Below are 57,343 nucleotides of genomic sequence, written 5' to 3'. Positions count from 1 at the left end.
GACTTGTTGTTGCCGTGCAGTCCGAGCTGGCTGCCGTGGAGCCCGGCGCGCCGGGCCACGGCCAGCTCACCGCCGGAGCAGGTATCCAGGCGCAGCCCCTCGGAGGAGACCCATCGGGCCACTTCGGTGCAGAGGAAGGATTTGCCGGCGTAGTAGACATCCACTCCCCCGCACAGCCCCGCGAACGCAGCGTCGAAGGAGTCCTTGAAGTCCCGGGCACGGGCGCGGAAATCCGCTTCCGACATCACGAACACGGGAGTGCCGAATTCCTCGGCGATCCGGGAAACGGGGATGCCGGAGATTTCCAGTTCGCCGCCGTCACCGCGCACTACGTCCTGCGCCCACATCTGCGGGCGCAGGGCGTTGGAGTCTTCGGGGTGGCTCAGCCAGGCAGGAGCCAGGGGTGAAGCAGTCATGAATTACATCCGTTCGGGTGCGGAGACTCCCAAGAGGCCCAGGCCGTTGGCCAGGACCTGGCGTGCGGCAAGGTTCAGCCACAGGCGGGTGCGGTTGGTGTCGGTGATTTCCTCGTCACCCTGGGGTGCAATGCGGCAGGCGTCGTACCAGCGGTGGTAGGTGCCCGCGATGACCTCGAGGTGGCGGGCCACGCGGTGCGGTTCGCGGAAGGCGCTGGCCTGCGCGACGACGCCGGGGTACTGGCCCAGTGCTGCCAGCAGGGCGCTTTCGGTGGGGTGGCTCAGCAGCGACGCGTCAAAGGCGGAATCGTCGACGCCGGCGGCCTCGGCGTTGCGGGCCAGGGCGTGGGTCCGGGCGTGGGCGTACTGGACGTAGAACACGGGGTTCTCGTTGCTGCGCTTGGTCAGCAGGTCCAGGTCAACGTCGATGTTGGAATCGGCGGAGAAGCGGGCCAGCGTGTAGCGGGCAGCGTCCACGCCTACGGCCTCAACCAGGTCCTCAAGGGTGACCACGGTGCCGGCGCGCTTGGACATACGCACGGGCTTGCCGTCCTTGACCAGGTTAACCATCTGGCCGATGAGCACCTCGACGCACTCCGGGTCGTGGCCCAGGGCTGCTGCTGCTGCCTTCAGCCGTGCCACGTAGCCGTGGTGGTCTGCGCCCAGCATGTAGACATTCAGGTCGAAGCCGCGCTCGCGCTTGTTGTGGATGTAGGCAATGTCACCGGCAATGTAGGCGGCGTTGCCGTCCGACTTGATGACCACGCGGTCCTTGTCGTCGCCGAACGCGGTGGAGTTCAGCCACCAGGCGCCGTCCTTCTCGTAGAGGTTCTCGGAGCCCTTGAGCTGCTCCAGGAGCTTGGCCACCTGGCCGTTTTCGTGCAGCGAATCCTCGTGGAAGAAGACATCGAAGTCCACGCCGAAGTTGTGCAGGGATTCCTTGATGTCACCGAACATGAAGTCCACGCCTACGGCGCGGAAACGTTCCTGCGCCTCGGCGTCGGGCAGCTCGGTGATGTTCGGCTCTGCGGCCAGCACGCGGTTGGCGATGTCCACGATGTACTCGCCGGCGTAACCGTCTTCCGGGGCGGGTTCACCCTTGGCCGAGGCGAGCAGGGAGCGGGCGAAGCGGTCAATCTGCGCGCCGTGGTCATTGAAGTAGTACTCGCGGGTGACCTCCGCGCCCTGGGACTGGAAGACCCGGGCCAGGGCATCGCCGACGGCGGCCCAGCGGGTGCCGCCCAGGTGGATGGGCCCGGTGGGGTTGGCGGAGACGAACTCCAGGTTGATCCGGGTGCCCTTGAGGATTTCCGAGGTGCCGTAGGCGGGGCCGGCCTCGACGATGGCCTTGGCCAGTTCACCGGCCGCACCGGCGTCGAGGGTGATGTTCAGGAAGCCGGGGCCGGCAATGTCGACCTTGGCCACGCCGGCGATCTTTTCCAGCCGGCCCTTGAGGATCTCGGCGAACTGGCGGGGATTCATGCCGGCCTGCTTGGACAGCTGCAGGGCGATGTTGGTGGCCCAGTCACCGTGGTCCCGGTTCTTCGGGCGCTCCACGCGCACCTCCCCGGGCAGCTCTATGCTGAAGTCACCGGCATCGATGGCGTCTTGGAGGCAGGCAGTTACGGCGGAGGAAAGTTCTTCAGGAGTCACCGGTTAAGCATAGCCGGGTGCAGCACGGGTCCCGTTTTGTATGACAGGCCTTACGCTCTGCGGATCCGGCACCGGCACCGGCACCGATGCGATGTAATGAAAGGGAACCGTTGAACTGAAGGACCGGTTTCCGCGCGTGTGCGTGCCCCGGACCGAAGCGCCCCCACTCCAAGGAGAAACGTGAACCGAGCGAGCAAGTCCCTGCTGAGTGCCGCCGCCGGCCTGTCCCTGCTGTCTGCCGCCGGCTGTGCCGCGGGCGAGGAAACCGCCGGCGCCGGCCAGGCCCCGGCTGAGCCCCCTGTGTCTTCCCCGGCGTCCGCCCCGGCCTCCGCCCCGGCCTCCGCCCCCGACTCTGCAGCCGGTTCCGGAAGCTACGCCGACGGCGAGTACTCCGGCACCGGAAGCTACATCCCGCCGTCGGGCACTTCCGAAGACGTGGACGTTACGCTGCGGCTCGAGGGCGGCGTGGTGGCGGAGCTGGAGGTGGAGACCTCGCAGAAGAACCCGACGTCCAAGCAGTACCAGCGTGAATTCACTTCCAATGTGAAGGAGCAGGTGGTCGGCAAGAACCTCGACGAGCTGGACGTGGACAAAGTGGCCGGATCCTCGCTGACCAGCGAAGGCTTCAACCGTGCCCTGGACGCCATCCGGTCCGAAGCCGCTTCCTAGGACAGCACCCGTGCACACCCTGGGATTCGAGGCGATCGGTACGCAGTGGTCCCTGTCCACTGCCTCGCCCCTGGATCCCGGCACCCGGGCTGCAGTAGCGGACGTAGTGGAGAGCTACGACAGGACCTATTCGCGCTTCCGCTCCGATTCCACGGTTGCGCGGATGGCCGAGGCTGCGGGCAGCTTTATCCTGCCCGCTTCGGCCATGCCGTTGCTGCGGCTCTTCGATTCGCTGCAGCAGATCACCCGGGGTGCGGTTAATCCGCTGGTGGGGCGCTCGCTTGAGGTGTTGGGGTACGACGCCGGGTACAGCTTCCTGCCCTCCGGCCCGCCCGCGCCCGCAGCGGCCTGGACGGACACCGTGTCCTGGAGCACCGACGGCCGGGGAACCGTACTGACCACTGCCGCTGAAGTGACCTTCGATGTCGGTGCTGCCGGAAAGGGCCAGCTGGTGGACCTGGTCAGCGAGGTCCTGGAAACCGCAGGTCACCGGGAATACGTGGTGGATGCCGGTTCTGACCTGCGCCATGCCGGTGCCGCTCCCCTGCGGGTTGCGTTGGAACATCCGTATGACACGAAGCGGGCCATCGGGGTGCTGACCCTCTCGGACCGTGCATTGTGCGCCTCGGCCGTCAACCGCCGGCAGTGGGGAGACGGGCTGCACCATGTGCTCGATGCCCGCACCGGTTCCCCGGTGGACACGGTCGCGGCCACATGGGTGCTGGCGGCGGACGCGATGACGGCGGACGGCCTGGCCACTGCCCTGTTCTTTGCCGAGCCGCAGGAGCTGAGCGGCGCCTTCTCCTTTGACTATGTCCGGATGTTCACCGACGGCCGGGCCGACTATTCCCCTGCAATGGCTGGAGTCCTATTCCCATGAGCATTTCCGCCCCCGCTGCTCCCCGTACGCTAAACACCTTCCTGGGGCGTTGGACCATGTACCGGTTCACGGTCTGGGTGCTGCTGGCAATTGCTGCCTGGTCCTTTGTCCTTTCCTTCGCCGGAGTGCTCTTCTACACGCCGGCGGAGCTGGGAGCGACGGTGGTGACGGCGTTGGCCTCGACCCTGGTCACCAGCCGTGTGGCGGGGCTGCTGCTGCGTACCCGCCCGCAGACCGACTCCTCGCTGATCACCGGCCTGCTCCTGTTTTTCCTCTTCTGGCCCAGCACCGACGGTGTACAACTGGGTTGCGTGGCCCTGGCCGGAGCAGTGGCAACGGCATCCAAATACCTCCTGGTGTTCCGGCGGCGGCACATCTTCAACCCGGCAGCGGCGGGGGCGTTTGTGGTGGCAGTAACCGGGCTGGGCGGTGCTGTCTGGTGGGTGGCGACTCCGGGCATGCTGATCGTTGTCCTTCCGGCCGCCGTCCTGGTGCTGTACCGGAACCGTCTGCTGCCGATGGCCGGGGTTTTTGCCCTTACTGCTGCCGTTGTTGTCCTGGCCCGCTTCCTCGCGGGCGGCGAGTCCGTCTCCTACGCCCTGGCAACCATCGTCGGAAGCTATCCTCTGGTGTTCCTGGCCGGCTTCATGCTTACCGAACCGCTGACCCTGCCTCCGTTGCGCTCCCAGCGTCTGGCGGAGGCCGTCGTCGTCGGCGTTCTTTTTGCCGTGCCGCTGTCCCTGGGTCCGGTGATGATGTCTCCGGAGCTGGCGCTGCTGATCGGCAACGCCCTCGCGTTCGCGATGGGCCAGCGCGGAGCTGTCCGGCTGCGGCTGCGCGAAACCCGGGAACTGACCCCTACGGCCCGTGAGCTCGTGTTCGAGCCGATACGTCCTGTCCGCTTCCGTGCCGGCCAGTACGTGGAACTTTCCGTGCCGCATTTTGAGCCGGATTCTCGGGGAACGCGGCGTATTTTCAGCATCACTACTGCGCCGTCGGAACCCGGCACAGTGGCGGTGGGGCTGCGCGTGGCCGAACCGGGCAGCACCTTCAAGACCGCTCTGTTGAAGATGCGCCCCGGAGCGGAGGTGGCGGCCACTACCGTTGCCGGGGACTTCCTGTTGCCGCGGGACAAACGGACACCGGTGCTCATGATCGCTTCCGGTATCGGCATCACTCCTTTCATCAGCCAGCTGCGGCAGGTCCGCGGTGAGGACCGGGACATTGTGCTGGTCTACGCGGCGTCCTCCGTTGACGAGCTTGCCTATGCCGGGGAACTGCAGGATCTGGGGGTTCGGGTGCTGGTCTGCACGCCGTCGGATCCGGGGATTCCGGGCTGGACCTGGTTGGGTCCGGGGCTGCCGGACGCTGCGGTCCTGCGTGCGGAGGTTCCTGACCTGAGTGGCCGTGCTGTTTATGTTTCGGGTTCGCCGCAGGCAGTGGCTGCTGCCCGCAAGGCCGTTCGGAGTGCCGGCGGCAGGCGGGTCCGCACCGACCCGTTCCTGGGGTACTAAGGATCCGTTCCGGGGCTACTCAGCGGACAGCGTGCCGGCTTCGGCCGTCGCCACACCCGACTCCACCGGACTTCTGTGGTTCTTCACGTGATTCCCTGGCCCCTCCGGCTCCTCGCGAGCACGGTTCCGATGACTTATGCGGCGACCCCCTCCTGTAACTGGTTACCCATCAGAAGGGCGGTGCCGCTTCTTGCCGGGATTCGGCCTTTTCATGGTTCGTTGGCGAATGGTTTGTTGCCGCATAGCCCGTCCGCCCATGATTCACCCTCGGGTCTGCTGCCGAATCCGGTGGGCCGAGTTCCAGGAACGGCTCGGTCCGGTAGACGCGTCCGGTCGGTGAAGTCCACTCGATCACCCCGGGTTCGGGCTGGCAGGCCTTCCAGAGCCCCAGGGTCTTGAACCGGTGGTGACGACGGCACAGATGTTCCAGATTTCCATGGTCCGTGGGACCACCCCGGGCCCAATCGACGGTGTGGTCGATATCCGAGTTCGCGGTGCCGACCCGGCAGCCGGGGAACCGACAGGTTCCATCCCTTGCGCGGAGCCAGCGGCGGAGCCCGGCCGGGACTTTTCTCCGCCTTCCCACCCCGAGGATCTCACCGGTCTGCGGGTCCTGGGCCAGGCCCGTCCAGCCGACCGCGTTCCTAGCCAGCCTGCGGGCTTCTTCGGCGCTGATGGGTCCGTAGCCGTGAAGTTCCGCGGGTTGGTCGTCGGCTCCGAAGAGGGTCTCCGCGTTGATCAGGACCATGATTTCCGCCCGCGGGACGATTCCCTCGTCCGGTCCTGCCCCGCCTCCCCCGGTTCCGTGCGCACCTGTTGCTCCGCGCGCACCCACTGCCCTGCCTAGCGCGCCAGCACCGGTTGAACCGAGGCCGCCCATCAGCAGCTGCGCCAGAATGTCTGCACGCAGTTGATCCGTGGTCCGGGAATCCCCGGCGGACTGCTCACCCCGCGCTGCGGTACTGAGGGTGGTGTAGATTTGCAGGGCTTCTGCCGCCTGCAGATAGGCGGAGAGGCAGGACATGCCGTCCTCTTCCCGGTCCAGGGTGACTTTGCGCTGCTCGAACGCGGTCAGGTGCCGTTTGCTGACGGTCTCCGGGAACTTCTTTTCGCGCAGCCGCCTGGCTTTGCAGGAGAACTGTGCCCGCGTGTGCCCGGGAGCGGCGGCCAGCAAATCGGCTTCAAACTCAGGAAGCTGGTCGGGAGGAACGTTCTGGCACTGGTCCAGCACGACCTGGGCGTGCTGGTAGGACAGCCGTCCTTCCTCCAGCCCGGCCAAGGTGGCGGTATGGGTACCGCAAAGTTTGCCCGCTTCGAACATCATCCGTTGGGCCGTGACCTGCGGAATGTTCAAAATGGCTGCACATTCTGACGCTGCCAGGCTGAACGCCATCCCGGGTTCGAGCCGTCCCGAAGCGGCGTGGAAGCTGTCCCGGAAGATTTCTTCCATCCGGTTCACTAGACGCGCCTCCTGTGCCTGCACCCAGGACATCAGATGCGCCATCCGGGACAGGGCATCGCCGACCATCTGCTCGTCAAAGGCTTCAAGGTTCTGCAGCGCCAACGTCCCGGTGAACCCGTCCGGGTAGGCCTCAGCAGGACTCCCCTGAGCACCGGCAGTGGCGGCCCCGGAACTCTCCGGGTCGGCTTCGGAATCGGGGGTGGCGGGTGCCCCTGATTCGGGGGCGGGAGTTCCGGGATCGGCTGGCTCAGCGCCGGATGGCTCGGGAAGGTCGGGCCCGGCATCAGGAACGGGATTGTCGGCTGGCCGGGCGTCAGCCTCGGCGTCATTCTCGGGAGTTGCAGCAGAAGCAGGGGTACCCGAGGCAGCAGCCTCGGCGTCGTTCTCGGGAGTTGCAGCAGAAGCAGGGGTACCCGCGGCAGCAGCCCCGGCAGGGCCGGCAGGCTCGACTGCAAGTTCCGCCCGGTACACCGACACGGTGCAGGGCGGACGCGGCGGTTCGGCACCGCTGGCCTGCCCTTCCGGCTGCTGGTTCTCACCGCTCTGCTCTTCAGTTATCGGTTCTGTATTTCCGAGCTGATCCATACCTCAGGATTTCATCCGGCACTGACATTTCCGGCCCAAAAACAGCCCCCAAACGGCGCTCCCAAAGACCGGAAATACCCGTCTTTCGAAGGCCACTACCTACCCGCACAAACAAACCAACACGGCCGGTTTTCACGCGACGCGATTAAAGCCTTTGGGAACGACACCGGAAACGAGTCCGGCGCCCGGCCCATCCGCAGCAGCAGCAGGTTTTCCCCGCCCGGCTGAAACCTGCTAAGCTTCTTGAGTCCCACAGGACCTGCCGGTTTACCGGAGTCCTTGCCCTCGTAGCTCAGGGGATAGAGCGGTTGCCTCCGGAGCAACAGGCCGTAGGTTCGAATCCTATCGAGGGCACATTGAGACATAAGAGAAGAACCCCGCAGCCCCTGGCTGCGGGGTTCTTCTTGTTTTGCACCTGCGTCTAGTCCCCGGAGGCCCCGGCCGCGCCGGCAACACCGGAGGCCACGGCAGCACCGGCCGCCCCGACAGCACCGGCAGCCCCGGCGTCCTCGACGGCGGCACGAACCGCAGGCGGGCAAAGGAAGAACCGCGGCTGGAGCTCCTCCCACCCGGGATGCTTGGTCTTTTTCCCGTACTCAAGGTGCGCCTGGTCCAAGGGGTTGTCGGGAACGAGCCCGGGGCTGTCATTTCCCATCAACTGGAAGTGGTACATCCACCAGGACCCGTCCGCCTCCTGGTTCAGGAACGTGGCCTCCAGCGCCATGAGTTCCCGGCCCAGAGTGGCCAGGCACTCGTCGTAGCGCTCGTGGAGCATTGTCATCCAGTCGTCGAACGAAGACTCGCGGGAATCCAGCAGCCGTGCCCTGCTCAACTCCATGCGCATGCCCTGCGGCACGGACGGCGGCATGGTCCAGCCCGGGAAGTCCCGGGCAGCAGGCTCGAACGGAATGGGCGGATGCGCGGAAGGAGTCATGCGCCTGACTCTAGGGGGAATCGACGAACGGCACACGTCACGCCCGGGCTGAAGGTGGTGACAGGAGCGTGGGCCGGAATTCTTTCGGCCAAACCCTTGCGCCGGCCTCCCCCTTCGGGGTTATGGTGTTCGCACATACCAACCGGTCGGTTCCTACCGCCGGTCCGCACCACGAGAAATCCGGACACCACCCCGCATGAAGACCCTGAACATCAAAGAAGAGCTCGCACGGACCTCCGTGGAGCTTTTCGCGCGGCACGGCTACGCAAAAACGAGCGTGCAGCAGATCGTCGACGCGGCCGGGGTGACAAAAGGCGCGCTCTATCACTACTTCAATTCCAAAGACGACCTGCTCTTTGACATCTATGACCGCATCCTGACCCTCCAGCGCGAGCACCTGACCGAGATCATCGGACGGGGGCTGCCGGCAGTTGAAACCATGCGCCTGGTCTGTGAAGACGTGATTATGACGTCCATCGACTGGATCCGTGAAGGATCCGTGTTCTTCCGCTCCCAGCACATGCTCAGCGAGGACCGCCAGGAGGAAGTGAAGCGGAGGCGACGCGAATATAACGAGGCGTTCACCGCCCTCTTGGTCCACGGCCAGTCCGACGGCGTCTTCCGCACCGATATTCCGATTCCGGTGCTGGCTGCCAACTTCTTCTCCGACCCGCACTATCTCTCGTACTGGTACTCCCCCGGCGGGTCCATCAGCCGCGAACAGGCGGCCGCCCAGCTGACCGACCTTTACCTGGCCGGACTGCAGGCAAAGTAACCGACTTACCGCACCACGGCACCTCCTCAATACAGCGCCTCCTCAATACAGCACCACCGCACCTCCCGCACCACCTTCAAGACAGCACCATGCAAGGTAAGAGCAGAGACGATGGAGTACTCATGCAGGAGCAACATACCGACCGGTCGGAACCGCCGCGTCTCCGCTTGGACGGCATCACCGTCCGGTTCGGCGGCCTCACGGCGCTGGACTCGGTGTCCCTGGACATCCCCGCAGGCAGGATCGTGGGGGTCATGGGTCCCAACGGAGCAGGAAAGACCACTCTGTTCAACGTCATCTGCGGGGTGTTCCCGCCCACGGAGGGCAGCCTGGAGCTGGATGGACAAGGCTTTACCCCTCGTCCGCACAACCTGACCCGCTCCGGCGTCGCACGCACCCTGCAGGGGCTCGGTCTGTTCCCCGGGCTGACCGCGCTGCAGAATGTCACGGCAGGTCTGGCAGCCGGCTCACGCGGAGGCCTCGATCTCCTGGCCCTGCCCGGCTCCGTCCGCAGGGAAGCCCGGCTCGCAGAGCGGTCGATGCAAGCACTGGAGGCCCTCGGCATCGGCGGGTACGCCGCGTCCCTGCCCGACACCCTCCCCTACGGCATCCGCAAAAAGGTGGCCCTGGCCCGGGCGCTGGTCAGCGAACCGAGGCTGCTGCTGCTGGATGAACCTGCCGGCGGGCTCAGCCACGACGATATTGAGGAACTGGCTTCCATCATCCGCACCGTGCCCGGCGACGGGTGTTCGGTGGTGCTGGTAGAACACCACGTGGACCTGGTCATGGACGTCTGCGACCGCATCGCCGTACTGGACTTCGGCCGCCTGATCGCCGAAGGCACACCGGCCGAAATCGGTGCCGATCCCGCCGTCGCAGATGCCTACCTGGGAGTTGAGGTGGCATGACCGCCGCACTGGTATTGGAAGGCGTCAGTGCAGGTTACGGCGCCGTCCGGGTGCTGCACGGGATCGACCTTTCCGTGGCGGAAGGCTCCATCACCACCGTCGTAGGGGCCAACGGGGCCGGCAAGACCACCCTCCTGCGGACCATCACCGGCCAGCTGCGGCCCTCGGCCGGCAGCATCCGCATCAAAGACGGAAAGGACCTGACCCGGGTACCGGTCGAGGACATGGTGCGCCACGGCGTCGCACTGGTTCCCGAAGGCCGCGGCGTCATCACCGAACTGACGGTGGATGAAAACCTGCGCCTGGGCGGGCTGTGGCGGAAGGACCGTAAGGCAGCGGATGAGGTGCTCACCGGGATGTACGAACTCTTCGAGCCCCTTGCCCGACGCCGGAAGGCTGCCGGACACCAGCTCTCGGGCGGCGAGCGCCAGATGCTTGCGCTGGGGCGGGCCCTGATGGCCGCACCGTCGCTCCTCCTGCTGGACGAGCCGTCCCTGGGACTGGCCCCCAAGGTGACCGCACAGATCCTGGGCATGCTGCGCCGCCTCCGCGACGACACCGGCCTGACCGTACTGCTGATCGAGCAGAACGTCCGGAGTGCACTCGCTGTCGCGGACCACGGGGTAGTGCTCAACCTCGGCCGCATTGTCGCCTCACGGCCGGCGGCCGAGCTGGCCGAAGACACCGACCTCCGCCACACCTACCTGGGGTTCTAATGGACAGATTTCTTTTCCTCACCTTTGACGGCCTCGCCCGCGGCGCGGTCCTCGCTGCCTTCGCGCTCTCCCTGGTGCTGATCTGGCGCGCAGCCCGGATCGTGAACTTTGCGCAGGGCGCCATGGCGGTGGCGGCAACCTACATCGCCTTCACGGTCACCGCCCTCACCGGAAGCTACTGGGCCGGACTCGCTGCTGCCCTCGTAGCGGGTTTCCTCATCGGAGCCCTGGTGGAACGCGGCGTCATGCGCTTCGTGGGCAACAGTTCCGCCCTGAACCCGGTCATTGCCGGGCTGGGCCTGCTAATGCTGATCCAGGCCATCCTGGGCATGGTGTTCGGGAACAGCTACCGGACCATGGTGACGCCGTTCAGCTCAAACCCGGTGGAGATCTTCGGCATTACCGTCTTCTCCTCCTATGACCTCTTCGTCTTTGCCTGCATAGCCCTTTTGGTAGGCGGACTGGTCCTGCTGTTCACCAAGACGCCCCTGGGACTGCGGCTGCGGGCCTCCGCCTTCGCCCCGGACCTGGCCCGGCTCCTCGGCGTACGGACCTCGCGGATGCTCACCCTGGGCTGGGCCATGTCCTCCGCCCTGGGCGCGCTCGCCGCCCTGTTGGTCATCCCCACCGAGCTGGGACTCAATCCGCATGCCGCGGACACGGTCTTCGTTTATGCGTTCACCGTTGCCGTCATCGGCGGACTGGACTCCCCCGCCGGTGCCGTGCTGGGCGGACTGGCCGTGGGGGTGCTGCTGAGCTGGGTCAGCGGCTACGGGGGCGCCACCCTGACGCCCATCGCCATCCTGCTCCTTCTGCTGGCCGTACTGCTGGTCCGCCCCGGCGGAATCTTCTCGATGACCAAGGAGCGAACGGTATGAGCGTCACCAAGCGGTATGGCTTTGCCGGGGCCGCAATGGTCCTGCTGATCGGACTGACGTTTGTCATCCCGTCGTTCTCCTCGTACCAGCTCGCCACTGCCTGCGCCTACCTGTGCGGGATCGCCGGGCTGACCCTGCTTACGGGCGCCGGCGGCCAGCTGTCCCTTGGGCAGGCGGCCCTCATGGCTGCCGGAGCCTACAGCTACGCGCTGACCGCCAATACAATGGCCGACGCCGGCACGGAGGGCCCGCTGCTGCTCCTGGTGCCGCTGGCCGCAGCTGTCACCGGTGCAGCCGTCCTCGGCCTGGTGATCGGACTCGCTGCCGGGCGGCTTCACGGCCCCTACCTGGCCGGCTTCACCATGGCGCTGGTGGTGGCCCTTCCCGCGGTCACCAGCACGTTCTCCTCCGTGCTCGGCGGCGATCAGGGGTTGTGGATCACCGTGGAAAAACGCCCGACGGCGCTGCGCGGCATTGTGTCCAATGAAGCGTGGCAGGCATGGCTCGCCGTCGTCTGCTCCGTCCTGGTCCTGACCCTGCTGGCGAACCTGCTGCACGGACGCTTCGGCCGGCATCTGCGGGCCGTGCGGGACAACCCAGTGGCGGCGGCGCTCGCCGGCATCAACCCGGCCCGCACCAAAGTCACGGCCTTCGTCATCAGCTCCGCCGCGGCAGGGATGGGCGGAGGCCTGCTGGCGTACACCACGCAGAGTGCCGGTCCAGGGGCCTACTCACTGGTGTTCTCCCTCTTCCTGCTTATGGCCGCCGTGGTCGGCGGCATCGGTTCCCTGACCGGAGCTGTCTGGGGCGCCGTGCTCCTGGTTGCCCTGCCGCACCTGATCAGCACGGCCACTTCCCGGCTCGAGCTGTCCACGGACCTTGCCCAGCGACTGGACGGCAACCTTGCGGTTGCCATCTTCGGGATGGTCCTGGTCCTCGTGGTGCTGCTTGCCCCGCAGGGCATCCAGGGCCTGCTGGTCCGGGCCGGCCGCCGGCTGGGTCAGGCCCGTTCCGTTTCCGTTCCGCCGCAGTCCGCAAAACCCGCACCGTCACCAGCATCCAGTACACCCACCCGGTTATCCGCCCGGCACGAACCCGAGCAGCTACCGGCAACCCCGAAAGGTCAATGATGATCCGTTCCAAGCTCCGACTGGGCACCGCCGTCCTTGCAGCCGCTGCCCTCGGCCTGGCCTCATGCGCTTCACCGGACGAAGGAGGCGAGGCAGCCGCCGAAGATGTTCCCGGGATCACCGACACCACCGTCACCGTCGGTACCCACCAGCCGCTCACCGGACCGGCAGCAGCCGGCTACTCCACGATTTCGCCGGCCACGAAGGCATACTTCGATTACGTCAACGACAACGGCGGAGTCAACGGCCGCACCATTGAGTACATCGTGAAGGATGACGGCTACAACCCCGCCAACACCCAGACGGCGGTACGCGAGATGGTGCTCCAGGACGAGGTCTTCGCCCTGGTGGGCGGACTGGGCACGCCGCCGCACAGCGCCGTCCTGGATTTCGTAAACGACAACGAGGTGCCGGATCTCTTCGTGGCTTCCGGCAGCCCCACCTGGAACCAGCCCGATGACTACCCGTATACCTACGGTTTCATGGTGGATTACCCCACCGAGTCACGGATCCTCGCCACCTACGCGCAGGAGGAGTTCCCGGACAAGACCTACTGCTTCTTCGGCCAGGATGATGACTTCGGCGAGGAATTCCAGGCGGGGCTTGAAGCGGTGCTCGGAGAGGACGGCCTGGCCGACACCCAGGTCTACTCCACGGCCAATACCGATGTCGCGGCGCAGATCAGTGCGATGAAGGAAGCCGGCTGCGAAGTGAACTTCCTGGCCACCATCAACGGCTTCAGTGCCCAGGCAGTGGGGACGGCGGCGAAACTCGGCTACTTCCCGCAGTGGATGGCTTCCTCGGCCGGCGGGGATTTCAACACCCTGTCCGGCTATCTGGGCGAGAACACGAACAAGCTGCTGCAGGGCTTCGTCAGCGCCAACTACCTCCCGGGCTACTCGGACACCGAGGACGAATGGACGGCAAAATTCTCCGAAATCAACGAGGAGTACAACGCCGGGGCTCCGTTTGACGGCAACACCATTTTCGGAATGTCCATCGGCTACCTCTTCGTTGAGGCGCTCAAGGAAGCCGGGGAGAACCCGACCCGGGAATCCCTGCTCGAAGCACTCGAATCCGGCAACGTCACCGGCAACGGCCACGCACCGCTGGGCTTCGGCGAAGACAGCCACCAGGGGTACACCGGAGCAATGCTGACCCGGGTGGACAACGGAGTGCAGTCCTACTTCGGGACCCCGTTCGTGGTAACAGGTGACGAGGTGGAGGAATACACCGAAGAACGGCCTGCCATGCCGGCAGACGGCCTGCCCGAGTAGGGCCCGCGCCGGCCGGGTAGGGGCCGCGCCGGCCGGGTAGGGGCCGCGCCGGCCGGGTAGGGGCCGCGCCGGCCAATCGGCACGAGGGCCCGTCCAACCGGACGGGCCCTCGTCTCTGTTGCAGTGCCGCGGGCTAGCTAGCCCAGCACGTAAAGCGAAATCGACTCCGCGACGCAGGCAGGTTTGTCCACGCCCTCTATCTCGATGCTGACCAGGAGTTTAACCCGCACGCCCTGCGCCACGGTCTCCACCGAGGCGATCTCCGACCGGGCACGGACACGGCTGCCCACCGGCACCGGGTGCGGGAAACGCACCCGGTCCAGGCCGTAGTTCACACCCATCACCATGCCGTCCACGCGGAACCGGCTGGAGGCGAGCGCCGGCAGCAGGGCCAGGCTCAGATAGCCGTGAGCAATGGTGCCGCCGAAGGGCCCCTCGGCAGCCCGTTCGGGATCCACATGGATCCATTGGTGGTCATCAGTGGCCTTGGCGAACAGGTTCACCCGCTCCTGGTCAATGAGGACCCACTCGCTGGTCTCCTGGCGCCCGACTGCTTCCTCGAGTTCCTGCACGGAACCGAAATGCGCCACCGCTAGGCCTTCGGTCCGCCGGCGACGTAGAGCACCTGTCCGGAAACGAACGAGGCCTCCTCGCGGGCAAAGAAGGACGCCGCCGCAGCGATGTCCGCGGGGGTCCCGGCCCGCCCCACGGGGATTTCCTTCGCCGCATGCGCCACGAAGTCTTCGAACGGCACTCCCACGCGTTCCGCCGTCGCCCGTGTCATGTCCGTCTGGATGAAGCCGGGGGCAATCGCATTTACTGTGACGTTGTAACGGCCCAGTTCGATGGCCAGTGTCTTGGTGAAGCCCTGGATGCCTGCCTTGGCCGCGGCGTAATTCGCCTGGCCGCGGTTGCCGAGGGCGGAAGTGCTCGAGAGGTTGATGATGCGCCCCCATTTTTGCTGCACCTGATGCGCCTGCACCGCCCGGCTCATGAGGAACGCTCCACGCAGGTGCACTCCCATCACGGCGTCCCAGTCCGTATCCGTCATCTTGAACAGCAGGTTGTCCCGGAGGATGCCGGCGTTGTTGACCAGGATGGTAGGCGCGCCCAGCTCCCCGGCGATGCGGCCCACCGCCTGCTCGACGGCGGCGGCGTCGGCGACGTCGGCGCCTACACCCACGGCCTTGCCGCCGGAGTTGTTGATGGCCTCCACGGTGGCGGCCGTGTCCTCCTCCCGCAGGTCAAGGACGGCAACGCGGTGTCCGTCCACTGCGAGCCGCATGGCGACCGCTGCGCCGATCCCGCGTCCTGCTCCGGTGACGACGGCGGTGCGCTGGTCCAAGGGTGCTGGTGCCTCTGTCATGTCTCTCCTGCCGGTGGCGGCAGCCCACTGAGTGTGTGCTGCGTCTCTTTTGCCGAGGGTACCGACCGGACGGTACGGGCGCAACGGGAGGCGTGGTCAGGGATTCCGTGCGGCCGACGCCGGGCCGCCCGGTGTACACCTAACGGGCTCATCCGGCGCCCAAAACCCCGGACTCTCGGCGCGCACCACAGGCCCGGCCGGTCTCAGCGCGGCTGCCGTGCGGCCACACCGCGGAAGGTCCGGCGGTAGGCGGCAGGGCTGGCTCCTACATCCCGATGGAAGTGGTGACGCAGCAGTTCAGGCTGGCCGAATCCGGAGGCCCGAGCCACCTCGTCAATGCTGAGATCCGTATCCTCCAGCAGTTCCTGCGCGTAAAGCACCCGCTGTGCGTTGATCCAAGTGGCCGGAGTTGTCCCGGTTTCGGCCCGGAAACGGCGTGCGAAGGTCCGCGGCGACATGGCGGCCCGGGACGCCAGGTCCTTCACGCTGTGCTCCTGCGCGAGGTGTTCCCCGATCCATTCCAATACCGGCTCCAGGGTTTCGCATGAACCACCAGGGACCGCACGGTCAATGTACTGCGCCTGTCCCCCGTCCCGGTGGGGAGGCACCACCATGTCGCGGGCGATGGCACCGGCGATCTTCGCCCCGCATTCAATCCGGACCAGATGCAGCGCTGCATCAATGCCGGCAGCGGTGCCGGCGCTGGTGATGATGTTCCCGTCCCGGACATACAGCACATCCGCATCCACCTGGACGGCCGGGTAGCGGGCAGCCATCTCCGCCGAGTACATCCAATGCGTGGTGGCCCGGCGCCCGTCCAGCAACCCGGCTTCGGCGAGGCGGAAGGCGCCCGTACAGATGCTCATCACCCAGGCACCGCGCTGATGTGCGCGGCGCAGCACGTCCAGGACCCGGGGATCGGTTTCCGCCGCATTGTCACCCGCAGGAGCCATCACCACGAGGTCCGCGTCCTCCGCTGCCCTAAGCCCGGAGTCCACCGTGATGCTGAACCCGGCCTTAGTGGACACCAGGCCCGGTTCCGGAGTGCACAGCCGGAAATCGAACACGGGGACTCCCCCGCCCCGCTGCGAACGGTTAATGCCGAACACCTCGACCATCACGCCGAACTCAAACGGCGCGACACCGTCCAGCACTATTACCGCTACGGATCGAAGCATGCCGTAAGTGTGCTCCTCCAGTGGCAGGATTTCTACGGTAATGGGCATTCCTGCCACTTATTCTCCGGCAGGACCAGCGCCAGCATGGAGTCATGGTTATTGTGCTCTTAATCCTCGCCGCCGCTATTACGTTGGCACTCGTCCTCCGCGCCACCGTCCGTGCATTGTCCAATGACGGTTACGGCCACCTCCCCAGCGTCCCGTCCCACCGGTCCTGGGACGGCACCGTGTACTGACCCGGCTACTCCCCCCGCCTGCGGGTGATACGGCCAGATTAGTTTCCAATCAGGACAGCTTCCGACCGCATTGACGCGTAGTTTTGATTCCATGTTGGAGACTTCCGCACGGCTCCTGCAGCTGCTTTCGCTGCTGCAGCTGCGACGCGAGTGGACCGGGGCAGCGCTCGCGGAACGGTTGTCCATCACCGAACGCACGGTGCGCCGGGACATCGGCAAGCTGCGCACGCTCGGCTATCCCATCTCGGCGTCCCCGGGCATTGCCGGCGGCTACCAGCTCGGTGCCGGAGCGCAGCTTCCGCCGCTGCTGCTCGACGACGACGAGGCCCTCGCCGTCGCACTCGGGCTTGCCGCGGTGGCCACGGGACCCGTGACCGGAATCGGGGAAGCCTCGGTCCGGGCGCTGGCGAAGCTCGAACAGGTCCTGCCCGGGCGGCTCCGCCCCAAGTTCTCGGCCCTGCGCCAGTCCGTCTCCACGCTGGCCGGGCCGCCGGGCGGCGTCGACCCGGAGATCCTTACCGCCTTTTCCGCCGGCATCACCGAGCACCGGGTCCTGAGCTTCCGTTACACCGCGGCCGACGGCGGCTCCGGCCGCCGGATCGTGGAACCCTACCGGCTGGTCGGCACCGGCAGGCGCTGGTACGCCGTCGCCTGGGACCTGGACCGCTCTGACTGGCGGACCTTCCGGGTGGACCGCTGCACCAGCACCCCCGCCCCGCGCGAGCGGTTCACGCCCCGGCCCCTGCCGGCCCGGGACCTCGCCGCCTACGTCCAGGAATCGATTACCCGCAACCCCTACCGCTACTCCGTTGTGGTGCGGCTGGCTGCTCCGCTGGCGGCGGTCGCCGAACGGGTGCCGCCGGATGTGGCCAGCCTCGAAGCGGACGGCCCCGGGCACACCATTGTGCGCGGCGGCTGGGATTCCCTGGACCTCCCCCTGATCAACCTGACCGCCTGGGGCGTGCCCTTCGAGATCCTCGACCCGCCGGAGATGCGGGAGCGGGCCCGCCGCGCGGTCTCCCTGCTGCAGCGCGCCGTCGAAATCCCGCCCACGGCGGAATCCGGAAAGACCGTCCGGCCAAGCCACTAGACTGGTGGCAATCATGGCACTGACAATTTCCTATCCCGAACAGCTGCCCGTTTCCGAGCGCCGCGAAGACATCATGGCAGCGATTGCCGCCAACCAGGTCACCGTCATCGCGGGCGAAACCGGGTCCGGAAAAACCACGCAGATTCCGAAGATGTGCCTGGAACTGGGCCTGGCCGAGAACGGCCTGATCGGGCACACCCAGCCCCGGCGGCTTGCCGCGCGCACCGTCGCCGAGCGGATCGCCTCCGAGCTCGACGTCGAGCTCGGCGAGGAGGTGGGCTTCCAGGTCCGCTTCACCGGTGAGACCGGCCGGAAAACCAAGGTCAAGCTGATGACCGACGGCATCCTGCTGGCCGAAATCCGGCATGATCCGAAGCTGAAGAAGTACAGCACCATCATCATCGATGAGGCCCACGAACGCAGCCTGAATATCGACTTCATCCTCGGGTACCTGCGCCGGCTGCTGCCCCAGCGCCCGGACCTGAAGGTCATCATTACCTCGGCCACCATCGATCCGCAGCGGTTCGCCGAGCATTTCGCGCTCAACGGCACCCCGGCGCCCATCATCGAGGTGTCCGGCCGGACCTTCCCGGTGGAGATCCGCTACCGCCCGCTGAACCAGCCGGCGGACGGTGGCAGCGACGAAGACGGCATGGACGACGAGCTGGAAGAAGACCGGGACCCGGTGGACGCCGTCTGTGACGCCGTCGACGAGCTCTCCCGCGAGGCGCCCGGCGACGTCCTGGTGTTCTTCTCGGGCGAGCGGGAAATCCGTGATGCCGCAGAGGCCCTGCGTTCCTCCGTTTCGCGCAATCCCCGGCTGGCCAATACCGAGATCCTGCCGCTCTTCGCGCGGCTTTCCCTGGCCGAGCAGCACAAGGTCTTTTCCCCGGGCCGCAACCGCCGGATTGTCCTGGCCACCAACGTTGCCGAGACCTCCCTGACAGTCCCCGGCATCAAATACGTCATCGACACCGGCACGGCGCGCATCTCGCGCTATTCCCACCGCACCAAGGTCCAACGGCTTCCGATCGAGCGGATCTCCCAGGCCTCGGCCAACCAGAGGTCAGGCCGCTGCGGACGCGTTTCCGACGGCATCGCCATCCGGCTGTATTCGCAGGAGGACTTCGAGTCCCGGCCCGAATTCACGGATCCCGAAATCCTGCGCACCAACCTCGCCGCCGTGATCCTGCAGATGGCGGCCATGGGCGTGGCCAAGGGGCCCAAGGACGTTGCCGATTTCCCGTTCGTCCAACCGCCGGATTCCAAGGCAATCAACGACGGCGCCGTGCTGCTGCGCGAACTCGGGGCACTGCACCCCCAGGGCGGGATCACCGAGGTAGGCCGCAAGCTGTCGCAGCTTCCGGTGGATCCCCGGCTGGGCCGGATGATCGTCGAAGCCGGCAACCGCGGCTGCACCAAGGAAGTCATGGTGCTGACTGCCGCCCTGACCATTCAGGATCCGCGCGAGCGTCCCTCCAAGGATGATCCCGCCCGGGCACAGAAGGCCGCCGAAATGCACAAGCGGTTCGTGGACGAGAACTCGGACTTCACCGGCTTCCTGAACCTGTGGCGCTATGTGGAGGAAAAGCAGAAGGAGCTCTCCTCCTCGGCCTTCCGCCGCCTGTGCAAGAACGAGTTCCTGAACTTCCTGCGCATCCGTGAATGGCAGGACCTGTTTGCCCAGCTGCGCCAGCTGGCCAAGCCGCTGGGAATCACGCTCGCCCCGGAGCCGGTGGACCCGGTCGGCAAGTACCGGGAGATCCACATGTCCCTGTTGGCAGGCCTGCTCAGCCACATCGGCCTCTACGACCAGCGCAAGCGCGAATACGCCGGTGCACGCGGTACCCGGTTCGCGGTGTTCCCGGGTTCTGCGTTGTTCAAGAAGTCCCCGGACTGGGTGATGGCCGCCGAACTCGTGGAAACCTCGCGCCTGTGGGCGCGGGTGGCAGCGAAGTTCGATCCGCTGTGGGCCGAGGAAGTGGCCCCTCACCTGGTCAAGCGCAGCTACAGCGAACCGCACTGGTCCAAGAGCCGCGGAGCCGTGATGGCTTACGAGAAGGTCACCGTCTACGGCGTACCCGTGGTTCCGCAGCGCAGCATCAACTACGGCCGCATCGACCCGGTGCTCTCCCGCGAGATGTTCATCCGCCACGCCCTGGTCGAAGGCGACTGGCGTACGCACCACAAGTTCTTCCACCGCAACCAGGCACTGCTGGCGGAGGTGGAGGAACTGGAGAACCGGGTCCGGCGCCGCGGGCTGCGCGTGGATGACGAAACCCTCTTCGAGTTCTACGACGAGCGGGTGGGCGCCGACGTCGTGTCCGAGCGGCACTTCGACAAGTGGTGGAAGCACGCCCGGCACGAAAACCCGTCCCTGCTGGACTTCGACCCGGACGCCCTGCGTACGGACGATGCCGAGGGACTCGACGAGAACGACTTCCCGAAGTCCTTCTTCTACGGCTCCTTCGAGCTCCCGCTCAGCTACGAATTCACCCCCGGTGTGCCCTCCGCCAACGACGGTGTCACCGTGGAGGTGCCGGTCCTGTTCCTGAACCAGCTCACCCCCGGACCGTTCACCTGGCAAATCCCGGGCCTGCGCGCCGAGCTCATTACGGCCCTGATCAAGTCCCTGCCCAAGGCGGTGCGGAAGAATTTCGTCCCGGCGCCCGACGTCGCCCGCTCGGCTGCCGCTGCCCTGGCTGCGGATTTCGACCCGGCGTCGGACGAGCTGGAACCGTCCCTGGAACTGGTGCTTCGCCGGTTGAAGGGATCCATCATTCCTCCGGGTTCCTGGAACTGGGATGCCGTGCCGGGCCACCTGCGGATGACGTTCACCGTGGTGGATTCCGCCGGCCGGGTGCTGGACGAGGGCAAGGACCTGGCGGCACTGCAGGAGTCCCTGGCCCCGGCCACGCGCCGCGCCATTGCGGAATCCCTCGGCGCCACGCCGTCCACCGTGCAGCCTCGCGGACCCAAGGGCCCCAACGGCAAGGGCAAGGCCGGCACCGGAAACGGCTCGAACAACGGCTCAGCCACCGGTTCCTCCGTGGCAGAGCAGACCGGCCTGACCGAGTGGAGCATCGGCACCTTGGAGAAGCAGGTCCAGCGGCTCGTGGCCGGCCACACCGTGACCGGCTACCCGGCGCTGGTGGACGAAGGCAGCACCGCCGGCGTGCGGATCTTCCAGAGCGCCGGCGAGCAGCAGGCCGCCATGCGTGCCGGCGTCATCCGGCTGCTGGTGCTGCGCGTTCCCAGCCCGGCGAAGTACGTGCTGGAGCACCTGAGCAACACCGAAAAGCTGACCTTCAGCCAGAATCCGCACGGGAGTGTGGCCGCGCTGATCGAGGACTGCACCCTGGCCGCGGTGGACAAGCTCACGCCGGAGAAGCTTCCGTGGACGCGGGCCGAGTTCGACGCACTGTATGAAACGGTGCGGGCCGAACTGATCGATACCGTCTTCACCGTCACGGCGATCGTGGAGAAGATCCTGGCCAGCACCCGGCGGATCACCAAGGCGCTCAAGGGCACCACTTCACTGGCCTTGATCAGTGCCCTGAATGACATCAGGGCGCAGCTGGATGCCCTGGTGTACCCCAGTTTCGTGGCCCGCACCGGATATGCGCAGCTGATGCACCTGCCCCGCTACCTGGCCGGGATTGAACGGCGGCTGGAGAAGCTTCCGGGCAACGTGCAGCGGGACGGCCTCTCCATGGCCGTGATCCACCGCCTCGAGGACGAGTACGACGACGCCGTGGCGGCACTCGCGCCGGGCCGCGGCACTCCCCCGGAACTCGCGGAGGTCCGCTGGCTGATCGAGGAGCTGCGGATCAGCTTCTTCGCGCAGGAACTGGGAACGGCCCGGACCGTTTCGGAGAAACGGATCCGGACCGCCCTGAATTCGGCGCTGGCTCCGGCCTAGGCCGGGCTTGGAGCCCGGCGCCGGGCCGGAGGCCTAGGCTTCGGGGACGAACTCCCCATGCCCGGCGTCCCGCAGGCCCTGGCGCAGCTTCTCCGCGTTGGCCGCCATCCGCTCGGGGTCCGGGTTGGACTCGGCCCGGCTGAAGTCGAAGTCCTGCATCGAGTCGGCAGGCCAGACGTGCAGGTGAAGGTGGTCCACCTCGAAGCCGGCAATGGTCAGGCCTGCCCGCTCGGAACCGAAAACGGCGACCTGTGCCTGGCCGACGGTCTGCGCCACGGTGATGAGCTTCTGCATCAGCTCCGCCGGTGCGTCCGTCCACTTGTTGATCTCCTCGCGCGGCACCACCAGGGTGTGGCCGTCGCTGAGCGGACCAATGCTCAGGAACGCGACGACGTCGTCGTCCTTCCAGACAAAATGTCCGGGAATCTCGCCGTTGATGATCCGGGTAAAGAGTGTAGGCATGGGTGCTCCTTCAGGTTGTTCCTTGGGCGCGGCGGAGGGCAGGGGTGCCCGCAGCGGCGGAGGAACGGGTCGGCCGGTAAACATGCTTCGACGCTACCCCTTTTCCGGCGGGTTTTCGGGCCGGCCCGGATCGGCGCCGACGGCAGCCGGCGTACCGGGCGTGTTGGACCACTGCGACCAGGAGCCCGGGTAGAGCGCCGCGGTGATGCCGGCCTGCGCCAGTGCGGCGACCTCATGGGAGGCGAAGATACCCGAACCGCAGTACGCGGCAACGGGCCGGTCCGGACGCACGCCGAGGGCCTCGAAGGCGCGGCCCAGTTCTTCAGGCGCCCGGAAGCTGCCGTCCGGGGTGAGGTTGTCCGTGGAGGGCCGGTTGACTGCTCCCGGGATATGTCCGGCCCGGGGATCCACCGGTTCGGACTCTCCGCGGTAGCGCTCCGGTGCACGGGCGTCGATGAGTGTTCCGTCGGCTGCCACCCGGGCGGCATCCGCCGTCCCGATCACCGGCATGTGCCCCCAGGACAGGTGCACCGTCCCGGGCTCCGGCTGCACCGGACCGCTTTCCAGCGGCAGTCCTGCCCCGCGCCAGGCCGCGAGGCCGCCGTCGAGCAGGAAGACGTCCTTCTCTCCGGCGTGCCGCAGCAGCCACCAGGCGCGGGCGGCGGCCGTGCCCGCGGCGTCGTCGTAGACCACCACCGTGTCCCCGTCGTTCAGGCCCCAGCGGCGGGCGGCTTCGGTGAAGGCGGCGGGATCCGGCAGCGGATGCCTGCCCTCCGCGGGGACGGCGGGGGCCGAAAGTTCGGTGTCCATATCCACGTACACCGCACCGGGCAGATGTTCGTCCAGGTACTTTTCCCTGCCGTCGGCGGCGCCCAGGACCCAGCGCACGTCCAGCAGCACGGGCTGCCGCTCCGCGCCGAGGCGTTCGTGCAGCTGCTGCGGGGAGATCAGGACCTGCATTACAGGTCCACGGTTTCCCCGGCGTCCAGGTGCCGGAACTCGGTGCCGTAAACCTTGCCGAACCGGGTCACGTGCCCCTCGACCATCCCCAGTCCCCGGTCGTTCAGGAGCCCCTCGTGGATGGGGTAGGCCCGCTCCGCACCGGTGGCAATGACGAAGTCGATGACCTCCCCCGCCTTTGACCAGGGTGCATGGACCGGCACCAGCACGGTCCGCGGCCGCAGCCCGTTGGGGACCACGAACGAATCCCCCGGGTGGTAGACCCGGCCCTCCACGAGGTAGCCGATGTTGGCCACCAGGGGAATCAGCGGATGGATCAGGGCGTGCTGGCCGCCGAAGGACTGGATGCCGAAACCCGCAACCGTGAAGCTGGTGTTGGGCTCGACGTCGTGGATGCGGCCGGCCACCTCCGGTCCGGCTTCCTCGCGAAGGAGTGCAGCAAGACCCGCCGGGGCGTGGAGCTCCAGCGACGGCTGCTCCTGCATCGCGGCAAGCACCCGCGGGCGGTCCAGATGGTCTGCGTGCTCGTGGGTCACCAGGATGGCATCGGCATCCTTCAGCGCCGTTTCAACTTCGGAGAAGGTGCCGGGATCCAGCACCAGGACGTGCCCGCCCTGCTCGAAGCGGACACAGGAGTGCGTGAACTTCGTCATTTTCATAGCGCCACCCTACTCCGGGGCCGTCCGGCCGTGCAGGACGGGCGTACGGTGCTGCTGATAATCTTAGGGTTCTATCGATCCCTGCGGCCCCGGTGCCGCCCGCCTGCCGTCCCACCCGCTGGAGGAACATCCGTGTCATCCGAGACATCCCGGACGTCCAAACGCGCACCTGAGCAGCGGGTAACCCGCCAGCGGCTGGCAGTGGGCCGCGCCCTGGACGAACTCAATGACTTCGTCAGCACCCAGGAACTCTTCCGGCTGCTGCAGGAGCGCGGAGAGCGGATCTCCCTGGCTACCACCTATCGGGTCCTGCAGTCCATGGCGGACGAGAACCTCGTGGACGTGCTGCGGGGCGGCGACGGCGAGGCGCTGTACCGGCGGTGCGCCGTCGAGCACCACCACCATCACTTGGTCTGCCGCGAATGCGGCAAGGCAGTGGAGGTGGAGGCACCCGCGGTGGAGAGCTGGGCTGCGGCCCTGGGCGCCAAGTACGGCTTCACCGAAGTGGCGCACACCGTTGAGGTTTTCGGCCTGTGCCCGGAGTGCAGCGCCCGTAAAGGCTAGGCGGCGGCGGTAGCCGTATTTGCGCTGAGCTCCCGGCGCCGGTGCCCGCCGCGCATGCGCCGGATAACCCGGCAGACCAGGTAGATCGCGAAGGACACCGTGGTGACGTACGGGCTGATCGGAATCCGGCCGCCCAGCGCCAGCAGGATGCCGCCGACCGAGGAGGCCAGGGCGAAGAGCACGCTCAGGAACACCACCAGCCGCGGCGAGGACGTCACGAGCAGGGCTGCTGCAGCCGGAGTAATCAGCAGGGAAAGCACCAGCAGGGCCCCCACCACCTGGATGGACAGGGCGACGGACAGGCCCAGCAGGAACATAAAAACAATCGACAACGTCCGCACCGGCACGCCGCGGGCCTCTGCGAGGTCCGGGTCCGCACTGGCGAAAGTCAACGGCCGCCAGATGAACAGCAGTGCGGCAACGACGACAGCGGCAACCCCGGCCAGCAGGTTCAGCTGCACGGTATCCACCGCGACGATCTGGCCGGTCAGCAGACCGAACTTGTTGGCTGAGCGGCCTTCATAGAGGCCCAGGAACAGGATGCCCAAACCGAGCCCGAAGGGCATGATGACGCCGATGATCGAGTTCCGATCCCGGGCCCGCAGGCCCATGACGGCCAGCAGGACGGCCGCCGCCACCGACCCGGCCAGCGAACCGACCACCACGTTCACGCCGATCAGCAGGGCAAAGGACGCCCCGGCGAAGGAGAGCTCGGCAATGCCGTGCACGGCGAAAGCCAGGTCACGCATCAGGACGAAGGTGCCGATCAGCCCGCCGACCAGGCCAAGGATCGCAGCGGCCCAGATGGAATTGCTCACCAGCGGAAGCAGCTCGCCGTAATCGCTGAAATCAAAAACCGCATCGAAGAAACTACGCAGGTCCAAGATCGCCCTCGCTTTCTCCGTGGTGGTGGGTGGTGGCGTCCGGAATGCCCAGGACCACTATCCGGCCGTGGCTGCGCAGGACTTCGACGCGGCTGCCGTACATTTCCGAGAGCACGTCGCTTCGCAGGACTTCGGCGGGGGTGCCGGTGCGGAACTGTCCGCCGGCCAGGTACAGCACGCGGTCCACGTACTCGATAACGGGATTGATTTCGTGGGTCACGAAGACGACGGCGGCGCCGTCGTCGTGGCAGCGCCGTTCGATCAGGGAGCTGATGGCCTGCTGGTGGTGCAGGTCCAGGGAGAGCAGCGGCTCGTCGCAGAGCAGCAGATCCGGGTTGGTGGCCAGCGCCTGGGCCGCCCGCAGTCGCTGCAGCTCGCCGCCGGAGAGCCGCCCCACGGGTTCATCCGCGTAGGACGTTGCCCCCACCTGCTCGAGCAGCCGGTCCACGCGGCGGCGCACCGGCTTTCCGCGCAGCCGCAGGCCCCAGCGGTCGCCGTCGACGCCGAGTCCCACCAGGTCCCGTCCGCGCAGCGGGGTGCCGGGGCTGAAGGATTTCTGCTGCGGGATGTAGCCGATGTCCTTGCTCCCCCGCTGCACGTTGCGGCCGTTGATCGTGACGGTGCCCCCGGTGAGCGGCTGCAGTCCCAGCAGGACCTTCAGGAAACTCGTTTTACCTGATCCGTTGGGGCCGAGGACTGCCAGGAATTCACCGGCATTGATGTCCAGGTCAAGGTTCTTCCACAGGGTACGGTCCCCGTAGGACAGGCCTGCGTCCCGCAGTCGCACCACCGGGGAGGGCTGCCCGGAAGCATTCACTGCAGCACGCTTTCCATGTTGGCGGTGTTCTCGGCCATCCACTGCAGGTAGTCCTGGCCCTCGGGAAGGGTTTCGGAGAAGTCCACCACGGGAACATCAGCGTCCACCGCGGCCTGGCGCACCGCTTCCGTCTGGGAGGTGGAGGTCTGCTCGTTGTAGCCCAGGAAGGCAATGGAGCCGCCCGTCACCAGGTCCTGCATTTCCTTCAGTACGTGCGGCGGAACATCCGAGCCTTCCTCGACGGCCTCCGTGAAGTCCGAGGGGGTGGCGTTGTGCAGTCCGGCCGCTTCCACGAGGTAGTCCGGCACCGGTTCGGTCAGGGCGACGTCGCGTCCGCCGGCGGTTTCCCGAAGCGCGGCCAGGGAGGCGTCGATGTCCGCAATGCCGGCATTGAAGTCCGCGGCGTTGGTGCGGAACGTGTCGGCGGCCCCGGCATCCAGCTCGCCGAGGCGTTCGGCGGCGGCGTCGGCAAGCCGGCCCATGGCCTCGGGGCTGTACCAGACGTGTTCGTTGAAGGAGCCGTGGTTATGGCCGTGGTGGTCTTCGCCGGCATCGTGGCCCTCTTCATCTTCCGCGGAGTCGGAGTCCTCGAGGCCGGAGATCTCGACGGCATTGAGGATGTTCTCTGCGGGGATGCCTTCGTCTGCGGCGAGCTTCTCCAGGAAGGTGTCATAACCGCCGCCGTTGAGCACCACCAGGTCCGCCTTGGAGACCGCGAGCCGGTCCCGCGCCGAGGCCTCGTAGGAGTGCGGATCCTGGCTGGGCCGGTCAATCAGTGCGGTCACGTCGACGTTGTCGCCGCCGATCCCGGCAAGGATGTTGCCGTAGACATCGGTGGACGCCACCACGCGAACGACGCCGTCGCTGCCGCCGGCTTCACCGCCGTCTCCCCCGTCGCCGCCGCTGCAGCCCGTAAGCGCGAGTGCGGCGGCTGCAAAGACGGTTCCGGCCAGGCGGACGGGAAAGCGGCGCATAAGGTTTGATATCCCTGGGTAGGCGGTTCATGGCGGCGACAAACGGGCCCCGGCACCGCCGAAGCTTTTTCAGCATAACCTAAACGCGAATCATTCGCATCTAGGGGTTAGAGGCTTTCTCCGGTCCGGCGGATGCCCTGCGCCTGGGTGGCATCCCTGATCTCACCGACCAGCTGTTCAATGATGTCTTCCAGGAACAAGACGCCGCGGGTGGTTCCGTCCGGACCCAGCACGCGGGCCAGGTGGGAGCCGGTCCGCTGCATCACGGCCAGGGCGTCCTCGATTTCGTCATCCAGGCGGAGGTTGGCAAGCGTGCGGACCTTGTTCTCCGTGATCGGCCGTTCATAGGCCTCCAGCGGGATGGACATAACGTCCTTCAGGTGCATGTACCCCGTGAGGTTCCCGGCGTCGTCCACCAGGACGAAACGGGAGAAGCCGGTGCGGCCCACTGCACGCTCGAATTCCGCCGGAGTGGAGTCCGTGCCCAGGCTCACCAGTTCCTCCAGCGGCACCATCACCGTCCCCGCGGTCTGTCCGGAGAACTCGAGGGCACCGGAGATCAGGCCGGAATCGTCGGCCACGGTCCCGTGCTTCGTGGATTCCTCCACGATGGACTGCATCTCCTCCAGTGTGAAGGCCGAGGCGACCTCGTCCTTGGGGGTAATCCCCATGAGGCGCAGTGCGTGGTTGGCCATCCAGTTGAGCGTGCCGATAATCGGGCGGACCAGGCGGGAAATGAAGACCAGCGGCGGCGCGAGCAGCAGCACTGCACGGTCCGCCACGGACACCGAGATGTTCTTCGGAACCATTTCGCCGATGGTTACGTGCAGGAAGGTCACCAGCAGCAACGCCACCAGGAACCCGGCTCCGTCAGCTATTTCGACCGGAAGGCCCACGGCCTTCAGCGGCACCGAAAGCAGGTGGTGGATAGCCGGCTCGGCCACCGAGAGGATAAGCAGGGAGCAGACCGTAATACCCAGCTGCGCACACGCGAGCATCAGGGAAACGTGCTCCATGGCCCACAGGGTGGTCTTGGCCCGCTTCGATCCGGCTTCGGCATGGGGCTCAATCTGGCTGCGCCGCGCGGACATCACCGCAAATTCGCTGCCGACGAAAAACGCGTTGCCCAGGAGCAGGACAACCAGCCAGAAGATTCCCGCCAGGTCGCCGCTCATCGGATGCCTTCCCTGCGTGCCTGGCGCTCTGTGCTTCGCCCGGCGTTGTCCTCGTCTTGGATGTGTTCGGCCTGGCCCGAACCGGCCCCTTCCTCGGCGGGGATGAAGCTGACGCGGTCAATGCGCCGCCCGTCCATCCGTTCCACCTCGAGCACGCCGCCGGGTACCTCTACGCGGTCCCCTGCCTCGGCAATGCGGCCGAGCTCGGCCATGATGTAGCCGCCCACGGTTTCGTAGCCTGCTTCGTCCGGCATCCGCAGCAGCGGAACCAGCGCGCTGACCTCGTCGGGGCGCATGATGCCCGGGAAGTACCAGGCACCGGACGCGCTTTGCAGCACGCCGGGCTTGGCCTTGTCATGCTCGTCGGAAACTTCGCCGACGATCTCTTCCACCAGGTCCTCCAGGGTGGCGACGCCGGCGGTTCCGCCGTATTCGTCCAGGACGACGGCGAGCTGCAGGTTGGCGTTGCGGAGTTCGGAAAGCAGTGAGTCCAGGTGCACCGTTTCCGGCACCCGGAGGATCTCGCTCATGATCGCGGCCGCGGGCAGGGTGGCCCGCCTGCTGCGCGGCACGGCCACGGCCTTCTTGACGTGGACAACACCGCGGATATCGTCCGGTGAATCGCCGAGGACCGGGAAGCGGGAGTAGCCCGTGCGCCGCGCGGCCTCGATGACATCGGCCACGGGCTGCTCGGCATCGATCGTTTCGAGCCGGATGCGCGGAGTCATAACATCGGCAGCGGTTCGTCCGGCGAAGGAGAAAGTCCGGGACAGGAAGTCCGCAGTGCCCTTATCCAGGGTGCCCATCTCCGCGGAGCGCCGCGCCATTGAGGACAGTTCGGACGGCGTCCGCGCTCCACTGACCTCTTCCTTGGCCTCAAGGCCAAAGAGGTGGAGGATCTTGTTGGCGAAACCGTTCAACAGGAGCACCGCAGGCTTGAAGACCACGGTGAAGGCCAGCTGCGGCCGTGCCAGTGCCTTACCGATGCGGAACGGCATGGCGATGGACATGTTCTTGGGGATCAGCTCACCCAGCAGCATGGAAAGGAAGGTCGCCAGGATCATCGCCACGGTCACGGACACCGAGTCCACGGCAACGGGCGGCAGGCCAAGCGATGCCAACGGACCCTCCAGCAGGCGCCCGACGGAGGGTTCCATAACAAACCCCGTCAGCAGGGTGGTCATGGTGATGCCCAGCTGGCAGCTGGACAGCTGGGTGGAGAGGGTGGTCAGGCAGCGCAGCAGCGGTTCAGCTGCTTTGTCGCCCTCGTCCACTGCCCGGCGGACGGCAGGCTGGTCCAGTGCCACAAGGGCGAATTCCACGGCGACGAAGAATCCGGTGCCGAGAATCAGCAGGAGGCCAAAGAGGAGGTAAAGCCACTCCATGTCAGCACTCCCCCGCCGTCGGAACAGACGGCCTTAAGGAAGAGGTGTGAAACGCTGCACGAAAACGTTCAGACGGAGGGTGGTCGGCTGCAGCCGGACTGGAAGGCTCCGATGACGAGGCAGGCGGATGCTGGGCCGTGGGTGTGCGGGCGTTGCCGGCTCGTGGCGCACCGACTGCGGAAACCGCGGTCCGTGACGCAGGCCGGCGCCTAGAGAAACTGTCCATAGAAAGCCCAGTTTACAGGTTTGGTCCGGGGCCGCCACAGCCGCTTCTTCGGGCCGTTCCGGCCGGCCTGCAGCCACCGGCGCTTCATCAAGTGGTGCGGGATTGGCCACATGTTCGACTATGTCACTAGACTGGCATGAAGTCTCGGTCACTGCGCACCGGGCCGCACCAGTACTTGAGGCGGAAGCGTCAGAACATGGTGCCATCAGGGCAAACGGCAACTCATGGAAGAGGCGTATATCTAGTGCCAGACCAATCCAACCACCGCCTGCCGGAGGAATTCGGCGGCAACGAGTGGCTTGTCGATGAACTCTACGAGCAGTATTTGTCGAACAAGGACTCCGTTGACAAAAAGTGGTGGAGCATCTTCGAATCCTTCAAGGCTGAAGACTCCCAGTCCGGCAACGGCTCCAACGGAAACGCCGGTTCCCCGGACGGTTCCCGGCCCGCCACCCGCCAGCTTCCGGTGGTGAAAGCCGAGACCACGGCACCCAATGCACCGAAGGCATCAGGCGAATCGCCCGCTGCAACGCAGCAGTCGGGTAAGCCGCCGGTAGCCAAGGAACCGGCCAAGGCCGAGCCCGCGGCGAAGAGCGAGCCGAAGGCTGAGACCAAGGCTGCGCCGATTCCTGCGCAGCTGCCCAAGACCCAGCCCAGCGATGCCGCTGCCGAAGAGGACAAGGTCACCGTGCTGCGCGGTCCGGCCAAGGCGATTGCCACCAACATGGACCTCAGCCTGAGCGTCCCGACGGCAACCACCGTGCGCGCCATTCCGGCCAAGCTGCTGATTGACAATCGGATTGTCATCAACAGCCACCTGGAACGTGCACGCGGCGGAAAGATTTCCTTCACCCACCTGCTGGGTTACGCCATCATCCGTGCTGCCGCCCAGTTCCCCTCCATGAACGTGTTCTACGACGAGGTGGACGGCAAGCCCGTTGCCGTCCAGCCCGCACACGTTAACTTCGGCCTGGCCATCGACATGCCCAAGCCGGACGGAACCCGTCTGCTGGTCGTGCCGAACATCAAGAAGGCCGAAACACTGAACTTCTCGGAGTTCTGGCACGCCTACGAAGACCTGGTCAAGCGTGCCCGCAGCGGCAAGCTCGGCGCCGATGACTACCGCGGCACCACCATCTCCCTGACCAACCCGGGCGGCATCGGCACCGTGCATTCGGTGCCCCGCCTCTCCAAGGGCCAGGCCGCCATCATTGGTGCCGGTGCCCTTGAGTACCCGGCCGAGTTCCAGGGTGCCAACGAGAAGATCCTGGCCCGCAACGCGATCAGCAAGATCATCACCCTGACCTCCACCTATGACCACCGTGTCATCCAGGGTGCCGGCAGCGGCGAGTTCCTGCGCATCATCCACCAGTTGCTGCTGGGTGAGCAGAACTTCTACGACGAGATCTTCGAATCCCTGCGGATCCCGTACGAGCCCGTCCGTTGGAGCCCGGATATCCAGGTCAACCCGGACGAGCAGATCAACAAGGTTGCCCGCATCCAGCAGCTGATCCACGCCTACCGGGTCCGCGGCCATCTGATGGCGGACACCAACCCGCTGGAATACGTACAGCGCCGGCATGCCGACCTGGACATCCTGAACCACGGCCTGACGCTGTGGGACCTGGACCGGGAGTGGCCCACGGGCGGCTTCGGCGGCAAGCCGATGCTGAAGCTCCGCAAGATCCTCGGTGTGCTCCGGGACGCTTACTGCCGCACTGCCGGGATCGAATACATGCACATCCAGGATCCCGAGGAGCGCCTCTGGTTCCAGGACCGCTTGGAAACCAAGTACACGAAGCCCACCCGCGAAGAGCAGCTGCGAATCCTCAGCAAGCTCAACGCTGCCGAGGCTTTCGAGACGTTCCTCCAGACGAAGTTCGTTGGACAGAAGCGCTTCTCCCTTGAGGGCGGCGAATCCCTGATTCCGCTGCTGGACGCCGTGATTTCCGGTGCCGCCGACGACGGCCTCGAGGAAGTCGGCATCGGCATGGCCCACCGCGGCCGCCTCAACGTCCTGACGAACATCGCGGGCAAGACCTACGCACAGGTCTTCCGCGAATTCGAAGGCACCCAGGACCCCCGCAGCGTGCAGGGTTCCGGCGACGTGAAGTACCACCTCGGCACCGAGGGAACCTTCACATCGGACAACGGGAAGCAGACCAAGGTCTACCTTGCAGCCAACCCGTCCCACCTCGAAGCCGGAGATTCCGTGCTGGAGGGCATTGTCCGCGCCAAGCAGGACCGGCTGGACAAGGGCGACGAGTTCCCCGTGCTGCCGATCCTCGTGCACGGCGATGCCGCCTTCGCAGGCCAGGGCGTGGTGGCGGAAACGCTCAACCTCTCCCAGCTGCGCGGCTACCGCACCGGCGGCACCATCCACGTGGTGGTCAACAACCAGGTGGGCTTCACGACGTCGCCCACGTCCTCGCGTTCCTCCGTCTACTCCACAGATGTCGCGAAGATGGTCCAGGCACCGATCTTCCATGTCAACGGCGATGATCCCGAAGCAGTTGTACGGGTTGGCCAGCTGGCCTACGAGTACCGTCAGCGCTTCCACAAGGATGTCGTCATCGACATGGTCTGCTACCGCCGCCGCGGCCACAACGAAGGTGATGACCCTTCGATGACCCAGCCGATGATGTACAGCCTGATCGAGGCCAAGCGCTCCGTGCGCAAGCTGTACACCGAGTCCCTGATCGGACGAGGGGACATCAGCCAGGAGGAGGCCGAGCAGGCCCTGCGCGACTACCAGGGCCGTCTCGAGCGCGTCTTCGCCGAGACGCACGCCGCCCAGACCTCGCCCATCCCGGTGATCACCAAGGATTCCGAAGCGGTTTCCGATCTGGAACGTCCTGCTGCGCAGCAGGAAGGCACCACGATCATCAAGCCGGCAAGCACTGCGGTCTCCGCAGAGGTCCTGGCGCACATCGGCAAGGCCCACGTGGCCGTACCCGAGGGCTTCACGGTCCATCCGAAGCTGAAGTCCCTGCTGGAAAAGCGCGACCAGATGTCCCGTGAGGGCAACATCGACTGGGGCTTTGCCGAAATCGCCGCCTTCGGTTCGCTGCTGATGGAAGGTGTCCCCGTACGCCTCGCCGGGCAGGACTCCCGCCGCGGAACCTTCACGCAGCGCCACGCCGTCTTCCACGACCGCGCCACCGGCGAAGAGTGGGTGCCGCTGGCTGAGCTGGACCCGAACCAGGCCAAGCTGTGGATCTACGACTCCCTGCTCTCCGAATTCGCCGCCATGGGCTTCGAATACGGCTATTCGGTGGAGCGCCCTGATGCCCTTGTGCTCTGGGAAGCCCAGTTCGGTGACTTCGTCAACGGCGCCCAGACCATCATTGACGAGTTCATTTCTTCGGCCGAGCAGAAGTGGGGCCAGCGGTCCTCGCTGGTGCTGATGCTTCCGCACGGCTACGAGGGACAGGGACCGGACCACTCCTCCGCACGGATCGAGCGTTTCCTGCAGATGTGTGCCGAGGACAATATGATTGTTGCCAACCCGACCACGGGTGCCTCGCACTTCCACCTGCTGCGCCGGCAGGCGTACAGCCGCCCGCGGAAGCCGCTGGTGGTCTTCACCCCCAAGCAGCTGCTGCGTCTGAAGGCGGCCGCAACCTCGGTGGAGGAGTTCACGCACGGCGAGTTCCAGCCGGTTATCGGCGAGCATGCCGAACTGGATGCGAACGCCGTCGACCGCGTACTGCTGGTGTCCGGCCGCCTGTACTACGACCTGCTGGCAAACCGCCAGAAGACCGGCGACGACAAGACGGCAATCGTCCGCGTTGAGCAGCTCTACCCGCTCCCCGTCGACGAGATCCGGGCCGCTGTGGGCAAGTACCCCAACGCGGACATCGTGTGGGCGCAGGACGAGCCGGCGAACCAGGGTCCGTGGCCCTTCATCGGCCTCAACCTGCCCCAGCACCTGGATAGCCGCCTGCGCCTGGTCTCACGCCCGGCGTCGGCCTCCACCGCTACCGGCTCTGCCAAGCGCCACGCAGTGGAGCAGGACATTCTTGTGAAGAAGGCCTTCGAACGTCAGTAGGCTAGGTTTGGGGTGGGGCGCTTCGGCGTCCCACCCTGTTTTTTTGATTCGAGAAGGTGACTAGTGGAACAACGCAGAATTCGGCTTGCTGCTGTAGGTGATGAGCTGCTGGCCGGACACGGGGATCCGCGCGCACTCGGCTGGCTGGGACGTGTCCTGGCCCGAACATCGCCCGAGAACGTCAACCTCCAGGCATACAGCCTGGCTGCACCTAACGAGGGCACCGAGGCGCTGGCCAACAGATGGCTCGCGGAAGCCGGGAGACGATTCGAAGACGGGTGCGAAAACCGCCTCGTGATCGGCTTGTCTGACCGGGACCTGGACCTTCAGCTGACGACGGCGCGAAGCCGCCTGAACCTGGCGAACATCCTCGACGGCGCCGCGCAGATGAGCATCAAGGTCTTCGTGGTGGGCCCTCCCCCGGGCCTGGACCCGGAACGGAACCGGAAGCTCGCGGATCTCTCCGCGGCGTTCGGCGACGTGACCACGCGGCGTAAGCACGTGTACGTAGACACCCTCAACCCGCTGCTGAACCACGAGCAGTGGCGTACGGACCTTGCCGCCAACGGCGGAACGCCGGGCCAGGCAGGCTACGGCCTTATGGCGTGGCTGGTGCTTCACCGAGGCTGGTACCAGTGGCTCGACCTGCCCGACATGAACTGAAACCTCCGTCATAAACGGACGTCAAAAAAACCCTCCCGGCAACAGCCGGGAGGGTTTTTGCGTATTCCCGCGCGGTTTCGAGTACAAAAACCCCCGTGTCCGGGCATAACGATCGGTTAACAACATGTAACTTGTCTCACAGTGGAAACAATATGTGGTTAGTGTTGCTCCACATGCGGCGGTCATCACGGCCGCTTTGGGGGGCCATCATTGGTGGTTCCTGACTCCTCATCACCAGTTAGGACTACTTATGCGTACTAAGCGCACGGCAGCTCTTGCCGCACTCTCCGTGGGGGCCCTGTTCCTGGGCGCCTGCGGCTCCGCCGGGGGCGGAACCGAAAGCGAAGGCGGCTCGGAGGAAACAGCCGAGAACATCGCCTCCACCATCAATATCGCCATCAGCCAGGCGCCCGACGCCTACAACTCGAGCACCGCCAACACCAACAGCACGTACAACAGCTACGTCGACAACCTGGTGCACAGCAACTTTGTCGAGTACAGCCCTGACGGCGTCATCCACGATGAAGAGTTCGGCACCTTCGAAAAGACCAGCGACGATCCGCTGACGGTGCACTACAAGATCAATGAGGACGCCAAGTGGTCCGACGGCACCCCCATCGACTTCGATGACGTGCTGCTGAACTGGGCTGCCTTCTCCGGACAGGTCGGTCCCGCCGAGGGCGAGAACATCTTCCAGCCGTCCTCCACCAACGGTTTCTCGCAGACCAAGATGATCGAGGGCGAGGCCGGCGACAAAGAGTTCGACATGGTCTTCGAGACCCCGTACGCGGACTGGGAAGCCCTGATGATCGGCCCCATCATGCCCGCACATGTCGCGGCGGAAAAGGGCGGACTGGACACCGCAAACGACGGCGAAGCCCTGATCAAGGCCATCCAGGACAAGGACATCGCGGCGTTGACCCCGCTGGCCGAATTCTGGAACACCGGGTGGAACTACGAAGCCGATCTGACCAAGCTTCCGGACGCCGAAATGATCCCGTCCTCCGGCCCGTACATGCTGGACAACGCCACCGACGGCACCCTGACCCTCAAGCGCAACGAGAACTACTGGGGCGAAGAGCGCAAGGGCAAGACCGAAACCATCGTCTTCAAGACCATCGCAGACACCGAAGCAGTCCAGGCCCTGGAGAACGGCGAGGTCGATATCATCGAACCCTCCGGCCCCACGGTTGACACGAAGACCGCCATCGAGAACATCGGCGAGACCGTCGAGATGCTCACCGGTCCCGAGCTGACCTTCAGCCACATCGATCTGGACCAGTCGGAAAACGGCGTGTTCAAGGACCTGGCCGTACGTCAGGCGTTCGCCAAGTGCGTACCGCGCGAGGACATTGTCGAGAAGTTCGCCAAGCCCATCGACGAGAACGCCACGGTGGACAACCTGCGCGAATACCAGCCGGGCCAGGAGGACTACGAAGAGGTCCTCGAAGGCGCTCCGTCCGCCAGCGAGTACGACGAAGTGGATATCGAGGGCGCCAAGAAGCTGCTCGCCGATGCCGGTAAGACCGAACCCGTATCGGTCCGCCTGATGTTCTCCTCCACGAGCCAGCTGCGCGCCGACATCGTCACCCTGATCAAGACGTCCTGCGACCAGGCCGGCTTCAACATTGTTCCCACCCCGGACCCCAAGTGGAGCGCCAAGCTCGCTGAGCCCGGAGCCTGGGACGCCATCCTGTTCGCCTGGGCCGGATCCGGTCTGGCCGCCAGCGCACAGTCGATCTACGTCTCCGACGGCGAGCAGAACTACGGCAAGTTCACCAACACCGAACTCGACAAGCTCTGGGACCAGATCGCCAGCTCCACTGACGAAGAAGAGGTCAAGGAACTGAAGACCAAGGCAGAGGAAATCCTCGCCGCCGAGGTCTACAACGTGGTCCTGTACGCCAACTCCGGTGTGGTTGCACACTCCTCCAAGCTGGAGAACGTGGAACTGAACCCGAGCCAGAACGGCATCACCTGGAACGCCTACAAGTGGACAAAGCAGGTCTAGCCGCAGCACCACGCTAGCCGCAGCCTAAGCGGGGATGGGCAGACGCAAAGTCTGCCCATCCCCCTGCTTATGTCCGCGGCGTTCTTCAGTCCCACCCCAAGGAGCCCCACGGTGTTCTACTTCATTCTTAAAAGAGCGGTCACTTCGTTCTTTATCCTCCTGGCCGCCACGGCACTGATGTTTGTCCTGGCCGTCAACTCCGGCGATCCCCTCCATGACCTCGCCGAACTGCGCAACGATGACCGGGAATCCCGCGTAGCCGCCCGTACCGAAGCCATGCACCTGGATCAGCCCATCCACATCCGCTATCTGCTCTGGCTGCAGGAAATCGGCCGCTGCATCATGCCCGGCGGTGCACAGTGCACGCTGGGCCTGGACCGAGTGGGCAACCCCGTCATCGAGCAGCTGGAATCCGCCGTCGGTTCAACCTTCCGCCTGGTGGTCGTAGCAACGGTGCTCGCGATCATCCTGGGCGTGCTCATCGGTGTTGTGACCGCCCTGCGGCAGTACAGTGTGTTCGACTACTCGATCACGTTCGTTGCCTTCCTCCTGTTCTCCATGCCGCTCTTCTGGCTCTCCACGCTCCTCAAGCAGTACCTCGCCATCGGTCTCAACACCTGGCTGGTGAATCCAACCATGTCCTATCTGGGCATAGTGCTGCTGGGGTTGGTGGCCGGGTTGATCTGGATGGTCGTCATCGGCGGCGACCGCCGACGACGGATCCAGGTATTCGCGGTGGCAGCCGTGGCAACTTCGGTAACCATGCTCCTGTTGCTGATGTCCGGTTGGTTCAAGACCCCCGGTTTCGGTCCCGTCGGCATCCTGGTGAGCGCCGTCGCCATCGCCCTCGGAACCACTGCCCTGTTCGCCGGGTTCCGGCGCCGCCGGATTGTCTTTGCAGCCCTTGCTACGGCCGCAGCCGGTTTTGTCGGCTATCTGGTCACGATGGGCATCATGAAAGACCCCGACTGGCTGACCATTGCCGGCCTGGCACTGGTGACCGTTGCCGTTTCCGCTGCCATCGGGCACTTCGTGGGCGGACCGTACGCCAAGCAGACCCGGCAGCTGACCGCCGTCGTCGGCCTGCTGATCGGTTCCGTCGTGTTCCTGGATTCGCTCCTGCACGCCTACCCGACGCTGTCCCGCAAGACCGGCGGCCGACCCATTCCCACCACCGGTTCCTCCACGCCCAACCTCGAGGGAACCTTCTGGGAAGTGAATCTCGATTACGCGCTGTACCTGGTGCTGCCGACCATCGCGATCATGCTGATTTCGTTTGCCATGTACACCCGCTACACCCGGGCCAGCCAGCTGGACGTAATGACCCAGGACTACATCCGCACAGCACGGGCCAAGGGGCTCAGCGAACGGACAGTCGTGGTCAAGCACGCGTTCCGCAACGCAATGATCCCGATCACCACCCTGATGGCCTTCGACTTCGCCGGTGTGCTCGGCGGCGCCGTGGTCACGGAATCGGTGTTCGGCTGGAACGGCATGGGCAAGATGTTCACCGACGGACTCACCAACGTGGACCCCAATGTCATCATGGCGTTCTTCCTCGTCACGGGCGTGGCCGCGGTGGCCTTCAACATGCTGGCTGACATCGCGTACGCGTTCCTCGATCCGCGCATCAGCCTGAACTGATTGGTAGAGCAATGACTGATAACAAGATTTCCGCGGACGGGCCGAAGGAAAGCAGCCCGGAGCTGACGGCCATGACGCTGGAGAGCCAGCGGACCGTCACGGCGGACGCACCCGCGACCAGGGGCGTCGTCGCTGACCCGAAGATCACCGAGGCAAAGAGCCAGTCCAAGCTGGTCCGCGAACGCTTCCTGCGGCATAAGGGAGCCATGGGCGGAATGATCGGCCTGCTGTTCATTGTGCTGCTGGCGTTCTCCTCAATCGGCTTCAACATCGGCCCGCTGCATATTCCGGGCTGGTGGCAGCACACCTTCTACGAGGTGCAGGATACCTCCGACGGCGGGAAACCGACCCTGTCCTGGACCGGGCTGGGCGACCATCCGTTCGGTCAGGACGCCCTGGGCCGGGACTACTTCGCGATGACCATGCGCGGGGCGCAGATCTCCCTGATCATTGCCTTCATCGTGGGTATTGTCGGAACCGTCATCGGAACCGTCGTCGGTGCCCTGGCCGGGTATTACCGCGGGCGGGTCGAAGCCGTCCTGATGCGCTTCACCGATGTCATCATCACGATTCCCCTGCTGGTGGTCGCAGCTGTGCTGGCCACCATCGTGGCAGACTTCGGAATCGTGGTCTTCGCGGCCTTCCTGGGCATGCTCACCTGGACCGGGCTGGCCCGGATTGTCCGCGGCGAATTCCTGTCCCTCAGGGAGAAGGAGTTCGTCGAGGCGGCCAAGTCCGTGGGTGCCAGCTCTTCCCGGATCATCTTCAAGCACATCCTGCCCAACACCGTAGGCGTCATCATCGTCTCGGCCACGCTGGCAATCTCCGGCGCCATCCTGCTCGAAACCGCCCTCGGCTTCCTGGGCCTGGGCGTGCAGGAACCTGACACCTCGCTGGGCAAGCTGATCAATGACAACCGGTCAGCCATGACCGTGCGCCCCTGGGTCTTCCTCTGGCCCGGCGTGTTTATCGTGGCCATTGCCCTCGCCGTCAACTTCATCGGCGACGGGCTCCGGGATGCGTTTGATCCCCGACAGACAAGGAACAAGCAATGACCTCCACACCGGTATACAGCGACACCCCCGCAACGGGAACCGGTTCCCCCATCCTTGAGGTCACCGGACTCGGCGTCGATTTCAACGTCGACAACGAATGGGTCATGGCCGCCGAAGACGTGAACTACAAGGTCTATCCCGGGGAGATCCTGGCGATCGTCGGCGAATCCGGCTCGGGAAAGAGCATGTCTTCCATGGCGCTGCTCGGCCTGCTGCCCGGCAACGGGCGGTCCACCGGCAGTGCGAAACTGCACGGCAAGGAACTCATCGGCGCCCCGCAGTCGGCGCTGCGGAAGATCCGCGGCAATGACATCGCCATGATTTTCCAGGAGCCCATGACGGCCCTGAACCCGGTCCTGACGGTGGGTGAGCAGGTGAAGGAGATCATTGAGCAGCACACCGATGCGTCCCCCGCGGATGCCAAGGCACGCGCCATTGAGCTGCTGCGCATGGTGGAGATTCCTGATCCGGAGACCCGCTACGACAATTATCCGCACCAGTTCTCCGGCGGGCAGCGCCAGCGGGCCATGATCGCCATTGCCATTGCCAATGATCCGATCCTGCTGATCGCCGATGAACCCACGACCGCCCTGGACGTAACGGTCCAGGCGGAAGTACTCGAACTGCTGCGTAAGCTCAACAAACGCCTGAACAGCGCCATCCTGCTCATCACCCATGACATGGGCGTGGTGGCCGACCTCGCGGACAACGTGGTGGTCATGCAAAACGGGCGGATCGTGGAAGCCTCCGCCGTGGTGGATCTCTTCGCCGCACCGCAGCAGGACTACACCAAGGCCCTGCTCGATGCCGTGCCGCACCTCGGTTCCAAGGTGGGCGGTGTGCTGGCAGCCGTCGAGGTGGAGGATGACGGCTCCCTGCAGATCACCGATGCACCCCGGGCGGTTATGAAGGCCTCCGAGGAAGTGGCCGAACCGACGACGTCGCAGACGCCCGCCCTGCAGCTTGAGAATGTGGCCATCGAGTATCCGGGACGGTTCCGCACCCCGGCCTTCCGTGCGGTATCCGATGTTTCCTTCACGATCATGCCCGGCGAAGTCATGGGTTTGGTGGGCGAATCCGGTTCGGGGAAGTCCACCATCGGACGCGCCGTCACCGGTCTGCTGCCGGTGGCCGAGGGAAGTGTGCGGATCAACGGAACAGACATCGCCGGGCTGTCACCGAAAAAAATGCGGCCCCTGCGGCGGAAGTTCGCCATCGTCTTCCAGGACCCGGCGGCATCGCTGAATCCGCGTATGTCCATCGGTGAGAGCATCGGCGAGCCGCTGTTCCTGCACGAGAAGCTGTCCAAGGCCGAGCTGGATAAGCGGGTGGAGAACCTGCTCGATGACGTCCAGCTGCCCAAGAGCTTCCGCAACCGGTACCCGCACGAACTCTCCGGCGGGCAGCGCCAGCGTGTGGGCATTGCGCGGGCGCTCTCGCTGCGGCCGTCCCTGCTCGTAGCGGATGAGCCGACGTCGGCGCTGGATGTGTCGGTGCAGGCACGGGTGCTGGCGCTGCTGCAGGACCTGCAGCAGGAGTACGGCTTTGCCTGCCTGTTCGTCAGCCACGACCTCGCGGTGGTGGAGATCCTGGCCAGCCATATCGCCGTGCTGAACAAGGGCAGGATGGTGGAGCAGGGTTCCACCGAACAGGTCCTGAAGTACCCGCAGGATCCGTACACCCGGCGCCTGCTGGCAGCGGCACCGGTGCCGGACCCGGCCGAGCAGGCCTACCGCCGAGAGCAGCGCTATGCGCTCCTCGCGGCCGGCAGCGAGGAATAGGCTGAACGGTGCGGAATAGGTAAACACAGCAGAACGAAACCGCGGCGGCGGCGTCAGGCGGAAGACCATCTTCCCCACGGCGCCGCCGTCGTCGTTGTCAGGGTTCCGTTTGCCGGTCTGGAACTAAGTTGGACTATGTTGGGGTGGGAAGACAGTGTCGCGGCTCACACTCAGCCGCGGTGCAGCTTCGCAATTCACGGTGCAAAGGAGCATTCCATTATGGTTCGCGAGCTATCGCATTACGTTGACGGACAGCATGTTGGAGGCGCCTCCGGGCGCTTCAGCGATGTCTACGATCCCTGCACGGGCGAGGTCTCCGCCAGGGTGCCCCTGGCCAGCACCGAGGAAGTCCGCAACGTTGTTTCCAACGCGGAGAAGGGCCAGTTGGAATGGGCGGCCATGAACCCGCAGCGGCGGGGCCGGATCCTGCTGCGGTTCGTCGATCTGGTGAACGCGAACATGAACGAACTGGCCACCCTGTTGTCCTCGGAACACGGCAAGACCCTCCTCGACGCGAAAGGCGACATCCAGCGGGGCATCGAGGTGGTGGAATTCGCCGCCGGCGCCCCGCACCTGCTCAAGGGCGAGTTCTCGGACAACGCGGGGGCCGGCGTCGACGTCCATTCAATGCGCCAGCCGCTCGGCGTCGTAGCCGGAATCACGCCGTTCAACTTTCCGGCCATGATTCCGCTGTGGAAATCCGGTCCGGCACTGGCTGCGGGCAATTCCTTCATCCTCAAGCCCTCCGAGCGGGACCCATCCGTGCCCCTGCGCCTTGCCGAGCTCTTTACGGAGGCCGGCCTTCCGGCCGGTGTCTTTAACGTCGTCAACGGCGACAAGGAAGCGGTCGATGCTCTGCTGGAGGATCCGCGGGTCGCCGCCATCGGCTTTGTCGGCTCCACACCGATTGCGCAGTACATCTACGCCACTGCCGCTGCGCATGGAAAGCGCGCCCAGTGTTTCGGCGGCGCGAAAAACCACATGGTGATCATGCCGGATGCCGATCTGGACATGGCAGCCGATGCCCTGATCGGTGCCGGCTTCGGCTCCGCCGGCGAACGCTGCATGGCGATCTCCGTGGCCGTACCGGTCGGCAAGGACACCGGCGACGCGCTCGTGGCGAAGCTTGAGGAGCGGATCGCCGGACTCAAGGTCGGGCACAGCCTCGCCGAGGATTCGGATTTCGGCCCGGTGGTCGCGGTTTCCGCGAAGGAACGGATCGAAGGCTATATCCAGGCCGGTGTGGATGAGGGTGCCACCCTGCTGGCCGACGGGCGCGGCCTCGCAGTAGAGGGCTACGACGGCGGCTTCTGGGTGGGGCCCACTCTCTTCGACAACGTCACCAAGGACATGACGATTTACAAGGAAGAGATTTTCGGGCCCGTGCTCAGCGTGCTCCGTGCAGAGGACTACGACGAAGCCCTGCGCCTGTGCAGCGAACACGAGTTCGGCAACGGAGTGGCCATCTTCACCCGGGACGGTGACTCAGCCCGTGATTTCGCGAGCCGGGTCCAGGTCGGCATGGTGGGCATCAATGTCCCCATCCCGGTCCCTATCGCCTACTACACCTTCGGCGGCTGGAAGGCTTCCGGATTCGGCGACCTCAACCAGCACGGTGCGGATGCTTTCCGCTTCTATACCAAGACCAAGACGGTCACCACGCGCTGGCCGTCGGGGATCCGCACCGGCGCCAGCTTCGTTATGCCGGAAGGCAGCTGATGGCAGCCATGGACTCCGGGAAGCCTGCCACGGATGAGGTGCTGTTCGAATGCCGCGGCAGGCTGGGCGTCATAACGCTCAACCGCCCGCGGGCCGTCAATGCGCTTACGGCCGGCATGGCATCGGCCATGCTGGAGCAGCTCAGGCTCTGGGCCGGCGACGACTCCGTGGCAGCTGTGCTGGTACGCGGCTCCGGCGAACGGGGATTGTGCGCGGGCGGCGACATAGTGGCCATCTACCGCGACATGCTCGACGGCGGCAACGCCACAGCCGCCTTCTGGGCGGACGAATACACGCTCAACTCGCTCATTTCGAACTACCCCAAGCCGTACGTGGCTTTCATGGACGGACTGGTGCTCGGGGGCGGAGTGGGAATCTCCGCCCATGGCTCCGTCCGGATCGTCACCGAACGGACCCGGCTGGGCATGCCGGAAACCACCATCGGCTTCGTGCCCGACGTCGGCGGAACCCTGCTGCTCTCCCGCGCGCCCGGGGAGACCGGCACCCATGCAGCCCTCACCGGGGCCCACTTGAACGCTGCCGACGCGGTGTTCCTGGGGTTCGCGGACTCCTTCGTTCCATCGGCGAAGCTTGAGGACCTCGCCAGGGCACTTGAAAGCGAACCCGTGGACTCCGCCGTCGCACGCTTTGCAGAGGAGGCCCCGCCGTCCGGACTCGCAGGGCAGGCATGGATAGACGCCTGCTACGCCGGGACCGACGCCGAGGAAATTGTGCGCCGGCTGCGGGCTTTCGATGGGCAGGCCCAGGAGGAAGCAGCCAAGGCTGCCGAGGCAATAGCGGCCAAGTCCCCCACCGCGGTGAAAGTGACGCTGGAATCGCTGCGCCGGGTGAAGGGGCTGAGCCTGGAGAAAGCCCTGGAGCAGGAGTACCGGGTGGGCCTGCGGTTCGTCGCCGGACCCGATTTCCGGGAGGGCATCCGTGCCCAGGTGGTGGATAAGGACTTTGCCCCGGACTGGCAGCCCGCCACGCTGGCAGAGGTCAGCGACGAGGACGTCGAATCCTATTTCGCTCCGCTGGGGAACCGTGAACTGATACTTTCCAAGGAGCACAACAATGTCTGAACCATTCCCTTCAGAGCTGAGCCGTGGGGAGCAGGCCGCTCCGGTTGCCTTCCTCGGACTGGGCCACATGGGCGGCCCGATGGCCGTGAATCTCGTGAACGCCGGCTACGCCGTCACCGGCTTCGACGTAATGCCCGCCGCTCTTGAAACTGCTGAGGCAAACGGCATCGCCACAGCCGCCAGTGCCGCCGCTGCGGTATCCGGCGCCGGTGTAGTGCTCACCATGCTGCCCAGCGGCAAACATCTGCTGGACGCCTATCGGGGCACCGGAGACCAGCCGGGGCTGCTCGCCGCTGCCGCACCCAACACCCTGTTCCTGGATTGCTCCACCATCAACGTGGAGGAGGCCCGGGAGGCAGCAGAACTCGCGGTTGCGGCCGGCCACCGGGCCGTAGACGCGCCGGTCTCCGGCGGCGTCGTAGGCGCCGAGGCAGGCACTTTGACCTTCATGGTGGGCGCGTTGCCGGAAGATTTCAAAGCAGTCAGCCCGATGCTCGAGGTGATGGGCCGGCGCGTAGTGCACTGCGGAGAGCACGGTGCAGGCCAGGCCGCCAAGATCTGCAACAACATGATCCTCGGAATCTCGATGATCGCGGTCAGCGAAGCCTTTGTCCTGGGCGAAAAGCTGGGCCTGACCCACCAGGCCCTTTTCGATGTTGCCTCGGCGGCCTCCGGCCAGTGCTGGGCGCTGACCACAAACTGCCCCGTGCCGGGCCCGGTGCCCACCAGCCCCGCCAACCGCGACTATCAGCCCGGGTTCGCGGGAGCCTTGATGGCCAAGGACCTGAAGCTGGCCCTCAACGCCCTCGAAAGCACGGGGGTCGCCGCGCAGTTAGGACCGCTCGCTTCGGCAATCTACGATGACTTTGCCGCGGAAGGCGGCGCGGGCCGGGATTTCTCCGGCATCATCACCGATATCCGGGATAGGTCAGCGCGCTAGGTTTTGCGCACCGGACAATCCCGAACACTTGAAACAGCACCTGAGGGGCCAGACATGACTGAGCAGTACACGAACATTCTCGTAGAGCAGCGCGGCCGGGTGGGGCTCGTGACGCTCAACCGGCCCGAGGCGCTGAACGCGCTGAACAAGTCCACCATGGACGAACTCGTGCGCGCCGTGTCCGCAATGGACGCCGATCCCGCGATCGGAGCTGTTGTGCTGACCGGATCCGGCAAGGCCTTCGCCGCCGGGGCGGACATCAAGGAAATGCAGTCCAAGGGCTACATGGACATGTACGCCGCGGACTGGTTCCGCGGCTGGGAAAATTTGACCCGTCTGCGTATCCCGGTGATAGCTGCAGTGTCCGGCTTCGCCTTGGGCGGCGGCTGCGAGCTCGCGATGATGTGCGACTTCATCATTGCCGGCGACAATGCCAAATTCGGCCAGCCGGAAATCAATCTCGGAGTGCTCCCCGGCATGGGCGGCTCCCAGCGGCTCACCCGCGCCGTGGGGAAGTCCAAAGCGATGGACATGATCCTGACCGGGCGCTTCATGTGTGCCGAGGAAGCCGAACGCGCCGGCCTCGTTTCCCGCGTGGTCCCGGCCGCGGACGTGGTCGAGGAGGCCATGGAGGCCGCCGCGGTCATCGCCTCCAAATCCAAACCGGTGGCGATGGTTGCCAAGGAAGCCGTCAACGCAGCGTTTGAGACGGGCCTGGCCCAGGGAGTCCTCTTCGAACGGCGCGTCTTCCACTCGCTGTTTGCCACCGAAGACCAGAAGGAAGGCATGGCAGCCTTCGTCGAGAAGCGCAAGCCGGACTTCACCCACCGCTGAGGCGGTGCGTCCGGCCGCGCCGTTCAGTCGCTGAAGTCTCAGTCGCTGAAGTCGCCGGCGTTCCTGCGGAAGCTGCCGAGGATCCGGATCAGCTGGTCCACATCCTGCTCTTCGAATCCGGATTGCGCGAATACCCCCGAGTTCAGGGCCTGGGTTGCCTCCTTGGCCAGCGTCCGCCCTTGGGGAGTGAGCTCAATCAAGGTGGTGCGCCCGTCTGTGGGATGCGGTGAGCGGATCACCAGTTCAGCGTCCTGCAGACGGTCGACGGCGTTCGTCACCGAGGTGGGGTGCACCTGCAGAAGCGCGCTGGCCTTGTTCATGGGCAGCGCCCCGCTGCGGGCAAAACTCAGGAGGGCGAGGAGTTCGTAGCGGGCAAACGTCAGCCCGAACGGCTTCAAGACCGCCTCAATCCGGGCCAGCAGGATCTGTTGGGTCCGCATGATGGCTGTGATGGCAGCCATGGGGGCGGCGACGTCGGACCAGCCGTGCCGTTCCCAGTTTCCTCTGGCGTCCGCAATGGGATCACGCGGCAGCGGCATTGCCACGGCACCTCCGGCTTCCCGTTCTGGATTTCATAGGCCCCAGCCTAGCTTTTCAGTGCCGGAAAGTCGGTTCCGGTGGCTTGCGGGCCCGCCGCCGTTATCCCGGCTCCGGACCTCGGCCGGGGACCGTCGCAATGGTGATCTCCATCACTCTGCAATATACTAGGACGTCCAAGGGTTAGGAAGAGCCGGATCATCCATGCCGGATCGCTACGAAGGGATGCTCGCCCGTGCAGCCACAAAGCCGTGCCACCGGCCAGAACCTCACAGAGACGGACGACGCCTTCGTCCCGCCTTTCCCGGACGTTGACCTCATGTACATCGTTGACCTGCTTCCTCCGGAGGAACAGTCCCGCTACCGGGAGGTCCGCAGCTTCCTCCAGTCCCGGATCCGGGCGGCTTCGATCGACTATTGGAACAGGGAGGAATTCCCCTTCGAACTGGTCGCGGAGCTGGGCAAGTACGGCCTCGGCGGTCTGCAGACAGACGGAAGCTCCAAGCTGTTCAAGGGACTTATGTACACGGAGGTGGCGCGCGCCGATGTGTCCCTCTCCGCACTGGTGGGGATCCACAACGAGCTGATCGTCGGCATGGTGGACCAGCTCGGCTCCGAGGAGCAGAAGGCACGCTGGCTGCCGGGCCTCACCGCCCTCACGCAGATCGGCGCCTTTGCCCTGACCGAACCGGACCACGGATCGGACATAGCCGGCGGGCTGGCCACTACGGCGCGCCGCGACGGGGACGAGTGGGTGATCAACGGCGCCAAGCGCTGGATCGGGGCCGGCACCATCGCCGACTTTGCCCTGGTCTGGGCGAGGGACGTCGCCGACCAGCAGATAAAGTGTTTCCTCGTCGAAACGGACCGCCCCGGCTACACGGCCGCAAAGATCGCAAACAAGATCGGGCTTCGGATCATGCAGAACGCGGATATCGTGCTCGACGACGTCCGCATCCCGGCAGCCAACCTCCTGCCGGGCGCCACCGACTTTTCCAAAGCCAACGAGCTGCTGCGCGATTCACGTGCCTGGGTGGGCTGGCAGGCCGCCGGCATACAGCTGGCCGCGTTCGACGTCGCACGTTCCTACGCCTTGAACCGGAAGCAGTTCGGCAAGGAGCTCGCCCGGTTCCAGCTGATCCAGCAGCAGCTGGCCGAAATCCTGGGCAACGCCTCCGTCTCGCTCGCACTGATGGCACAGCTTGCCGGAATCCAGCAGGACGGCAAGCTCGAAATGGTCCAGGCGGCGATGGCCAAGTCCACCACCACCCGGCTGGCCCGGGCATCGGTGGCCATGGGGCGGTCCCTGCTGGGCGGTAACGGCATCAGCACGGACTATGAGATGGGCAAGCTCTTCGGAGATGCCGAAATCCTCTACACCTACGAGGGCAGCTACGAGATCAATTCACTGATCGTCGCGCGGGCAGTGACCGGGAAGTCGGCATTCGTCTAGGCAGCCGGGCACGCGTTAGGCGTGCGCATGAGGCATGTGGGACACTGGAGGGCAGAACTTTTCGAATCAAAGGAGGCAGCTATGAGCAAGCGTGCACGCAAGCGTCGTGACCGTAAGCGCGGCGGCGCTAACCACGGTAAGCGTCCCAACACCTAAGCAAAGCTTTGGTAGCCGCGTGGCCGGACGGCCAGGCAAAAAGAACCCCCGGAACCAAATGGCACCGGGGGTTCTTTGTGTCTGCGACGGTGCGCTACGGAATCAGTGGTCCGCAGTCTGGATCTGGCTGATGCGGGTGAGGATGCTGGCCTTCAGCGTCTCGGGCGCTGCCTCTGTGCAGGACCGCTTCACCACCGAACGGATGACGCACTCAAGGTCATGTTCCTGGGCGCATTCGGGACATCCGTCGAGGTGTTCCTTGATTTCCACAAGGTCCTCGTGGGACAGGGCGCCGTCCAGGTATTCGTACAGCCGTTCAATACGGGCGTCGTCGCAATCGCCCAGGCTCTGGCAATCGCTCATAGCTCATTCCCCTGTTTCTTGGTTGATGCGCCGGCTGCTTCGGCTGTGGGCACTTTGCCCTTGATACCGCGCTCGTGTGCATACTCCGCTAGGAGCTCGCGGAGCATCTTGCGTCCACGGTGCAGCCGGGACATCACGGTGCCGATCGGCGTATTCATGATTTCTGAAATTTCCTTGTACGCGAAGCCCTCCACGTCGGAGAAGTACACGGCAAGCCGGAACTCCTCCGGGATGGACTGCAGGGCATCCTTGACATCGGAATCCGGCAGGTGGTCCAAAGCAACCGCTTCAGCGGACCGGAGCCCGGTTGAGCTGTGTTCGGCTGCACGGGCCAGCTGCCAGTCCTCAACGCCGTCGGAGTTGGCCTGCAGGGGTTCCCGCTGCCGCTTCCGATAGAGGTTGATGTACGTGTTGGTCAGGATGCGGTACAGCCAGGCCTTGAGGTTGGTCCCCGGCCGGTACTGGTGGAAAGCGGAGAAAGCCTTGGTGTAGGCCTCCTGAACGAGGTCCTCCGCGTCCGAGGGATTGCGAGCCATGCGCATGGCCGCTGAATAGAGCTGGTCCACATACTGCATGGCGTCCTGCTCAAAACGAAGCTTGCGTGCCTCATCCGATTCGGTGGCAACGTCGAGTTCGAAGTTTTCCACGTGGGGGCTGCCTTCCGGCGCATCAGTTCTCATCACCTCCCAGTCTACGGTGCGGGCGGGAACCCGTACGCGTAGCTTCGGCCCGCGGGTAGTCCGCGCTGTGGTCAGCGTGGCGGCTGGCACGATGCTTTCTCCTGACTGTTGGCAAAGCACATCCTGATACTGGTGCCAACGACGACGCCGGGCCCGCTATTCCCGCACCCTTCCCGGCGGACGGCGGGAAAGGGTGCGATGAGGGACCGCGGGACGAAACGTGTGCCGCAGGCCGCAAAATGCCAGACTAAGGTGGAAGCAGCACCAAATGTTGTTTTTTTCGCGTAAGTGATGGATTTCCCAGGAGGCACTATGTCGATAGTCCGTTTGATTGCACGTCCTTTGCTCGCAACCGGCTTCGTGGCCGTAGGCGTGGAGCGCCTTCGCAACGCTGACCAGACCGCCGAACAGCTCACCCCCACGCTGAAGATGATCGGCAGCACCGTTCCTGCCGCCGCAGCATTCACGTCCAACCCGGCGCTCGTAGCCAAGGTTGTCGGCTACACGCAGGTTGGCGCTGCCTCGATGCTCGGCACGGGCAAGTTTGCCCGTCTGGCGTCCCTCCTGCTCGCCGGAACGGCCGCGCTGAACTCCGTGGTGGAATACCGCAACGCCGAGGCTTCCACCGCGGCCGAGCGCAAGGAACGCCGCAACCAGCTGCTCAAGAACCTCTCCCTGATCGGCGGCGTCCTGCTCGCTGCCGTTGACACCAACGGCCGTCCGGGACTTGCCTGGCGCGCCGGGCACCTTGCCTCCGGCACGAGCCGCAAGACCCGCGCCGTCTCCAAGTCGGTTTCGAAGAGCACGCGCAAGCAGCTCAAGGCAGTGTCCAACGCCGCTTCGGACATCGTCGGTTCCTAGCAGCAATGAGTGCTCCGAATGCCGGGGTGCCGGCTACCTGGCCGGCACCCTTCGTCACTTCGCCCGTAGACGCAACAGTCGCGGTACCGGGTTCGAAGTCGCTGACCAACCGATACCTGGTCCTCGCCGCCCTTGCAGACGGCAGGTCCCGGCTGCGGGCACCCCTGCATTCGCGGGATTCGGAGCTTATGGTCTCCGCCCTGCGCTCCCTCGGAGCAACAATCACGGAAATCCCCGGCGACGGCCCCTTCGGACCGGACCTGCTGATAGATCCGGTCCCGGCAGCCGCCCGCGGGACCCGGCAGATTGACTGCGGCCTGGCCGGGACGGTCATGCGCTTTATCCCGCCGCTGGCAGGACTCGTCCCCGGGACCACGGGATTCGACGGCGACCCGCATGCCCGCAGCCGGCCCATGTCCACCATCATTGACGCCCTGCGCTCCCTCGGGGTGCAGGTGGACGACGACGGCGCCGGCTCCCTGCCCTTCAGCGTCACCGGCTCCGGGCGTATCGCCGGCGGCCGCCTGGAGATCGACGCCGCCGCCTCCTCGCAGTTTGTTTCGGCCCTGCTGCTGGCAGCACCACGTTTCGACAAGGGCCTGCACCTTGTGCACCGCGGCAGCACGCTGCCGAGCCCGGACCACATTGCCATGACGGTCTCCGTACTGCGCGGCGTCGGAGTGGACGTTGATGATTCCGTTCCCAGCGAATGGCGGGTGGCACCCGGCCCCATTGCCGCCTTCGACACCGTGATTGAACCGGACCTGTCCAATGCCGGCCCCTTCCTCGCCGCGGCGCTGGTGGCCGGCGGGACCGTACGCGTGACCGGCTGGCCCGCCTCGACCACCCAGGTGGGCGATAAGTGGCGGAGCATCCTCCCGGCCCTGGGCGCGTCCGTGGACCTGGCCGGCGGCACCCTCACCGTCACCGGTACCGGCCGCATCCGCGGCGCCGATCTGGCGGACACCAGCGAGCTGGCCCCCACGGTGGCCGCTCTCTGTGCCCTCGGAAGTTCGCCGTCCCGCCTTACCGGGATAGCGCACCTCCGCGGCCACGAGACGGACCGGCTGGCCGCCCTGGTCACTGAAATTAACCGGCTCGGCGGCGACGCGGAAGAAACAACAGACGGTTTGATCATCCGGCCGGTGACGCTGCACGGAGGCACCTGGGAAACCTACGCCGACCACCGGATGGCCACCGCCGGCGCCCTGATCGGCCTGGCCGTGCCCGGCGTCGTCGTCCGCGACATCTCCACAACAGCCAAGACGCTGCCGCAGTTCCCCGAACTCTGGCAGCAGCTCACCCGATCGGCGGAAGCATGACACGCAGTACCAGCGGCTGGGACGAGTCCGATGTCCGCGTCCGGCCCAATAAAAAAGGCTCGCGGCCCCGCACCAAGGACCGCCCCGCCCACGACGACGCCGTCATCGGGCGGATCATCACCGTGGACCGCGGCCGGTACACCGCCGTGGTGGATGAAGACACCGCCAACGAGCGCACCGTCATTGCCGCCCGTGCCAGGGAGCTGAGGCGCACCCCTGTAGTGGCCGGGGACCTGGTGGCGCTGGTCGGCGACGTAAGCGGCGCCCCGGACACCCTGGCCCGGCTGGTCCGTGTCGAAGAACGCCGAACCCTGCTGCGGCGCAGCGCCGACGACACGGATCCGGTGGAACGCGTGGTGGTGGCCAACGCCGACCAGCTGGTGATTGTGGTGGCTGCCGCCAACCCCGAGCCCCGCACCGGCTTCATCGACCGCGCCCTCGTTGCCGCGTACGACGCCGGGATCTCCCCCGTCCTGTGCATCACCAAGGCGGACATCAAGGACCCGGCCGATCTGCTGGCCAACTACGAACACCTCGACATGGACGTCATCATCAGCCGCACCGCGGCAGCTGACGCCTCGGGCATCGATGCCCGCTCCGACGACGGCCTTTCCGCACGCCTTCAGGGCACCGCCGTCGAGGCCCTCCACGAGGTGCTGAAGAACAACGTCAGCGTCCTGGTGGGACCCTCCGGCGTCGGCAAATCCACCCTGGTCAATGCCCTGACGGGTTCGGCCCGGGCCACCGGCGGAGTGAACGCCGTCACTGGGCGCGGCAGGCATACGTCCTCCTCCGCCCTGGCCCTGCGGCTGAGCGATTCCCCCGCAGGAAGCTGGATCATCGACACCCCGGGCATCCGTTCCTTCGGCCTGGCCCATGTGGACCCGGACCGGATCCTGCAGGCCTTCCCCGACCTTGAGCCCGGCACCGCCGACTGTGAGCGCGGCTGCCGGCACGATTCGCTCGCCGTCGGCTGCGGGCTGGACCCGTGGGTGGAAGGCGGCCATGCCGGGCCCGCAGGCCCCGCGCGGCTGGCGTCGCTGCGGCGGCTGCTGGGCACCGGTACCCGCACGGAGAATAAGTCCTCCGCGAAGGAGCTCGGCGAGCAATAGCCCTCCTTGGCGCCGGGTTCGGCGTCGCGGAGATTTGCCAGGACACCGCCCGCTAACGGGCCTAATGCGGGGCTGTGCCCGCCGAATAAGGATAAGTTGAAGAGTATGCCCTTCGTTCAGAACTACAACGATGACCTGCGCTTGGCCCATGTGATGGCTGATTCCGTGGATGACCAGACCATGTCGCGCTTCCGGGCCCTGGACTTGAAGATCGAGACCAAGCCGGACTTCACACCCGTCACCGACGCCGACAAAGCCGCCGAAGATGCCATCCGGGGACAGCTCTCCCGCGCCCGGCCCCGCGATGCGGTACTGGGCGAGGAATTCGGTTCCAGCGGCTCCGGCCCGCGGCGGTGGATCATCGATCCGATCGACGGCACCAAGAACTTCATCCGCGGCGTCCCCGTGTGGGCCACCCTGATTGCCCTGGTGGACGACGGCGTTCCCGTGGTCGGCCTCGTCAGCGCGCCTGCGCTGGGCAAGCGCTGGTGGGCAGCCACCGGCACGGGGGCCTACATGGGCCGGTCCCTGGCTGCGGCTACCCGCCTGCACGTCTCCAACGTTTCCCGGCTGTCCGATGCCTCGCTGTCCTACTCCAGCCTCGGCGGCTGGAAGGACCGCGGCAACCTCGAAGAGTTCCTGGACCTGACCGAGTCCGTTTGGCGTACCCGCGCCTACGGCGATTTCTGGTCCTACTGCATGGTGGCCGAGGGCGCCGTGGACATTGCCTGCGAACCCGAACTGAACCTTTATGACATGGCGGCCCTCGTTCCGATCGTGACCGAGGCCGGCGGCCGCTTTTCCTCGCTGGACGGCGAAGACGGGCCCTTCGGCGGAAACGCGCTGGCGACCAACGGGACGCTGCACAGCGAAGTGCTGCAGCGCCTGAATCCCGATCTGGACGACCTCCTGTAACTGTGGGCACCTCCGGACCTCGGCTCGAGGCACTGCGCCGCCGGCAGCTGGCGGACAGCTACCAGGCCGGCGGCGAACACTACGACCGCATCCGCCCCGGCTACCCCGCCGAGGCCGTGCACTGGCTCTTCGCCCGGCCCGGCCTCCCCGATGTTCCCGCAGTCCGGGACGTGGCCGACGTCGGCGCCGGCACCGGAAAGTACACCCGGGAACTGCACGCAGCCGGGCTGAACGTCTGCGCCGTCGACCCGTCCCGCGACATGCTCGACCAGCTTTCCCGGCTGCTGCCTGACGTTCCGTTGCGGGTCGGCACTGCGGAGCAGACGGGCCTGCCCGCCTCCTCGCTGGACGCCGTGACAGTGGCCCAGGCCTGGCACTGGTGCGATCCTGCCGCAGCGAGCCGGGAGTTCGCCCGCATCCTGCGGCCGCACGGGATCCTTGGCCTGGTCTGGAACCAGCTCGACGTAAGCGTCCCGTGGGTCCACCGCTACTCGCGCATCATCCACGCCGGAGATGTCCTGCGGCCGGGCTTCCGGCCTGAGCTGGGGCAGGAGTTCGCGCTGGACGATTCCTCCACCGTCGCCTGGACGCAGCCGATGACCCCGGAAGACCTGTTTGAACTGGCCCGGTCGCGGGCGTTCTACCTGTCGGCCGGCACCGCCGCGCGGGAGAAACTGCACTCGAATCTGTCCTGGTACCTCTACGAACACCTCGGACACGCGCATGGGGACATCCTGGAGCTTCCCTACCTGACGTTGACGTGGCGGGCAGTCCGGGCGGCATGATGCTTCCTTGACCCTGGTGCGCCGCCTCCCCCGCCTACCTACAATTGTCCAAGTCCGGCATGGTTGGTGCTTAGGGAGAAATGCGTATGGTCTTTACCTTCGGCATCGAAGAAGAGTTCCTCCTCTTGGATGCCTCCACCGGGTTCCCCACCGGAGCGCAGGAACTGACACGCGCCCTGATCTCCCCCGGGCAGGGCGCCTTCACCAGTTCCGCCGAGCTGCTGGATGCACAGGTGGAGAGCTCCACCCGGGTCTGCACCACCCGGGAGGAGGCACTGGACGCCCTATTGGGGTTCCGCTCCCGGCTTGCCGAGGCGGCAGCGTCAGTGGGCGTACGGGTTGCCGCCACCGGAGCGGCGCCCCGGATCGCGGAGGGTCCGCCGGTGCTCAATTCCTCGGACCGGTACCGGCGGATGGGGCTCCTGACCGGAGCCGTTGCACACGAACAATATGTCAACGGCACCCACATCCACGTGGGCATCCCCTCCCGCGACACAGGGGTACGCGTGTTGAACGGGATCCGGCCCTGGCTCGCACTGCTCGGTGCCGTTGCCGTGAATTCCCCTTATTGGCGGGGACAGGACAGCAGCTTCGCCAGCTGGCGCATGGTCCATTACCGGCGCTGGTCCGTGCAGGGCTGCCCTCCGGTCTTCGCCGATGCGCAGGACTACGCCCGAAGGCTGGAAAGCCTGCTCGCCACCGACGTGGTGCTCGACGCCGGCCACGTGGGCTGGGCGGCACGGCTCTCGGAGAGCTTTCCCACGGTGGAGGTTCGAATTGCGGATGCCCAGCTCCAGGCCCGGGACTCCCTGCTGCTGGCAACCCTGGTGCGGGCCCTGGTCAGCACGCTGGCATCCGCCGTCCCCGCGCTTCCGGCAGCCGTCCCCGATCCGGAACTGCTCGACGTCGGCCTCTGGCAGGCTGCGCGCTTCGGCATGAACGGGAACCTGGTTTCCCATCCGGGCGGCAGCGTGCCCGCGGCAGATCATCTCACTGCCCTGCTGGAGTTTGTTGCACCCGCGCTGGAGGAAGCCGGAGACCGGGAATACGCGGCTGCCGGCGTCGCCCGGGTCCTTGCCGGCGGTACCGGCGCGGAACGGCAGCGCACGGCCTTCCGGTCCGGCGGTTACGCAGAACTCACGGACCTGTACACCCGCAGCCTCAGCGCCGAATAGCCGGGGCTTAGCCCCCTGCATAGGTGGAGATGTCCAGGATCCGGGCCTCCCAAGGGCGCAAGAGGTGACGGTCGCCGGCGTCGGGGTAGTTCCCCAGGACGAGGCTTCCGGCCTCCAGGTCGGACGGCACCCCCAGCTCAGCGCCGGACACGTTGCCCAGGACCAGCAGCGCCTGGTCCCCGAGGGTGCGCTTATAGGCAAACAGTGTTGGATGCCCCGGGTCCAGCAGGTGGAAATCCCCGAGCGATACCAGGTCCGATTCGTGCCGGAGCCGAACCAGCTCGCGGTAGTAGCCGAAAACGGACTGCTCCGCGGCCCGGTCCGTCTCCACATTGACGGCGGGGTAGTTCGCAGCCACCGGAATCCACGGTTCAACCTCGGAAAAACCCGCATGCTCACCGGCTGTCCACTGCATAGGCGTGCGTGCGTTATCCCTGCTCATCCGGCGCAGCCCTTCCAGGACCCGTTCCCTGTCCATCCCCTGTTCGAGCGCCTCCGCAAAGTAGTTCAGTGATTCCACGTCCCGGTATTGGTCTATCGAGGTGAAACCGGCGTTCGTCATGCCGATCTCCTCGCCCTGGTAGATGTAGGGGGTCCCCCGCTGCAGGTGCAGCAGGGTGGCCCACAGGGTGGCCGATTCGTACCGGTACTGCTGGTCATCACCGAAGCGGGACACGACGCGCGGCTGGTCATGGTTGTTCAGGTACAGGCTGTTCCAGCCCTTTTCGGCGAGTCCGCGCTGCCAGCGGTTCCAGCTCGTTTTCAGGTCCGGCAGGGACAGCGGCCGGTGATCGAATTTGCCGGCGCCCTGGTCGAGGCTGACGTGTTCGAATTGGAACACCATGTCCAGTTCCCGCCGCTGCGCATCGGTGAACAGCAGCGCCTGTTCGACCGTGGCTCCGGGGGTCTCCCCCACCGTCAGGTACTGGCCGCTGCGCCCGCCGAAGACCTCCCGGTGCATTTCCTGCAGGAATTCATGGATCCGCGGCCCCGAGACGAAGTACGGCGATCCGTCACCCCAGATCCCTGACGAGTCCACCACTCCGTCCGGCAATGCGGGGTCCTTCGAAATGAAGTTGATGACGTCCATCCGGAACCCGTCCACGCCGCGGTCCAGCCACCAGTTCATCATCGCGTAAACCTTCGCCCGCACCCGCGGGTTCTCCCAGTTCAGGTCCGGCTGCTGCGGGGTGAACAGGTGCAGGTAGTACTGGCTGGTAAGCGGTTCGAAGGTCCATGCCGAGCCGCCGAAAAAGGAGCGCCAGTTGTTGGGCTCGGCGCCGGGTTCCCCGGGTTCGAAGCCCGGGCGGGCGTCCCGCCACCAGTAGCGGTCCCGCTTCGGTGACGTCCTGGAGGACTTGGAGGACTGGAATCCCGGGTATTCGTTGGATGTGTGGTTGACCACAAGGTCCATGATCAGGCGGATGCCGCGTTCATGCAGGCCCTCCAGCAGGAGGTCGAACTGTTCCTCCGTGCCGAACATTTCATCGATCCGGCGGTAATCACTGATGTCATAGCCGTTATCGAACTGGGGCGACTGCTGGATCGGCGACAACCACACCACGTCCACGCCCAGCTCGGCCAGATGGTCCAGGTGCTCGATGATGCCGCCGATATCGCCGACCCCGTCACCGGTCGAGTCGGCAAAGCTGCGGGGATAGATCTGGTAGACGACGGCGTTCGTCCACCAGGCGGGATCATTGGGAGGCGCCATGGACACCCGTCCTTTCACCGTGTCCTGTGCATAATACGTCCGAGCCGTCAGCCCGCACAGGGCTGCCGGGAGTTACGGTGCAGGCTCTGCCCGGGACGGCAGTTTTCCTTGTACGCGTCCAAGCGCGGCACTAGCGTTGGCGCTGCCGACAGGTTCCGTGTACGGACTTGTCCTGAACTCTAACGTTTGGAGTAACTGCCATGGCAACACTGACCGTTTGGAAATTCTCGGATGCGGACGCTGCGGAACGCGCCACGCAAACCCTCGCCAGCCTCCAGTCCCAGGGCCTCATCACCGTCCAGGACGAAGCGATCGTTACCTGGCCTGAAGGGCGCAAGAAGCCCAAGACCATTCAGGAACACAACATGGTTGGGGCCGGTGCCCTGGGCGGCGGCTTCTGGGGGCTTCTGTTTGGGCTCATTTTCTTTGTCCCGCTCATCGGCGCTGCGGTGGGCGCCGCCATCGGCGCGATGTCGGGTTCCATGGTGGACGTCGGAATCAACGACGATTTCATTGCGCAGGTGCGCCAGGAGGTCACCCCTGGCTCCTCGGCGTTGTTCGTCCTGTCCTCCAATGCGGTCGAGGACCGGGTAGCCGAGGCGTTCAAGGACTATTCGGGGGCGAAGCTGATCTACACGAACCTCTCGAAGGACGAGGAAGCCAACCTGCGGGAAGCCTTCTTTGAGTCCACACCCGCCTAAGGCTATGTACCCTGCACGACGGCGGGGGGGGGGGCCCGCCGCCCCCCCCCCCCGGGGGGTGCGCCCGAGCGTGCAAACCCTTGGGTTTAAAGTT

At 65.8% G+C, this 57,343-nt stretch carries 51 protein-coding genes and 1 tRNA gene (1 of these 52 cut by a window edge); 33 read left to right on the top strand and 19 right to left on the bottom strand.

Going from position 1 to position 57,343, the window contains the following annotated elements; genetic code table 11:
- Positions 1 to 416: the 5' portion of a diaminopimelate decarboxylase gene (gene lysA, locus NNX38_RS06475; RefSeq protein ID WP_255797263.1), read on the bottom strand. 1,009 nt of this gene lie to the left of the window's left edge; 416 of the gene's 1,425 nt are visible here — the first part of the coding sequence; the start codon lies at positions 414 to 416; the stop codon falls past the left edge of the window.
- A gap of 3 nt (positions 417 to 419) precedes the next feature.
- Entirely contained in the window at positions 420 to 2,069 is a 1,650-nt protein-coding gene (gene argS / locus NNX38_RS06470) for an arginine--tRNA ligase (protein ID WP_255797262.1), read from the bottom strand.
- A 180-nt stretch (positions 2,070 to 2,249) separates the two neighbouring features.
- Here argS and NNX38_RS06465 point away from each other — a divergent pair, with 180 nt between their 5' ends.
- The 3 genes from NNX38_RS06465 to NNX38_RS06455 are packed head-to-tail and all read left to right on the top strand — an operon-like array spanning position 2,250 to position 5,132.
- Entirely contained in the window at positions 2,250 to 2,738 is a 489-nt protein-coding gene (locus NNX38_RS06465; protein WP_255797261.1) for an FMN-binding protein, read from the top strand.
- 10 nt (positions 2,739 to 2,748) lie between these two features.
- A complete protein-coding gene (locus NNX38_RS06460) occupies positions 2,749 to 3,618 on the top strand; it encodes an FAD:protein FMN transferase (RefSeq protein ID WP_255797260.1) in 870 nt (289 codons plus the stop codon).
- Entirely contained in the window at positions 3,615 to 5,132 is a 1,518-nt protein-coding gene (locus tag NNX38_RS06455) for an FAD-dependent oxidoreductase (RefSeq protein ID WP_255797259.1), read from the top strand. The genes NNX38_RS06460 and NNX38_RS06455 overlap by 4 nt, the downstream gene beginning before the upstream one ends.
- A 169-nt stretch (positions 5,133 to 5,301) precedes the next feature.
- Here NNX38_RS06455 and NNX38_RS06450 read toward each other — a convergent pair whose 3' ends face one another.
- Positions 5,302 to 7,179, bottom strand: a complete 1,878-nt coding sequence (locus NNX38_RS06450; RefSeq protein WP_255797258.1) for a DUF222 domain-containing protein — start codon at positions 7,177 to 7,179, stop codon at positions 5,302 to 5,304.
- A 281-nt stretch (positions 7,180 to 7,460) separates the two neighbouring features.
- Here NNX38_RS06450 and NNX38_RS06445 point away from each other — a divergent pair.
- Positions 7,461 to 7,533, top strand: a tRNA-Arg gene (locus tag NNX38_RS06445).
- A 67-nt stretch (positions 7,534 to 7,600) separates the two neighbouring features.
- On the opposite strand, the gene NNX38_RS06440 is transcribed toward NNX38_RS06445, so the two are convergent.
- Positions 7,601 to 8,113: a DUF6176 family protein gene (locus NNX38_RS06440; protein ID WP_255797257.1), complete on the bottom strand. Its 513-nt coding sequence runs from the start codon at positions 8,111 to 8,113 to the stop codon at positions 7,601 to 7,603.
- Positions 8,114 to 8,309: 196 nt separating this feature from the next.
- On the opposite strand from NNX38_RS06440, the gene NNX38_RS06435 reads away from it, so the two are divergent.
- The 6 genes from NNX38_RS06435 (at position 8,310) to NNX38_RS06410 (ending at position 13,797) form a co-directional block, all read left to right on the top strand.
- Entirely contained in the window at positions 8,310 to 8,888 is a 579-nt protein-coding gene (locus tag NNX38_RS06435) for a TetR/AcrR family transcriptional regulator (protein ID WP_255797256.1), read from the top strand.
- A gap of 122 nt (positions 8,889 to 9,010) precedes the next feature.
- Positions 9,011 to 9,796 carry an ABC transporter ATP-binding protein gene (locus NNX38_RS06430; protein WP_255797255.1) on the top strand — a complete coding sequence of 262 codons (786 nt, stop codon included), beginning with the start codon at positions 9,011 to 9,013 and terminating at the stop codon, positions 9,794 to 9,796.
- Positions 9,793 to 10,512 (top strand): ABC transporter ATP-binding protein, encoded by a 720-nt coding sequence (locus NNX38_RS06425; protein ID WP_255797254.1) that lies wholly within the window; start codon positions 9,793 to 9,795, stop codon positions 10,510 to 10,512. The genes NNX38_RS06430 and NNX38_RS06425 overlap by 4 nt, the downstream gene beginning before the upstream one ends.
- Positions 10,512 to 11,390: a branched-chain amino acid ABC transporter permease gene (locus NNX38_RS06420; protein WP_255797253.1), complete on the top strand. Its 879-nt coding sequence runs from the start codon at positions 10,512 to 10,514 to the stop codon at positions 11,388 to 11,390. Before NNX38_RS06425 ends, NNX38_RS06420 begins: the two co-directional genes overlap by 1 nt.
- Complete coding sequence (locus NNX38_RS06415) at positions 11,387 to 12,520, top strand: branched-chain amino acid ABC transporter permease (RefSeq protein WP_255797252.1); 1,134 nt, start codon at positions 11,387 to 11,389, stop codon at positions 12,518 to 12,520. Before NNX38_RS06420 ends, NNX38_RS06415 begins: the two co-directional genes overlap by 4 nt.
- A complete protein-coding gene (locus NNX38_RS06410) occupies positions 12,520 to 13,797 on the top strand; it encodes an ABC transporter substrate-binding protein (protein WP_255797251.1) in 1,278 nt (425 codons plus the stop codon). The genes NNX38_RS06415 and NNX38_RS06410 overlap by 1 nt, the downstream gene beginning before the upstream one ends.
- A gap of 137 nt (positions 13,798 to 13,934) precedes the next feature.
- On the opposite strand, the gene NNX38_RS06405 is transcribed toward NNX38_RS06410, so the two are convergent.
- From NNX38_RS06405 to NNX38_RS06395, 3 genes are all read right to left on the bottom strand, one after another.
- Positions 13,935 to 14,387 carry a MaoC family dehydratase gene (locus NNX38_RS06405; RefSeq protein WP_255797250.1) on the bottom strand — a complete coding sequence of 151 codons (453 nt, stop codon included), beginning with the start codon at positions 14,385 to 14,387 and terminating at the stop codon, positions 13,935 to 13,937.
- 2 nt (positions 14,388 to 14,389) lie between these two features.
- Positions 14,390 to 15,163 (bottom strand): 3-oxoacyl-ACP reductase FabG, encoded by a 774-nt coding sequence (fabG, locus tag NNX38_RS06400; RefSeq protein WP_255797249.1) that lies wholly within the window; start codon positions 15,161 to 15,163, stop codon positions 14,390 to 14,392.
- Positions 15,164 to 15,366: 203 nt separating this feature from the next.
- The gene (locus NNX38_RS06395; RefSeq protein WP_255797347.1) at positions 15,367 to 16,341 is read right to left on the bottom strand and encodes a GlxA family transcriptional regulator; all 975 of its coding nucleotides are present in this window, start codon (positions 16,339 to 16,341) and stop codon (positions 15,367 to 15,369) included.
- 92 nt (positions 16,342 to 16,433) lie between these two features.
- Between NNX38_RS06395 and NNX38_RS06390 the strand changes: the two genes are divergently transcribed.
- From NNX38_RS06390 to hrpA, 3 genes are all read left to right on the top strand, one after another.
- The gene (locus NNX38_RS06390; protein WP_255797248.1) at positions 16,434 to 16,577 is read left to right on the top strand and encodes a hypothetical protein; all 144 of its coding nucleotides are present in this window, start codon (positions 16,434 to 16,436) and stop codon (positions 16,575 to 16,577) included.
- Positions 16,578 to 16,668: 91 nt separating this feature from the next.
- A complete protein-coding gene (locus NNX38_RS06385) occupies positions 16,669 to 17,667 on the top strand; it encodes a YafY family protein (protein WP_255797247.1) in 999 nt (332 codons plus the stop codon).
- A gap of 13 nt (positions 17,668 to 17,680) precedes the next feature.
- Positions 17,681 to 21,589: an ATP-dependent RNA helicase HrpA gene (gene hrpA / locus NNX38_RS06380; protein ID WP_255797246.1), complete on the top strand. Its 3,909-nt coding sequence runs from the start codon at positions 17,681 to 17,683 to the stop codon at positions 21,587 to 21,589.
- Between the two features lie 33 nt (positions 21,590 to 21,622).
- Here the strand turns inward: hrpA and NNX38_RS06375 are convergent, their stop codons facing one another.
- From NNX38_RS06375 to NNX38_RS06365, 3 genes are all read right to left on the bottom strand, one after another.
- Entirely contained in the window at positions 21,623 to 22,051 is a 429-nt protein-coding gene (locus tag NNX38_RS06375) for an HIT family protein (RefSeq protein ID WP_255797245.1), read from the bottom strand.
- A 93-nt stretch (positions 22,052 to 22,144) separates the two neighbouring features.
- Positions 22,145 to 23,011, bottom strand: coding sequence for a sulfurtransferase (locus NNX38_RS06370; protein WP_255797244.1), 867 nt, complete (start codon positions 23,009 to 23,011; stop codon positions 22,145 to 22,147).
- Complete coding sequence (locus tag NNX38_RS06365; protein ID WP_255797243.1) at positions 23,011 to 23,670, bottom strand: MBL fold metallo-hydrolase; 660 nt, start codon at positions 23,668 to 23,670, stop codon at positions 23,011 to 23,013. Before NNX38_RS06365 ends, NNX38_RS06370 begins: the two co-directional genes overlap by 1 nt.
- Positions 23,671 to 23,802: 132 nt before the next feature.
- Here NNX38_RS06365 and NNX38_RS06360 point away from each other — a divergent pair, with 132 nt between their 5' ends.
- Entirely contained in the window at positions 23,803 to 24,234 is a 432-nt protein-coding gene (locus NNX38_RS06360; protein WP_255797242.1) for a Fur family transcriptional regulator, read from the top strand.
- Here the strand turns inward: NNX38_RS06360 and NNX38_RS06355 are convergent.
- The 5 genes from NNX38_RS06355 to NNX38_RS06335 form a co-directional block, all read right to left on the bottom strand.
- Complete coding sequence (locus tag NNX38_RS06355) at positions 24,231 to 25,118, bottom strand: metal ABC transporter permease (RefSeq protein WP_255797241.1); 888 nt, start codon at positions 25,116 to 25,118, stop codon at positions 24,231 to 24,233. The genes NNX38_RS06360 and NNX38_RS06355 overlap by 4 nt on opposite strands.
- Positions 25,105 to 25,935 (bottom strand): metal ABC transporter ATP-binding protein, encoded by an 831-nt coding sequence (locus NNX38_RS06350; RefSeq protein ID WP_370646379.1) that lies wholly within the window; start codon positions 25,933 to 25,935, stop codon positions 25,105 to 25,107. The genes NNX38_RS06355 and NNX38_RS06350 overlap by 14 nt, the downstream gene beginning before the upstream one ends.
- Positions 25,932 to 26,909 (bottom strand): metal ABC transporter solute-binding protein, Zn/Mn family, encoded by a 978-nt coding sequence (locus NNX38_RS06345; RefSeq protein ID WP_255797240.1) that lies wholly within the window; start codon positions 26,907 to 26,909, stop codon positions 25,932 to 25,934. The genes NNX38_RS06350 and NNX38_RS06345 overlap by 4 nt, the downstream gene beginning before the upstream one ends.
- Positions 26,910 to 27,016: 107 nt before the next feature.
- Entirely contained in the window at positions 27,017 to 28,084 is a 1,068-nt protein-coding gene (locus NNX38_RS06340) for a hemolysin family protein (RefSeq protein WP_255797239.1), read from the bottom strand.
- Positions 28,081 to 29,469, bottom strand: coding sequence for a hemolysin family protein (locus NNX38_RS06335; RefSeq protein ID WP_255797238.1), 1,389 nt, complete (start codon positions 29,467 to 29,469; stop codon positions 28,081 to 28,083). Before NNX38_RS06335 ends, NNX38_RS06340 begins: the two co-directional genes overlap by 4 nt.
- 470 nt (positions 29,470 to 29,939) lie before the next feature.
- On the opposite strand from NNX38_RS06335, the gene NNX38_RS06330 reads away from it, so the two are divergent.
- The 10 genes from NNX38_RS06330 to NNX38_RS06285 all read left to right on the top strand — a co-directional run bounded on the left by NNX38_RS06330 (position 29,940) and on the right by NNX38_RS06285 (position 45,475).
- Entirely contained in the window at positions 29,940 to 33,746 is a 3,807-nt protein-coding gene (locus NNX38_RS06330; protein ID WP_255797237.1) for a multifunctional oxoglutarate decarboxylase/oxoglutarate dehydrogenase thiamine pyrophosphate-binding subunit/dihydrolipoyllysine-residue succinyltransferase subunit, read from the top strand.
- 63 nt (positions 33,747 to 33,809) lie between these two features.
- Positions 33,810 to 34,409, top strand: a complete 600-nt coding sequence (locus NNX38_RS06325; RefSeq protein ID WP_227918308.1) for a GDSL-type esterase/lipase family protein — start codon at positions 33,810 to 33,812, stop codon at positions 34,407 to 34,409.
- Positions 34,410 to 34,659: 250 nt separating this feature from the next.
- A complete protein-coding gene (locus tag NNX38_RS06320; protein ID WP_255797236.1) occupies positions 34,660 to 36,420 on the top strand; it encodes an ABC transporter family substrate-binding protein in 1,761 nt (586 codons plus the stop codon).
- Positions 36,421 to 36,531: 111 nt separating this feature from the next.
- On the top strand, positions 36,532 to 38,064 hold the full coding sequence (locus tag NNX38_RS06315; protein ID WP_255797235.1) for an ABC transporter permease: 1,533 nt from the start codon (positions 36,532 to 36,534) through the stop codon (positions 38,062 to 38,064).
- Between the two features lie 11 nt (positions 38,065 to 38,075).
- Positions 38,076 to 39,119 carry an ABC transporter permease gene (locus NNX38_RS06310; RefSeq protein ID WP_255797234.1) on the top strand — a complete coding sequence of 348 codons (1,044 nt, stop codon included), beginning with the start codon at positions 38,076 to 38,078 and terminating at the stop codon, positions 39,117 to 39,119.
- Complete coding sequence (locus tag NNX38_RS06305; RefSeq protein ID WP_255797233.1) at positions 39,116 to 40,900, top strand: ABC transporter ATP-binding protein; 1,785 nt, start codon at positions 39,116 to 39,118, stop codon at positions 40,898 to 40,900. The genes NNX38_RS06310 and NNX38_RS06305 overlap by 4 nt, the downstream gene beginning before the upstream one ends.
- 219 nt (positions 40,901 to 41,119) lie before the next feature.
- Positions 41,120 to 42,619 (top strand): CoA-acylating methylmalonate-semialdehyde dehydrogenase, encoded by a 1,500-nt coding sequence (locus NNX38_RS06300; protein WP_255797232.1) that lies wholly within the window; start codon positions 41,120 to 41,122, stop codon positions 42,617 to 42,619.
- On the top strand, positions 42,619 to 43,701 hold the full coding sequence (locus NNX38_RS06295) for an enoyl-CoA hydratase/isomerase family protein (protein ID WP_370646378.1): 1,083 nt from the start codon (positions 42,619 to 42,621) through the stop codon (positions 43,699 to 43,701). The genes NNX38_RS06300 and NNX38_RS06295 overlap by 1 nt, the downstream gene beginning before the upstream one ends.
- A complete protein-coding gene (gene mmsB / locus NNX38_RS06290; protein ID WP_255797231.1) occupies positions 43,694 to 44,641 on the top strand; it encodes a 3-hydroxyisobutyrate dehydrogenase in 948 nt (315 codons plus the stop codon). Before NNX38_RS06295 ends, mmsB begins: the two co-directional genes overlap by 8 nt.
- Positions 44,642 to 44,695: 54 nt before the next feature.
- Complete coding sequence (locus tag NNX38_RS06285) at positions 44,696 to 45,475, top strand: enoyl-CoA hydratase (RefSeq protein WP_255797230.1); 780 nt, start codon at positions 44,696 to 44,698, stop codon at positions 45,473 to 45,475.
- 38 nt (positions 45,476 to 45,513) lie between these two features.
- On the opposite strand, the gene NNX38_RS06280 is transcribed toward NNX38_RS06285, so the two are convergent.
- A complete protein-coding gene (locus NNX38_RS06280) occupies positions 45,514 to 46,020 on the bottom strand; it encodes a MarR family winged helix-turn-helix transcriptional regulator (RefSeq protein WP_255797229.1) in 507 nt (168 codons plus the stop codon).
- Between the two features lie 311 nt (positions 46,021 to 46,331).
- Here NNX38_RS06280 and NNX38_RS06275 point away from each other — a divergent pair, with 311 nt between their 5' ends.
- A complete protein-coding gene (locus NNX38_RS06275) occupies positions 46,332 to 47,465 on the top strand; it encodes an acyl-CoA dehydrogenase family protein (RefSeq protein WP_255797345.1) in 1,134 nt (377 codons plus the stop codon).
- An 81-nt stretch (positions 47,466 to 47,546) separates the two neighbouring features.
- Positions 47,547 to 47,621 (top strand): 50S ribosomal protein bL37, encoded by a 75-nt coding sequence (locus NNX38_RS16900; RefSeq protein WP_369299106.1) that lies wholly within the window; start codon positions 47,547 to 47,549, stop codon positions 47,619 to 47,621.
- 102 nt (positions 47,622 to 47,723) lie between these two features.
- Here NNX38_RS16900 and rsrA read toward each other — a convergent pair whose 3' ends face one another.
- Together rsrA and NNX38_RS06265 are read right to left on the bottom strand one after the other, a co-directional pair.
- Entirely contained in the window at positions 47,724 to 47,984 is a 261-nt protein-coding gene (gene rsrA, locus NNX38_RS06270; protein ID WP_227918317.1) for a mycothiol system anti-sigma-R factor, read from the bottom strand.
- Positions 47,981 to 48,664, bottom strand: a complete 684-nt coding sequence (locus tag NNX38_RS06265; protein ID WP_255797228.1) for a sigma-70 family RNA polymerase sigma factor — start codon at positions 48,662 to 48,664, stop codon at positions 47,981 to 47,983. Before NNX38_RS06265 ends, rsrA begins: the two co-directional genes overlap by 4 nt.
- A 312-nt stretch (positions 48,665 to 48,976) precedes the next feature.
- Here NNX38_RS06265 and NNX38_RS06260 point away from each other — a divergent pair, with 312 nt between their 5' ends.
- From NNX38_RS06260 to NNX38_RS06235, 6 genes are all read left to right on the top strand, one after another.
- The gene (locus tag NNX38_RS06260) at positions 48,977 to 49,525 is read left to right on the top strand and encodes a DoxX family protein (RefSeq protein ID WP_255797227.1); all 549 of its coding nucleotides are present in this window, start codon (positions 48,977 to 48,979) and stop codon (positions 49,523 to 49,525) included.
- 5 nt (positions 49,526 to 49,530) lie between these two features.
- The gene (gene aroA / locus NNX38_RS06255) at positions 49,531 to 50,847 is read left to right on the top strand and encodes a 3-phosphoshikimate 1-carboxyvinyltransferase (RefSeq protein WP_255797226.1); all 1,317 of its coding nucleotides are present in this window, start codon (positions 49,531 to 49,533) and stop codon (positions 50,845 to 50,847) included.
- Positions 50,844 to 51,959 carry a ribosome small subunit-dependent GTPase A gene (locus NNX38_RS06250; protein WP_229949599.1) on the top strand — a complete coding sequence of 372 codons (1,116 nt, stop codon included), beginning with the start codon at positions 50,844 to 50,846 and terminating at the stop codon, positions 51,957 to 51,959. The genes aroA and NNX38_RS06250 overlap by 4 nt, the downstream gene beginning before the upstream one ends.
- A gap of 105 nt (positions 51,960 to 52,064) precedes the next feature.
- Complete coding sequence (gene hisN / locus NNX38_RS06245; RefSeq protein ID WP_229949601.1) at positions 52,065 to 52,874, top strand: histidinol-phosphatase; 810 nt, start codon at positions 52,065 to 52,067, stop codon at positions 52,872 to 52,874.
- A 2-nt stretch (positions 52,875 to 52,876) separates the two neighbouring features.
- Positions 52,877 to 53,659 carry a class I SAM-dependent methyltransferase gene (locus NNX38_RS06240; protein WP_255797225.1) on the top strand — a complete coding sequence of 261 codons (783 nt, stop codon included), beginning with the start codon at positions 52,877 to 52,879 and terminating at the stop codon, positions 53,657 to 53,659.
- A gap of 80 nt (positions 53,660 to 53,739) precedes the next feature.
- On the top strand, positions 53,740 to 54,834 hold the full coding sequence (locus NNX38_RS06235; protein ID WP_255797224.1) for a glutamate--cysteine ligase: 1,095 nt from the start codon (positions 53,740 to 53,742) through the stop codon (positions 54,832 to 54,834).
- A gap of 7 nt (positions 54,835 to 54,841) precedes the next feature.
- Here the strand turns inward: NNX38_RS06235 and NNX38_RS06230 are convergent, their stop codons facing one another.
- On the bottom strand, positions 54,842 to 56,548 hold the full coding sequence (locus tag NNX38_RS06230; protein ID WP_255797223.1) for an alpha-glucosidase: 1,707 nt from the start codon (positions 56,546 to 56,548) through the stop codon (positions 54,842 to 54,844).
- A gap of 200 nt (positions 56,549 to 56,748) precedes the next feature.
- Between NNX38_RS06230 and NNX38_RS06225 the strand changes: the two genes are divergently transcribed.
- Entirely contained in the window at positions 56,749 to 57,249 is a 501-nt protein-coding gene (locus tag NNX38_RS06225) for a DUF1269 domain-containing protein (RefSeq protein ID WP_255797222.1), read from the top strand.
- Positions 57,250 to 57,343: the final 94 nt, after the last annotated feature.

This window comes from Arthrobacter sp. zg-Y238 (assembly GCF_024385525.1).
Lineage (GTDB): Bacteria > Actinomycetota > Actinomycetes > Actinomycetales > Micrococcaceae > Arthrobacter_B > Arthrobacter_B jinronghuae.
This window is presented reverse-complemented; position numbering and strand designations above follow the sequence as displayed.

Coding starts and splice junctions, on each gene's coding strand:
- NNX38_RS06455 (WP_255797259.1), top strand. CDS start 3,615: ATGAGCATTTCCGCCCCCGCTGCTCCCCGTACGCTAAACACCTTCCTG.
- NNX38_RS06450 (WP_255797258.1), bottom strand. CDS start 7,179: ATGGATCAGCTCGGAAATACAGAACCGATAACTGAAGAGCAGAGCGGT.
- NNX38_RS06440 (WP_255797257.1), bottom strand. CDS start 8,113: ATGACTCCTTCCGCGCATCCGCCCATTCCGTTCGAGCCTGCTGCCCGG.
- NNX38_RS06435 (WP_255797256.1), top strand. CDS start 8,310: ATGAAGACCCTGAACATCAAAGAAGAGCTCGCACGGACCTCCGTGGAG.
- NNX38_RS06430 (WP_255797255.1), top strand. CDS start 9,011: ATGCAGGAGCAACATACCGACCGGTCGGAACCGCCGCGTCTCCGCTTG.
- NNX38_RS06425 (WP_255797254.1), top strand. CDS start 9,793: ATGACCGCCGCACTGGTATTGGAAGGCGTCAGTGCAGGTTACGGCGCC.
- NNX38_RS06420 (WP_255797253.1), top strand. CDS start 10,512: ATGGACAGATTTCTTTTCCTCACCTTTGACGGCCTCGCCCGCGGCGCG.
- NNX38_RS06415 (WP_255797252.1), top strand. CDS start 11,387: ATGAGCGTCACCAAGCGGTATGGCTTTGCCGGGGCCGCAATGGTCCTG.
- NNX38_RS06410 (WP_255797251.1), top strand. CDS start 12,520: ATGATCCGTTCCAAGCTCCGACTGGGCACCGCCGTCCTTGCAGCCGCT.
- fabG (WP_255797249.1), bottom strand. CDS start 15,163: ATGACAGAGGCACCAGCACCCTTGGACCAGCGCACCGCCGTCGTCACC.
- NNX38_RS06395 (WP_255797347.1), bottom strand. CDS start 16,341: ATGCTTCGATCCGTAGCGGTAATAGTGCTGGACGGTGTCGCGCCGTTT.
- NNX38_RS06390 (WP_255797248.1), top strand. CDS start 16,434: ATGGTTATTGTGCTCTTAATCCTCGCCGCCGCTATTACGTTGGCACTC.
- NNX38_RS06385 (WP_255797247.1), top strand. CDS start 16,669: ATGTTGGAGACTTCCGCACGGCTCCTGCAGCTGCTTTCGCTGCTGCAG.
- hrpA (WP_255797246.1), top strand. CDS start 17,681: ATGGCACTGACAATTTCCTATCCCGAACAGCTGCCCGTTTCCGAGCGC.
- NNX38_RS06375 (WP_255797245.1), bottom strand. CDS start 22,051: ATGCCTACACTCTTTACCCGGATCATCAACGGCGAGATTCCCGGACAT.
- NNX38_RS06370 (WP_255797244.1), bottom strand. CDS start 23,011: ATGCAGGTCCTGATCTCCCCGCAGCAGCTGCACGAACGCCTCGGCGCG.
- NNX38_RS06365 (WP_255797243.1), bottom strand. CDS start 23,670: ATGAAAATGACGAAGTTCACGCACTCCTGTGTCCGCTTCGAGCAGGGC.
- NNX38_RS06345 (WP_255797240.1), bottom strand. CDS start 26,909: ATGCGCCGCTTTCCCGTCCGCCTGGCCGGAACCGTCTTTGCAGCCGCC.
- NNX38_RS06340 (WP_255797239.1), bottom strand. CDS start 28,084: ATGAGCGGCGACCTGGCGGGAATCTTCTGGCTGGTTGTCCTGCTCCTG.
- NNX38_RS06335 (WP_255797238.1), bottom strand. CDS start 29,469: ATGGAGTGGCTTTACCTCCTCTTTGGCCTCCTGCTGATTCTCGGCACC.
- NNX38_RS06320 (WP_255797236.1), top strand. CDS start 34,660: ATGCGTACTAAGCGCACGGCAGCTCTTGCCGCACTCTCCGTGGGGGCC.
- NNX38_RS06310 (WP_255797234.1), top strand. CDS start 38,076: ATGACTGATAACAAGATTTCCGCGGACGGGCCGAAGGAAAGCAGCCCG.
- NNX38_RS06305 (WP_255797233.1), top strand. CDS start 39,116: ATGACCTCCACACCGGTATACAGCGACACCCCCGCAACGGGAACCGGT.
- NNX38_RS06300 (WP_255797232.1), top strand. CDS start 41,120: ATGGTTCGCGAGCTATCGCATTACGTTGACGGACAGCATGTTGGAGGC.
- NNX38_RS06295 (WP_370646378.1), top strand. CDS start 42,619: ATGGCAGCCATGGACTCCGGGAAGCCTGCCACGGATGAGGTGCTGTTC.
- mmsB (WP_255797231.1), top strand. CDS start 43,694: ATGTCTGAACCATTCCCTTCAGAGCTGAGCCGTGGGGAGCAGGCCGCT.
- NNX38_RS06285 (WP_255797230.1), top strand. CDS start 44,696: ATGACTGAGCAGTACACGAACATTCTCGTAGAGCAGCGCGGCCGGGTG.
- NNX38_RS06275 (WP_255797345.1), top strand. CDS start 46,332: ATGTACATCGTTGACCTGCTTCCTCCGGAGGAACAGTCCCGCTACCGG.
- rsrA (WP_227918317.1), bottom strand. CDS start 47,984: ATGAGCGATTGCCAGAGCCTGGGCGATTGCGACGACGCCCGTATTGAA.
- NNX38_RS06265 (WP_255797228.1), bottom strand. CDS start 48,664: ATGAGAACTGATGCGCCGGAAGGCAGCCCCCACGTGGAAAACTTCGAA.
- NNX38_RS06260 (WP_255797227.1), top strand. CDS start 48,977: ATGTCGATAGTCCGTTTGATTGCACGTCCTTTGCTCGCAACCGGCTTC.
- aroA (WP_255797226.1), top strand. CDS start 49,531: ATGAGTGCTCCGAATGCCGGGGTGCCGGCTACCTGGCCGGCACCCTTC.
- NNX38_RS06250 (WP_229949599.1), top strand. CDS start 50,844: ATGACACGCAGTACCAGCGGCTGGGACGAGTCCGATGTCCGCGTCCGG.
- hisN (WP_229949601.1), top strand. CDS start 52,065: ATGCCCTTCGTTCAGAACTACAACGATGACCTGCGCTTGGCCCATGTG.
- NNX38_RS06235 (WP_255797224.1), top strand. CDS start 53,740: ATGCGTATGGTCTTTACCTTCGGCATCGAAGAAGAGTTCCTCCTCTTG.
- NNX38_RS06230 (WP_255797223.1), bottom strand. CDS start 56,548: ATGGCGCCTCCCAATGATCCCGCCTGGTGGACGAACGCCGTCGTCTAC.
- NNX38_RS06225 (WP_255797222.1), top strand. CDS start 56,749: ATGGCAACACTGACCGTTTGGAAATTCTCGGATGCGGACGCTGCGGAA.